Source organism: Deinococcus roseus, assembly GCF_014646895.1.
In the GTDB taxonomy this organism is placed as follows: domain Bacteria; phylum Deinococcota; class Deinococci; order Deinococcales; family Deinococcaceae; genus Deinococcus_C; species Deinococcus_C roseus.
The window spans coordinates 56077-111314 of sequence record NZ_BMOD01000007.1 but is presented as its reverse complement, the minus strand read 5'-3'; the positions used below and the strand labels follow the sequence as shown (position 1 = coordinate 111314).

Here is a 55238-nt window from a genome sequence, read left to right as displayed (position 1 = left end):
TCGAGGATGCCCACCTGGTCCCGGTTGCTGTCCTGTCCGAACAGGGCACGGTCAAAGTCACTGGTGATGGGCAGCACGCTGCGGCTCACCGACACGCGCGGCTCTCCAGCGTGTCCGGCTTTCTTCCAGGCCTGCCGGAACAGTGCGATCTGCTCGGCCTGCAGTTCCCCGAAAGGCACCCCGGTGTCCTCGGTGAGCAGGGTGGAGCTCATCAGGTGCATGCCCTGCTCGCCCACCCAGGTGGCGGTGTCACGGGTGCCTGCGCCCCACCAGATGCGGTTTGCAAGCCCTGGAGCCTGGGGCTGGACGGTCAGCAGGCCTGCAGAGGGACGGTTTCCAGCATCTGCAGGAACCACCCCTGCCCCCTGAATGGCAGCCCTGAATTGCTCGGTTTTCTCGCGGGCCAGATCTGCAATGGTTTTTCCGTCCTGGGCATGGTACCCGAAGGCTTCATAGCCGTGGTAGGCCGGTTCGGGGGAACCCCTGCTCAGTCCGAGTTGCAATCTGCCGCCGCTGATCAGGTCAGCAATGGCGGCTTCTTCGGCCATGGCAAGGGGGTTCTCGTAGCACATGTCGATCACGGCCGTTCCCAGTTCGATGCGTCTGGTGCGGGCGGCCATTGCAGACAGCAGGGGGAAGGGCGCAGAGAGGTTTTTGCCAAAGTGGTGGACCCGCAAAAAGGCTCCATCCAGTCCAATGCGTTCTGCTTCTGCGGCCAGTTCGATGGTTTGCAGCAATGCGTCCTGTGCTGTGGGGGTGTGGGATCCACGGGCGGCCTGCCAGTGACCGAAGGTCAGGAAGCCGATTTTTCTGGGATGAGGGGTCATGGGTCTCCTTGGAGGAAAGACGATGGATTCGGGAAAAATCCTTTCCTCAATATGAAAAGTATAGCACATTTCGCTATAAAAAACATAGTGAAGTCTGAAGGAGTGGTGTGAAAGGGGCGGGGAATCCAATCTCCACAACATCATGCTTTCTTTGACAGCACAACAACATAAAATGCAAAGAACAACCTGCAGACCCCACAGCCCTTCCCAAAACATCAAAGCTGCAAAAATGAACTTTCTGTCCCCCTTCTTCCGTATCCCCTGTAAAGACTGCTCACCCCTTCGGAGGACCCATGAACCCAGATGACCCCCAGGACAATCCCCAGGACAATCCATCCAATCCATCCAGCAAACTCAAGACCCGCCGTGAAATCCTCAGACAGGGGGTGCTGACCACCGTTGGAGCCCTGGGACTGGCCACAGGTCTGGAACTGCTGACCCGCCGACCCGGAATGGCCGCCGCCGCCGCTCTGGCGGCCCCCAGCAAAAAAATCTATCAGGGCCCTTACGACACCAGCGAACCCATGAGCGCCCTGGAAGACATCACCGGGTACAACAACTACTACGAGTTTGGCGTTGAGAAATCCGATCCGGCCCGCAATGCCGGGAAGCTCAAAACCCGCCCCTGGTCGGTGGTGATTGACGGCATGGTCAAAAAACCCCAGACCGTGGACATCGACACCCTGCAAAGCTGGTTTCCGCTGGAAGACCGGCTGTACCGCATGCGCTGTGTGGAAGGCTGGAGTCTGGTCATTCCCTGGATGGGCTTTCCGCTGGCGGCGCTGCTGAGGCGCATTGAACCCACCTCCAAAGCCCGTTACGTGAAATTCACTGCGCTGGCTGACCCCAAACAGATGCCCGGGGTCAAGGCAGGTGTTCTGGACTGGCCTTACGTGGAGGGCCTCAGGCTCGATGAAGCCATGCACCCCCTCACCCTGCTGGCTGTGGGTCTGGAAGGCAAAATCCTGCCCAACCAGAACGGTGCCCCCCTCAGGCTGGTGGTGCCCTGGAAGTACGGGTTCAAGAACATCAAGGCCATCACCCGCATCACCCTCACCGACAAGCAACCCACCACCACCTGGAGTTTGATTGCCCCCGATGAGTACGGCTTTTATGCCAACGTCAACCCCAAAGTGGACCATCCGCGCTGGAGCCAGGCCACCGAGCGCCGCATTGGAGAACTGGCCCGCAGGCCCACCCTGCCCTTCAATGGCTACGCCGAGGAGGTCGCCCACCTGTACAAAGGCATGGACCTCAGGAGGTATTTCTGAGTTCATCTGCCCGGCAGAAAGTGCAGGGCAAAGCTGCTGGCAAAATGCCTGCCCGCACGGCCTGGGTGTCTTACGCAGCCACCCTTGGTGCCCTGCTGCCTTTGCCTGTGCTGTTTTACGACTTCTGGACCGGGCAACTGGGCGCAAACCCCCTGCAGCGTGCCGAGCAGCAAACCGGCCTGCTGGCCCTGGTTTTGCTGCTGCTCTCGCTGGCCTGCACCCCCTTGAGGTTGCTGGCCTCCCGGCTGGGCACCCGCTTGCTGTGGCCTGCAAGGGTGCGCAAAACCCTCGGGCTCACTGGAGCGCTGTATGCCCTGGTTCACCTGGGGATTTACCTGCTGGACCGGGGTCCGGGACTGCTGGACTTCCTGCAAGACGCCCTGAAACGTCCGTACATCACCGTGGGTCTCACCGCCCTGCTGCTGCTCATTCCCCTGGTGCTGACCAGCCGCAAAGACAGCGTGCGAAAAATGGGGTTTGTGCGCTGGCAGGCCCTGCACCGCCTGACTTATCTGGTGGGGGCGCTGGGGGTGCTGCACTTCTGGTGGTCCGTAAAAAAAGACCACACCGAATCCCTGATGGCTGCGGGCGTGCTGCTGGTGCTGTTCGCCCTGCGGTTTTTGAAGAAGACCCCCCAGTTGAAGAAGCAGCAGGAGGAGAAAAAATTTCTTTGATCCAGCCTGTTTCCGGTGTGCATGGCATGTTTGATCCTCAAGATGGACCCCTGGTACAGGGGTCTTTTGATTTGCAAGGACTGGAACCTGTCTAACCCAGAGGTCCCCTTTCGCCGGGCATCCGGGAAACTTTCTGAATCCCTGATCCGTAACAACAAGGCAAGTGGAATCCCATCCCCGATCTTGCTGAGTCCTGCACATTCTGCCTGCTCCAGAGGTGCCCCATGCTGATTCATTCAACGGAGGGCATCTGGAGTTGATACGCCTGATGTTCACCCAGGTTGTGCTTCTGTCCATGGCGGACATGACACAATGAAACATTCTTTTCCCGGAGGCCCCATGAAACGCATTTTGACCCTTACCCTTTCTGTTCTGCTGCTGGGCTTTGCGGGGGCCAGCAACCGGGCGCTGATGGTCAACATCAGTGCTTACCAGGATCCCACACTTGACCTTCCGGGAAACGCACACAACGTCCCCCTGGTCACCAGCCTTTCCCAGGCGCTGGGCTTTCAGCCTGCTGACCTGCAGGTTCTGCAAAATGGGCAAGCCACCCGGGAAGGCGTGCTGAACCTGTTGCAGGACTGGACAAAGCAGGTTCAGTTGCAGGATCAGGTGCTGGTGTACCTGTCGGGTCGGGGCACCCGGTTGCCTGTGACAGGTGAGGGGGGCGTGCAGCTCTGCCAGGACGTTCTGGTGCTGCCCGACCAGCAAACCCTGCCCATCCAGGAAGTCCGCAGGGTGTTGCAGCAGATGCCTGCCGGGAAAGTGATGCTGGTGCTGGACACCGCTTTTGGGGATCCCCTCAGGCGGGCCGTGGGGATCCTCTCCATGGCAGATGAGCAGCCCCGCAGTCAATTCAAACCCCCCCTGCCCGGTCAGCCCACCTGCAAGGCTGCTGAAACCTCCAGTCCGTCCCCGGTGGCTGATCCAGTGGCTTACCTTGAACTTGGCGCTGCTTCCCCTCAGCAAACCAGCTGGAGCACGGCCCATGGAGGGCTGTTCAGCCGCAGCCTCACAGAGGTGGTTCTGCAAAATCCCCAGATCACTTTTGAGGACCTGCAACCCAGGGTGAACAACCTGATGCAGCGCTTCACCGAACAGTACGGTCTTCCGGCCCAGAACCCCATGCTGGTTTTGCCTGCTGCCTGGCAGAACCAGAGCGTTCGACAGCCTCGCTTGCTGACCCGCACGCCCATGCTGCAGCGCACCCTGAAGGGACACCCGGATGAGGTGTATGCGGTGGCCTTCAGCCCCGATGGAAAGATCCTGGCTTACACCGTGGACCGTTACCTTTTTCTGGCCGAGTCTGGCACTGGAAAGGTCCTGCGGGTGCTGGCAGGACACAGCGAAGAAGTGGATGCGGTGGCGTTCAGCCCAGATGGAAAACAGGTCCTGACGGGGAGCAGCGACAGAACCGCCCAGTTGTGGGACGTGCAAACAGGAACCCACCTGAAAACCTTTACCGGGCACCGTCTGGCGGTGGAAGCGGTGGCGTTCAGCCCAGATGGAAAACAGGTCCTGACGGGGAGCAGCGACAGAACCGCCCAGTTGTGGGACGCGCAAACAGGAACCAGCCTGAAGACCTTCGGGGGGCACGACAGTCGGGTCTTTTCTGTGGTGTTCAGTCCAGATGGAAAACAGGTGCTGACCACCAGTGACCATGTGGCCCATTTGTGGAATGCTGGAACAGGTGCACCCCTGAAAACCTTCATCGGACACACTGATTTTGTTTTTGCAGCAGTGTTCAGCCCGGATGGCAAACAGGTGCTGACCGGAAGCCGGGACAGCACCGCCCGCCTGTGGGATGCTGCCACGGGAGCAGCCCTCAAGACTTTTGCGGGCCACACGGGTGTTGTTTATTCGGTGGGCTTCAGTCCAGACGGCAAGCAGGTGCTAACCGCCGGTGAAGACCACACGGTTCAACTCTGGGACGCTGTTACAGGTGCAGCCCTCAGGGTTTTTGCAGGACACACGGGTGCCGTTTATTCGGCGGCGTTCAGTCCCGATGGAAAACAGGTGCTGACCGGCAGTGAAGACACCACTGCACAGCTGTGGAACGCTGACACTGGCACTTCCGTCAACACCCTGCTGGGACACAAATCTGCAGTGAATGCCCTGGGTCTGGGTCCAGATGGCAGGCAGCTCATCACTGCAAGTGGCCTGACCGCGCTGGTGTGGAACACCGGCACCAGCACCCCCTTCAAAACCCTCAGTGGGCACGCAGGGACGGTGTCCTGGGTGGGATTCAGTCCAGATGGGAAACAGGTGCTCACCGCAGGAGATTACACGCTGCGCCTGTGGGATGCCCAGAGTGGAGCAGCCCTCAAGACTTTTGCAGGCCATTCAGATTTGATTTCGGCTGCGACCTTCAGCCCGGATGGCAAATTCCTGCTCTCTGGCAGCAAGGACACCACCGCCCGCCTGTGGAGCGTCAACACCAGAGAAACCCTGAAAATCTTCGCGGGCCACAAACAGCCCATCACCTCGGTGGCCTTCAGTCCGGATGGGAAGCAGGTGCTCACCGGCAGTGAGGACAGCACTGCCCGTTTGTGGAGCGTAGGCACCGGAGAAACCCTGAAAATCTTCTCTGGCCACACCCGACCTGTGCGGGTGGTGGCCTTCAGTCCCGATGGAAAACAGGTGCTGACCGGCAGCGAAGACAGAACCCTGCGCATCTGGAATGCCCAGACTGGACAGCAGATGGCAGCTTACGGGGTCAGCAGCCCCCATTTCAGGATGGGCAAAAACGGCACGGTGCTGGCCCATCAGGATTGCATGTCCTTGCAGCACATCCAGCCCTCCACCGGAACGGTTTTGAATGAATTCCCTCTGGGAGACCGTTGCTTTGGCAACTTCGTGGTCTCAGACGATGGCCGTACACTCATCACAGACAGCGGACAGATCCAGGATGCCAGCACCCTCAGTGTTTTTGGTTTTGCAGATCCCACACAGGGTTTCTTCCAGGACAGTGCCCAGGCCACCCTTTCCGCTCCACAGCAACCTGCAGATCCCATCCTGAACACCCAGGCAACAGCCCCCACAAAAGGGCTGGAGAAACGGGTGGCCCTGGTGATTGGAAACGCAAACTACCAGAATGCCTCCTTACTGGAAAACCCTCTGCGGGACGCCAAACTGATTGCACAACAGTTGAAACAGGCAGGATTTGAAGTGCTGCTGGCCAGCAACGTCACCAAGAACAGCTTCGATCAGGTGATCCGGCAGTTCCGACAGGCCCTCTCCGATGCAGATGTGGGACTGCTGTATTATTCCGGGCATGGCCTGCAGGTTTCTGGAGTGAACCGCATGGTTCCGGTGGATGCCCAGTTGAAAGCGCTGCAGGATGTGGATTTTGAAACCGTGACGGTGGATTTTGTGCTGGACCAGATGGACCAGGAGTATGTGCGCACCAAACTCATCATCCTGGATGCCTGCCGCACCAACCCTTTTCTCAAGAACACCAGAGACCTCAAAAACGACGGTCTGGCTGCCATGAAAGCCTCCAGGGGAACTTTGATTGCTTTTGCCACAGCGCCAGGCATGCCTGCTGCAGATGGCTCGGGCCTGAACAGCCCTTATGCCAGAGCCCTGGGCAAACACCTGCTGACCCCCGGATTGACGGTGGAGCAGGTGTTCAAACGGGTGCGTCAGGATGTGCTGACCGAAACCGCAGGGGAGCAGGAACCCTGGGAAAATTCCTCTTTGCTGACCGATCTGTATTTTGTGCCGTAGCTTGCCGGGTTGGTCTGGAAACCCTGATTCTGGCTCAGCCAGAATCAGGGTTTCCATTGCTGGTTTTGCAGCACCTGCAGCGTGAAGGCATCCGCCGGGAAAAAGGTTTCCAGGGTCAACTCCGAGAGGGTCACTTCCACTGCCGTTCCAAACACTGTGGTGGTGCTGATGAAAGACAGGGTGCCTTCAGGGGTGCGCAGTTTGAGGGGCACGGCCAGATCAGAGAAAGGGGCCAGTTCTCGGGTGCGGGCAGGTGCAGGGTAAGACTGCAGTTCGGTCAGAAGCTGGATCAGTGCAGCATCTGCGGTCAGCACCACCTGACGTTTCAGGCGTTCCAGCAGGTGTTCCCTCCAGGCAGAGAGGTTTTCGATGCGAGGAGCCAGACCTTCAGGATGCAAAGCCAGACGCAACACATTCACGGGAGGGTGCAGCAGATCTGCGGGCAAACCTTCCAGCAAGGCAGGAATCGCCCGGTTCATGGCCTGCAGGTTCCAGTGCCGGTCCACCAGCAGGGCTGGGTAAGGCTCATGTCCCTGCAAGATCAAATCCAGGGCTTTTCTGGCCGCCTGCAGCGCAGGATCGTGCAGGGGGCGTTCAGGGAACACCGGAGCGTAACCTGCTGCGGTCAAAAGCAAATTCTGCTCCCTGAGCGGAACATTCAGGTGGGTGGCGAGGTTCAGGACCATCTCGCGGCTTGGCTGGGAGCGCCCGGTTTCCAGAAAGCTCAGGTGCCGGGTCGAAATGTCTGCTTCCAGGGCCAGATCCATCTGGCTGAGCCTGCGCCGTTGCCGCCACGCCCGCAACAAAGAACCCACCTGCTGCGTTGTCCCCCTGCTTTGCGTCATGCTTCCATGGTACCTTGCAGAAGTCATGCAGGCCATGACCTCTGAGGTCATCGATTCTGGGCAGGGGAGGGGCTATCCTTGCCTCAGGTGACCGGGAAGCAACCAGAACGGTCCACCGAAGGAGCCCCCATGAATGTCCAGACCCTGATTGAACAGTACATCGCTGCATGGAACGAAACCAACGCAATCCAGCGCCAGGAGCTGATCCAGCGCTCCTTCAGCCCGGATGCGCATTATGTGGACCCCCTGATGCAGGGGCAGGGCAGAACAGGCATCGACCAGATGATCTCGGGGCTGCAACAGAAATACCCGGGATTCCAGTTCACCCTGCTCGGAACGGTGGATGCCCACCAGGACCGCGCCCGTTTTCGCTGGGGCATGGGGCCTGCAGGGCAGGAAGTGGTGGTGGAAGGCACGGATTTTGTGGTGCTCACCCCTGACGGCCTGCTGCAGTCTGTGACTGGATTTCTGGACCGCGTTCCTGCTCAGGTGGCGTCCTGAGCCTGCAAAGCGACGCTGGAAGAAGCTTTTTCTGCGTTCCCGCAGCCCTCCGTGCCTGAAGCCCACCTCAACTGCGCCACCAGGGGAGTCCCGTCCCCTGGTGTTTTGCTGTTCAGGAGGCCGGGCCTGCCAGTTGCTGGCAGAAGGGCTCCACCACCATGTGCTGGAAGGTCTCCAGGACCTGGCGGTCTTGTGGCGGACTGAAGCTGAGGGCAAAGCGCACGGTGGCCGTGATGAGTTGCATCAACACCAGAGCAGGCATGGAGCGGTCAGCTGCTGGCTGTCCAGGGTAAAGCCGCTCCAGAACAGCGCAAAGCATGGCAGCATGCACTTCGATGTCCTGGGTGTCAAGTTGCTGCAGCACCTTGTCGGCCTGGGTGGCCCCCCAGATGTCGCGCAGGGCCGGTTCGGCGAGGTACATCTGGTGGTAGCCCTCGGTGATGCGCCTGAGGGCATTGGGCAGATCTTCAGGGTGTTTTACCTGAGAGAGTTCCTGTTGGCTGCACTGCTGGCCTTCTGCAATGAAGCGTTCTGCCAGGGCCTGAATCACGCTGGATTTGTCTGGAAAGTACTGGTAGAGCGATCCAATGGGGATGCCTGCTTTCTGGGCGACCTCGGCCATGCGCAACAGGTCGCTGCCATGGGCGGCAATCAATTCGCTGCTGGCCTGCAAGATGCGTTCCTGGCGTTCCCTGCTGCGCTGTTGTGTGGGGGTGCGGGCGGTGCGTTGGGTCATGGTGGCTCCTTGACTTTCAGAATATGAGGAATTATCATGTTTTGCAAGGTGAGCAACCCTCACATTTGGAGGAGCCATGTCAAAGTTCCAGAACATCCCTTGTCAAATGTCATTTCACACAGCCCTCAATGGTCCTGCCCAGCAGCTTTCCCGGTGCAGCCAGACCGTCCCAACCAAAACCAGCCACCGGAGCCCCACATGAACTGGGGACCCGTGCTGGTGGCCCTGGCAGTGAGCATTGCTGCCGTGGGCGGAGTGTTTCTGGCCTTCTCTGCTGTGGTGATGCCTGCCCTGGCCCACCTGCCTGCAGTGGAAGCCGTCAAAGCGATGCAACAGATCAACCTCACCGTGCTCAGATCGGTGTTCCTGGGTTTGCTGATGGGAACCGCCTTCATTGCCCTGCTGCTGGTCTTTTTTTGCTGGAAGGTTCCCCTGGTGCTGGGCAGTGCGGTGCTGTACCTGCTGGGCATGTTTCTGGTCACGGTGCTGCTGAATGTGCCGCTCAATGAGCAACTGGCCACCTTGAAGGCAGGAAGCGCCGACCTGCCCACCCAGTGGCAGCATTACCTGCTGAACTGGAACAGGTGGAATCATGTGCGCACCGTGGCATCGCTGGTGTCCAGCCTGGGATTCTTTATGGGGGCCAGAAGCCTGGCATGAAACCTGACTTCCATCTCAAGGGGTGAAATGCCGGGACAACCAGTGCAAGGCGACTTGCAGAACCTCCAGAATCTGGGAGTGGTGCGTCTCGGTCTGCCCTCGGAACAGATTGAGCGTGGGGATGGTGAGGGATTTGAGGCTGTGGTCTGCATCCTGCCAGTTCCAGGCGATCTCGTGCACCCCGCCCCTGTCGTTCGGAGCAAGGTGTGCCAGACGCACCGCAAACTCCAGGGGACACAATGGCACGAAGACATCCTGAAAATCAAAACCAAGGGTGGACACGCTGTTCTCCTGAGGGGATCCATGACATCCAGTGGGATGCTCTGATTCTGGCAAATGGCAAGCAGAACCGCAAAAATCCTGCAAAAAGGTTGCAGACCCTGCATCAGCCCTTCAGCATTGTAGGAAAATGAAGCGGTCATCTTTTCAGGGGTGCTCAGTGTGGGGGGTGCGCACGGTTTGACCCATCAGGTGCAGGTTTCAGGAGAACAGGTGTCTGTGAGGGTGCCTTCATGGAGGCCGTGTGTGCTGGTGTTGCAGGTCGCAACCTGAATGGAAATTTTCAAACCAGAGCTGGTTTGATGCCGGATGGGGTGGCTGGAAACCCTGGGGGTTTGCAGTTCTGTGCAGGTGTGAGGGTGTTGTCAGACGGCAACTGCTAAGGTGGACCATGACCACGGCCAGAGCAAATCAAAGGCGGCACCTGATGTGCAGGAGGACAGGGTGAACTCCACTGACCTCATCCAACATGTGTGGAACATGCCCATGGAGGCTGCGCACCTGGTCATGGCCGAATCGGAGATGGTGTGGCTGTTTGGACCTCGCATGTCTGGCTGGAGCAAACCCCATGTGGTGGTGGCCACTGAGCATTTTGGGCTGCCCCTGACCCCGGAGGTTTTCCTGACGGCCTCCCGCCATGAGCAGGGGCTGCTGGAGGCCCTGGTGGCGCACCTGGAGTCACAGGCTTCCCACTGTTTTGTGGTGCTGTACCGGGAAGGCAGCACACAGGAAGGCTGGGTGTGCCTGGTGCCCACGGCCGGGTTGGCCCAAGTGAAGCAACTGGTGTCCTGGCATCAGCTTGAGTTGTCTCCAGCAGCATTGACTGAAGTGCTGCAGTGATCCCTGCAGGGGTCAGTCCTTGCGGGCGTGGGTATGCTCCTTACCCTGCTTCCTCCAGGTCTTCTGGTACCTCGAAAACAGAGTGGGGTCACAATCCAACTGCAGGGCAACTTCAAAGAGCACCACTTCTGGGACGGTCACGGTCATGGCATTTCTGCCAATGTGCCGCATCACGGTGATCAGCACCGCCACACCGAGTTTCTGGGCCGGGTCTTCCAGGTCAGAGAGCAACCGAAGGTCCGGGCCAGAGAGTTGATCGTACCTGCCGAGCACGAAATCATCCACATCTGGGAACTTCAGAAACTCGTGCCGCTGGGTGGAGGTCAATCCAGAGGTGGACGCGGATGGATTGGCCGGTGTTGTCACAATTCATCTCCAAAATCTGAAATGTAAACGCATACATTTATATGTTGTCCAACCAGAACATTGCCTGCACAGGACATCCAGATGTGGGGCCTGTTGCTTTGTGTTGCAAATGGTACCTTGCTCCACACCTGAAAGCTCAGCGACCCCTGGGCGGAGCACAACTCCCCCGCTGAATCAAACGCCCCGGCAACTTCAGTTGCAAGGGTTCCACCGGTGCAGGGGTGTTTTTGAGCACCTGACGCACCAGGGTCTCTCCGATCATCCCCACCGGTTGTTCAATCCCATCAATCCCGGGTTTCATGCGGGACGTCCAGGCATCCTCATCGAAAGCCAGCAGGGAAATGTCTCCGGGCACACTGAGCCCTGCATCCTGAATGCCCTGATGCACCCCCAGCAGTTCCAGTCCTCCCAGCACAAAAAGGGCCGTGGGGGGATCTGGAAGGCCCAGCAAATGACGGGTGAAGCGGTACGCATCCTCGGTGCTGTGCCGGTTGATTTCCCGGTACAGTGGGGGCACCGGAATGCCCCGTGCCGCCATCTCCCGCTCAAACATCAAGGTCCGTCCCGCCAGCAGCCCCTCCCGGGAAGGGGTGCTGAGGCACGCAATGCGGGTGTGCCCCAGTGCAGTCAGGTGGTCCAGGCCCAGACGGATGGCCTGTTCGTGGTCCAGCATCACATGGTCAAATGGGCTGTCTGGCAGGTGATGGTCCACCTCAATGATGTAGGTGCCTTTGTCTTTCATCTTCAGCAGGTAATCCAGGTTCCCACTGCCGTAAGACGGCCGGATGATCAGTGCACTGATGCGTTGCCCCGAGAACCGTTTGAGGTTGTGCCGCTCCAGGTCAGGCTGGTGGCTGGAGTTCGCCAGCAGCAGGATGTGCGGGGTGTGCTGCAGCCGCACGCTGACCTCCTGGGCCAGCTGGGCACTGAACGGCTCCACCAGGTCCGGCACCAGGAACCCTACGTTGAGCGTGTGGCCTTGCCTCAGGGCCCGGGCAGTGAGGTCCGGCTCGTAATCCAATTCTTTGATGGCCTGCAACACCCGGTGCAGCAAAGCAGGAGAGAGCTTTTCAGGTTCGTTGATGGCCCGCTTGGCGGTGCTGGGGGACACTCCGGCACGTTTGGCGACCGCTTTGATGTTGGTCATGGATGTGCCCTCAAAGGCCTGGTGAAAGCACCCCTGCAGGCCGTCATGTCGCCCAGACTCCAGTGGTGCGAGAAGGGTCCACCACCGCTTTGATGTGGTGGGGATCGGCAGCGATTTTTTGCTGGATCCCCTGGTGCAGCAGGTTGAGCGGCAACGTCTCGGTGATCAGGCGCTCAACCTGCACCCGGCCACTCCTCAGCCAGCGGAGGGCCAGGGGAACGGTGGCATTCAGGGAGAAACTCCCCAGCACCGTCAAATCCTTCCTGAACATCTCGTAGGGACTCACTTCGATGATCGCGTCTTCAGGGGCCACCCCAAAAAACAGGATTTTGCCTCCAGGGGTGGCGTGCCCCACCATGTGCTGTTGCACTTTTGGTGCACCCGTGGCTTCTGTGACCACATCGAAACCGTGGGGGAACAGGTCGCGCAATTGCTCATCGGTGCTGCTGGAGGCCACGAAAGCCTGCCTGGCCCCCAGGCGTCTGGCCAGGGTCAGTCGTTCAGGCTGGGTGTCCACCACGGTGATTTCACTCACCCCTGAAGCCAGCAGGGCCTGCATCAGCAAGAGTCCAATGCCCCCTGCACCATAAAGGAGTGCAGTCGAACCGGGCTCAGGTTTCAGGCGGGTGATGCCCCAGGCCACACAGCCCAGCGGCTCGGCAAACACCGCCACTTCCGGGTCCAGGTCGTTTGCGTCATACACCACGTTTGAGGGGGCAAGCACGTACTGAGCGAACCCTCCCGCACGGGTGACGCCAATCGCCTCGTAATTCAGGCACTGGTGGCGCATGCCCCTCTGGCACATCACGCAGGTCCCGCAGTTCAAATCTGGATCCAGCACCACCCGCTGCCCTTCAAAAAAACCCTTGACGTTTTTGCCCAGTTCCACCACCCGGCCCACGATTTCGTGCCCGGGAATCAGGGGGAACCGGGCATGAAAGTGCCCTCCCAGCAGGTGAGCGTCGGTGCCGCACACCCCGGCCAGTTCCACCTGAATCAGCACCTCACCGGGCCCAGGCTGTGGCTTTGAGACATCCTGGTATTCGATGGTGTTTTTTGCCGTGATCACCGCAGCATGCATCTTCGTCATTTGACGGCCCCAAAGGTGAGGCCACGAATCAGTTGCTTCTGGGCGAACCAGCCGAAAACCATCACCGGGGCAATGGTGAGCGTTGCAGCTGCAGACATCTGGGCCCAGAACAGACCTTCGGACGTCTTGAAGGAGCTGATGAACACTGAGACCGGAGAAGCGTCCGATGAGGTCAGGTTCAGGGCAAAGAACACCTCGTTCCAGGCGAAAATCACGCAGAGCAGGGCTGTCGAAGCAATGCCTGGCAGGGCCAGCGGCAGGGCCACCTGGAAGAACTCCTGAAGGATGTTCGCACCGTCCACTTTGGCGGCCTCAAAAATGCCGTAAGGGATCTCAGAGATGTAGGAGTGGACCATCCAGACCACCAGGGGCAGGTTGATGGTGGTGAACATCAACATCAAACCCAGGTGGGTGTCGAGAAGGTGGGTGTCCCGGAAGATCAGGAACAGGGGAACAATCACACCCACCGGGGGCATCATCTTGGTGGACAGCACCCACAAGAGGGTGCTTTTGGTGCGTCTCCCCGGATAAAGGGCCATGGCAAATCCAGCAGGAACGCCAAGCAAAAACGCCAGCAGGGTCGAACCACCCACCACGATCAGGGCGTTTTTCAGGAAGGGGGTGTAGGTCCCCAGGGCCCGCTCAAAGTTCTCCAATGTGGGCGTGAAAAAGAACACGGGTGGAATGGAAAAGGCCTGCGCTTCGGTTTTGAAGCCCGCTGCAATCATCCAGATCAGCGGAAACAGGAACAGAAACAGGATCAGGTAGGTCAGGACGGTCATCAGGGAGCCCTGCAGCATGTGCATCCAGGCCCGGCTGTTGTCGGTGGAAGCTTTAACGGTGGTTTCTTGACGGACACTCATGCTCTTGCCCCCTGGATGTTGCGGCCGATCATGCGGAGCACCACTGAGGCCACAGCCTGGGTGAAAAACACGGCAATCACTCCGGCAGCACTGGCCAGACCGATGTTGTACTCGGCAAAGGCTTTCTGGTAGATGAAGTAGGGAATGGTGGTGGTGGAGATCCCAGGTCCCCCAGAAGTTGCGGTGTAAATCTCCCCGTACACCTGCATCAGGAAGATGGTTTCCAGCAAAATCACCACTTCCAGCGACTTCGTCAGGTTCGGCAAAATCACGTACCAGAACTCCTGCAACGGGGTGGCCCCATCCAGCCGTGCCGCTTCCAGCTGGTCTTCTGGAATGGACTGCAGACCGGTGAGCAAAATGAGTGCGGCAAAGGGGGTCCACTCCCAGGTCACCATTGCCACAATGCTTTGCATGGGGTAAGTGGCCAGATAATCCACCACCGGAAGACCCAGTTGCTGGTTGACCCAGGCGAAGAAGCCGAACACGGGGTTGAGGAGCATGTTCTTCCAGACCACGGCGGTCACCACCGGCATCACCAGAAAGCTGCTGATGAAAAGCGTCCGGACCACACCCCGGCCCAGAAACCGGCGGTTGAGGAGCAAGGCCACGGTGCCGCCAATCAGGACAGTCAGTGCCACCACAGAGAGCATCAGCACCACGGTGTTGAGCATCACATGCAGGTTCTGGCTTTCGGTGAACAGTGCAAGGTAATTGCTGAGGCCCACAAAGGGGCGTTCACCGGGGATGGTGAGGTTCCAGCGGAAGAAGCTGTAGTACACCGTCATGATGAACGGGGCCTGGGTGGTCACGATCAAAAAAACCAGGGCAGGCAGAACCAGCAGGAAAGCAGAAAGGTTCATGGGGGCGGTTTTGTTTTTCTTTTTTGTGGGGACGGTGCCCGGATTGCTCAACATGGTATTCTCCTAAACGTCAGTCCAGCGGCCGTGGTCCGTGGGGCCTGTTGACTTGCTGGAACGCCTGCCCAAACCGCTCCAGCAGGTGCTGGTGGGGAAACTCCGGGTTCGGCAAAACGGTCTGGGCGATCTGTGCCTGCGCGAATTGGGGGTGCTGACCTTTCATGGCTGCCTCACCCAGAAGGGCCGCGCCTCTGGCGGAAGCACCAGTGGTGTCAATCACTTCCAGCGGCTTTTGCAGCAGATCGGCCAGCAACTGTTGCCACCAGGGGTGGGTGGTGCCTCCTCCAGCAAGCCGCACCATGTCCGTTTGTGCGGGCGGCATCACCTGCAAGCCCTGGGTGATCGACAGGGCCACCCCTTCGAAAGCCGAACGGGCCATGCAGGGCAGGTCGTGCTCCAGACCCAGCCCCATCCATCCTCCTCTGTTGGCCTGGGTGGGGTGGGGGGTGCGGCTGCCAGTCAGGTGGGGGAGGAACACCAGGCCTTTCGAACCCGCCGGGGCTTGCTCAGCGAGGGTGTAAAAGGTGGGCCAGTCCAGACGCAACACGCTCCGCACCCACTCCAGGGCCAATCCTGCGTTTTGCAGGGCTGCCATGCTGTACCAGCCTCTCTGTTCGGCGGTGCGGTACAGTTGCAAGGTGGGGTGGGTGTCGGGAAGGTGCTGATGCTTCAGCACCAGTTGTGCCCCAGTGCCAATGGTGAGTTGCAGCTGGCCTTCCGGGAGTCCAGTGCCGAGCAGTGCCGCTGCGGTGTCGGCAGCTCCCACTGCAACCGGGATGCCTTCTGGGAGACCCAGGTGCCTGGCTGCTGAAGGAAGCAAGGTGCCCCCCAGGGCCCGGGAGGGCAACACCGGAGGAAACAGATCTTCCCTGAGTCCCAGTTCCTTCAGCAATTCAAAATTCCAGTGGTCGTGTGCTGGATCGCTGAGCAGGGTGCCGGACAGGTCAGAGGGGTCGGTGTGAACGTGTCCGGTCAACTGCAAGCAGAGCCAGTCTTTGGGTTGCAATGCCCAGCGGGCCTGGTGGTAAACAGCAGATTCAAAGGATTTGAGCCACAAGAGGATGGGACCCGCCATGCCAGGAACCACGGGGTTTCTCAGGGCTGAACCCATGCTCTCGGGGAGGTGACGGTAGGCCTCAAGGGTGATGCTGCTGCGCTGGTCGGCCCACAAGATGGCGGGTTTCAGGGGGTTTCCTTCTCTTGAAGTCAACACCACGCCGTGCATCTGACCGGACAATCCGATGCTTTTCACGCTGGGGCCAAAATGCCCCACCACCTGCAGGACGGTTTCTCCAGCAGCCACCCACCAGTCCCAGGGGTTGGTTTCTGCCCAGCCCTTCTGCGGGGAAAGGATGGCGTAACTGCGGCTTCCCTGCCTGAGGCAGCGACCCGCTTCACCAAACAGGGCGACTTTGATGCTGCCGGTGCCCAGGTCAATTCCGAGGTGCATCTTTGCCCCCTTGCGAGTTGCTGGTCAGGTTCTTCACCATGGCATCACCAGGCGGTGTAGCCACCGTCCACCACCAGGGCGTGACCGGTCACGAAACTGGAGGCGTCACTGGCCAGGTACAGCACGGCAGGGGCAATCTCCTGGGGTTCGGCCATGCGTCCCATGGGGGTTTCTTTCAGCCACACGTCGTACCATTCGGGGATGTCCACGGCTTTTTTGGTGAGGGATGTGGCGGTGTAACCGGGGGCGACAGCATTGACCCGCACCCCTCTGGAGGCCCATTCTCCAGCCAGGGAACGGGTGAGGTTGATCACGGCGGCTTTGCTGGCGTTGTATCCGGCCTGGGGCTGGGGGTGGTTGGAAATCAGGCCACTCATGCTGGCGGTGTTGACAATGCTGCCTTTCCGGGCGGCCAGCATGATTTTGCCGAATTCGCGGCAGCACCAGAATACCCCGTTCACATTCACTTCTTGCACCCGGATCCAGTCCTCATCGGGGGTTTCCTCAGCAGGGAGATTGTAAACAATGCCAGCGTTGTTGACCAGCACATCAACCCGGCCGTGCTGGGTGTGGATGCGGCGGGCGAGGTCGGCCACGCTGCCAGGGTGGGTGACATCCAGCTTTTCGAAAGCCACCCCGAGTGTTTCGGCGGCGGCCTGTCCGATGTCACAGTTGCGGTCAGCGATGATCACCTGTGCTCCGGCTTCTTGCAAGGCACGGACGATTTCGAAGCCGATGCCCTGGGCACCTCCGGTGACCACAGCGATTCGGTTTTCAAGGCGGAAGAGGTCGAGTACGGTCATGGGTTTGCTCCTGTGGTTGCGTGTGAAGAAATCCAGGGAGTGCGCGGACACTCCCTGGAGGTGCACCCGGTGGGCGGATGGAGGATAGAAGTCACATTCAGCGTTCCAGATGGAGTGCAGCAGGAAGAGTGCAGGAGTGGATTTGGACTGGGGTGGAAAGGGAACCCAGGTTCTGAGGCTGTTGCGCATTCCAAAAGGGGGTGCTGTTTGTGCCCGGGTGTTTGGGGTTCAGGACATGCAGGGTTGACGTGAGAAGAGGCATGCTTGTGAGGAATGGAAAATGTCAGAGGAACGGTGGTGCAGGTGGGAGGTTACTTCTGGTAGCCGCCTTCTTTGGCCACCTTGTTGGCGGCGTCCTGGGCCTGTTTGAGGGCCTGGTCGATGGTGAGGTTGCCTGCGAGGGCACCTGCGACGTACTGGCCGACCAGGGTGCCCAGCGCCTGGAACTCGGGGATGGCGATGTACTGGATGCCGGTGTAAGGTACGGGGTCTTTGGTGGCATTGTTGACGTCTGAGCGGTTGATGCTGGCCAGCACCAGGTTGCTGAAGGCCCCGGCGGCTTTCTTGTAGTTGGGGTTCTGGTAGGTGCTGGTGCGGGTTCCTGGAGGCACGGCAGCCCAGGTGCCTTTTTCTCTGGCGACCAGTGCGATGTAGTCCTTGCTGGTGGCCCAGGTGATGAATTTGAAAGCTTCGTTTTCGTGGGTGGTGGATTTGGGGATGGCCAGGTTCCAGCTCCACAGCCAGCTGCTGCCGCGTTTGGTTCCGGGACCGGTGGGGGCGTTGGCGAAGCCCACGCTCTTGGTGATTTTGCTGCTTCCGGGGTCGCTGAGGAAACCTGCGGCGACGGTGGCGTCCACCCACATCCCGCATTTGCCCTGGCTCATCAGGGTGAGGTTTTCGGTGAAACCGTTGCCGGTTGCTCCGGGTGCGCCGTATTTGCGCTGGAGGTTCACGTAGAATTCCAGGGTGTTTTTCCAGGCTGCACTGTTGACCTGGGCGTTCCAGTTCAGATCAAACCAGCGTCCACCGAAGGTGTTGACCATGGTGGTGAAGGGACCCATGTTTTCACCCCAGCCGGGGAGGCCGCGCAGACAGATCCCGTAAATGCCGCCTTGTGGGTTGTGGATTTTGGCGGCGAAGTTTTGAATCTGGCTCCAGGTGGGGTTTCTGGGCATGGTCAGTCCAGCTTTTTTGAACAGGTCCTTGTTGTAAAAGGTCATGGAAGACTCGGCATAGAAGGGCACGGCGTAGAGTTTTCCACCCACGGTGAGGGCTCCGCGGATGCCCGGCAGCACGTCATTCAGGTCGTAGTCTTTGGCGATATCAGGGTTTTTACTGAAGAGCGCACTGAGGTCTTCCAGCCAGCCGTTTTTCGACCAGATCGGCACTTCGTAAGCACCCACCGTGGCGATGTCGAAGCTGCCTGCACCACTGGCCACATCGAGGGTGATTTTCTGGCGCAGCTCGTTTTCGGGTAGGGTGACCCATTTGACGGTGATGTCGGGGTAGAGCTTGTTGAATTCGGGGGTGAGTTTTTGCATGGTCACCATGTCCGGGTTGTTCACGGTGGCGATGGTGATGGTGGTGGCGGCATGTGCAGTCCCAAGGGCTGCGGTCAGCACAAGCAGTGAAAGCTGGTGTTTTTTCATGGGTGCTCCTTATCGGGGTCTTTTGTTTTCAGTCAAAATGAACTTCTGTCAACCAGCTTGATTGCTGTCAACTTCACTTGATTGAAATTTGGCCCCGAGGCCATATTATAGCCACAAAAAAATTCGCAGGTCAACACGCATTTTTCACAAGATGGTCCATTGGCTTACAAAACATCAAGACCGAAAGCCCTCTGCCACATCCAAATCCAGGCAAAAATACACCCGGTGCAGTCACCCTGGACCCGACCCACTTCACACAAAAATGCCAGCGGATATAATGGTTTCGTGGCCAGCATTTATGACGTTGCAAAACTCGCAGGGGTGTCCCCCACCACCGCCAAACGTGCACTTCGCAGTCCAGAGGCCCTGCATCCCAACACCCTCAAAAAAGTCCAGCAGGCGGTGGAAGCCCTGCAGTACGAACCGGACGCCCGGGCCAAAAGCCTCAAAGACGCCATCAGTCCCAACGTTGGACTGGTGCTGGGATCGTTCGTGGAGCCGTTCTTTGGAGAACTGGCCCGCAGCATTGCCCGCAACTTGCGAAACAGCAAATTGAATTTGATCGTCACCGAAAACGAATACGACAGCACCATAGAACTCGAAGAACTGAAGCAACTGTACAGCCAGCGCATCGGTGCATTGATTGTCCGCCGGGGGTACGGAGAGGCCAGCGCCGAATACCTGCAACGCCTGCAGGACCGGGGCGTGTACATCCTGGAAATCGACTACCGGGGGGTGAATTCCCCTTATGATTCCGTGATGCTGGACAACGAAGGTTGTGTGCGCATGGGGGTCAATTACCTTGCGGACCTGGGACACACCCGCATTGCGGCCCTCAGCAAATACGACAGTTCACGGCACCCGGAAACCCGTTCTTTTTACTTCCCCAAAGTAATGGAAGAAAGAACCCTGCCCCTTCCAGACGAATACCAGCGCATGGCGGCCTTGAGCGAAGAAGCGGCCTACCACCTGACCCATGAACTCATGCGTCTGGACGTTCCCCCCACCGCCCTTTTTGCCTTGACCGGAACCCAGACGGCAGGGGCGTACCGTGCCTTGCAGGAACTGGGCCTGAAGGTGGGGAGTGAGATTTCCCTGCTTGGGTTTGACAATTACTCATGGACCACCCTGGTGACCCCGGGCATTGACGTGATCGAGCAACCCACCACCGAGATGGGCGCTGCAGCGGCACAGATTGTGCTGGACGTGATTCAAAATGGCCCACCTGCAGAGCCCATTTCCCTGAGGTTTCCGGGTCGATTGATCAAACGGGGCAGTTGCATTCCTCCAGTGAAGCAGTGATTTTTAACAGAAGCAACAAAAATGTTTTCTTTTGGTGGAGCAATAGGGAAAACCCGGCCATTCCAGTGACCTTTTGTTTAATCAACCGGTCTGAATGACAGTCAGACCGTGATGCTGCAAGTCTTGTTTGATCCACTGAATTTGCAGTGTGCATGGAGAAGTGCAGGAGGGTCTTTTGTATTTCGCTTCATCCGGCTCATGCATTCAGCGCTGTTTGCGAATGGAGCCAACTTCCTGAGACCCTGATGGCACTGGAAGGTCTGTGTGTTTTCTGGCATGCTGAGGACCGATGCCAGAGTTGTCTCTTTCACCCGATGATGCCGCCTACCAGGCTTTCCTGAACGACGTGAAGGGCAGGGTGCAACAGGCCCGCACCCGCGCGATGCTCAGCGTGAATCGGGAATTGATCCTGCTGTACTGGCAACTTGGCCGGGAAATCCTCTCCCGCCAAAACGATCAGGGGTGGGGCAGCAAGGTGGTGGATATCTGAAAATGGCCTTTCCGGAGATGAAGGGGTTCAGCCGCAGGCATTTGCTTTACATGCGGTCTTTTGCTGAGGCGGCCAGTGAAGAATTTGTGCAGCAGGTTGCTGCACAATTGCCGTGGTTTCACACCTGCACCCTGCTGGACCGCGTGAAAGATGCCAGTCAGCAGGAGTGGTATGCCCAGGCTGCCCTTGAGAACGGCTGGTCGAGGGCAGTGCTGGACCACCAGATCGACAGTGGATTGTTTGAACGGCAAGGAAAGGCGCTCAGAAATTTTCAGCAGACCTTGCCTGCACCACAGTCGGAATTGGCCCAGCAGGTGTTTAAGCACCCCATGAATTTGGAATTTCTGGCCCTCTCCGAACAGGCCTCTGAACGGGAACTGGAACGGGGTCTGATTGAACGCCTCAAGGACTTCATGCTAGAACTCGGGGTGGGTTTTGCTTTCGTGGGCAGCCAGTGAAATTACAAGGGTTTTGTTAACCTGCAGTTCATCCACAATGTCGTGCTTCAAAATCGGCTGGGGACAGATACCCCAGGGCTGAGTGTGTTCGACGCAAGTTGTACCAGCCCATCATCCAGGAGAAAACAATCCTGCACGTCTCTTCTCGATCTCCAATGGCTTTGTCCAGGCCCAGTTGCAGCTTCAGGGTGGCGAAGAAGCTTTCCATCGCTGCATCGTCCCAGCGGGCAGGCCCCATTCTGGGTGCCGTTCTGCCCAAGACAGCAATTTCCCTTCCGACTCATGCTGCACGTGGCTTTCATGTCTCGTAGGGCCTGTTGGTATTCCTGAGAAGTGTATTGGCACCCCCGATCACTGTGGTGCAGTAAGCCCGGAGCAGGTCTCCGAGTGGTTTGTGCCATCTGCAGGGCCGACAACGCGAGTTTGGTCTCCAAGGTGTTCCCAAAGGCCCACCCCACCACCTTTCTGGAAAACACGTCCAGGATGACACTCAGATAGAGCCAGCCCTCCTGGGTGGGTAAGAAGGTCAAGTCGGTGATCCACTTCTGGTCTTTGGTCGAAGCTAAGAATTGTCTGTCCAGCACATTCTCCGCCACCAGATCTCCGGCTTTGCTGCGGGTGGTCACCCGGAATTTCCGCTTGCAGCGGGTTTTCAGTCCACCTTCTTTCATCAACCGGGTGATCCGTTGACAGCTCACCCGCTGGCCTGCCTTCTCTAACTCCCGTTTGATCCTCGGCGCTCCGTAGGTGTTTTTGCTGTTCTGGTGGATTTTTTGAATCTCCTCTTTGAGCCGCTGGTCTTTGGTTTTACGGTCTGATTTCCCCCGTCTTCTCCAGGCCAGGTATGCTGCCACCTCTACCCCCAGCATGCGGGCCATGTGTTTTAAGGCGAAATCCTTGCGGTTGTCTTCCATGAAGCGGTATTTCACTTCATTTCGTTCGCGAAGAATTTCGCCGCCCGCTTTAGGATTTCACGCTCGATTCTCAGGATCTCATTCTCCTTTTCCAGCTCCCGGATGCGCTTTTCCTGCTCAGTCAAAGCTGGCACGCCTCTTCCAGTAAAGACTGGACGACCCTGCTCCTGGGCTTCCTTGTGCTTTTTAATCCAGCGGCCCAGAATTTGGTTCGAGATGCCCAGGTCCTCTGCAACCTTGGTCTGGGTCATGCCCGGCTGGGTGGCCAGCTGAACGGCATGAAGCTTAAATTCTGCGGTGTATTTGGTGGGCGTTTTGCGCATATGTCTTCTCCCATTCTGCGGGATCAACTGGGCGTCAACAAAATCCTAACAACTTCAAAGTCCCAACCATTGCTTGAGGTTCATGGGATGAGTCTACGGCTCCAGCTGGATCAGAACTGTCATGAGAAGCGGGATGGGTTTGCTGCAACACCCGTGTGATGGGTTCATCAACCACCCCAGCACTTCCAGCCCCGCTGCCTTTTCTGTTCACCCCCTGAGAAAATTGGGCAAGAAATGCACAAAATTCTGTCTTCGGTTTTCAGGCCACCTCCCCCTGCACTCTTTTGAGGCAGTGGGAGGTGGCTGCTGAAATCACTTCTTCTGGAACACCCTGACAAAATCCACCTGCATGCTGTGGGGCATGTTGTTCTCGGCCAGCACAGCCAGACCTTCGGGGGTCTTTGCGCCTGTGAAATTCTGGGCGTTGTTGCGGTAGGCAGAGGGGTAAGCCCCGTCATAAGCCACGTTCAGCAGGATGAAGTTCGGGCGGTTGAAGACCCAGTAGCCTCTGGCTTCCACCTCGCTTCTGAGGATGGTGCGGTACACCTGGCTGTCCAGTTTGAACAGCACTTTTGTGTTGTCCCACTCGACCTCGTAGGTGTGCCAGTCGGTGGCTTTGAAGGTGGGGAAGTTGCCTGCAGCAATGCCGTTTGCGGTGTCCACCTTGTTGTAGGACTCCCCGATGCTGCCTCCGCCGTAATAACCAGGACCGTGCAGGGAGGAACTGTGCCACCAGGAGTACCCGATGTTCTCCATGATGTCGATTTCCCCGGCGTTGGGCCAGCCCTGGTAAGGGTCATTCACATCGAAGCCCAGCATCCAGAAGGCTCCCCACACGCCCACCGCGCCGTCTTTGGCTCCGTTGGCGGTGGTGGGCATGTTCATTTTCAGTCGGGCCTGGATGCGGCCATACAGGAATTCTTTTTTGCCTGCAGTGGTGATGCGCCCGGAGGTGTAGGCGCGGCCCTGGTCGTTCTTGCGCAGCACGATGTTCAGTAAGCCGTTTTGCAGGAAAACATTGGACAGGCTGTCGGTGTAGTATTCCCGCTCTCCGTTGCCCCAGCCGCAGATGCCCTGGGCGCAACCATCCCCGATTTCGTAGTTCCAGTTGGCGGTGTTGACCTTGACCGGGGTGGCGGTGCTGTCGAATTCATCGGACCAGACCTGGGTCCAGGTGCTTCCGGTGGGGGTGGGTTCTGGGATGACTGCAGGATTGTCTGCGCCCCCCGCCCCGTACACTTTAAATTCGTACAGCGAAATGCCCCACTGGCTGCCGTCTCCAGCAGACCAGCCGCGTTTGCTGGAATTCATGCGGATGTAGCGGTAGGGTTGCTGCAAGTTCAGGGTGATCACATCGGTGTACTCGGCAGCGGCGGGTTTTGGGGTCTGGCCATCAATGACCTGAGGGTTGGTCTGCACCCCTCCAACAGGGGTCCAGTTGACGCGGTCATTGGAGACCTCAAGCTGGTACTGGCTGGACCAGGCGGTTTCCCAGTTCAGTTCCACGCGGTCAATGCGGGTGGCAGCTCCCAGGTCCATCATCAGCCAGGCTTTCTGGGCGATGCCACTGGCCCAGCGGGTTGAGAGGTTGCCGTCTCCTGCGAAGGCCGTGTCCACGCCCCGGTCCTGGGTGGTGGAGGCGTAGAGTTTCTGATTGTCAGAAACCAGCACGGTGGGTCCGGTGGGAAGACCAGTGTTGGCAGGTGCGTACACCTGCACCTCCCGGATGGAGTACCCGTAAGCGGCAAGTGCACGGGTCAGGCCCCACACCCGCACAAACCGGGCACGGGTTCCGGCGGGGAGGCTGATTTTGTCTGCCACCCCATCGGTGTTGCTGGTTTTGGTCACGGTCTTGATGCCATTTCTCCAGGTGGTCCCATCATCCGAGACATCAATGCGGTAACTGGTGGCATAGGCGGCCTCCCAGAACACCTGCACTTCTCCCAGGTCCTGCACGCTGCCCAGATCCACAGAAAGCCACTGGTTGTCCTGTCCGAAGGCACTGGCCCAGCGGCTGTCCAGCACACCATCTACTGCACTGGAAGCTTTGAAGACGTTGGGATTTTCAAAAGAACTGGCACTGGCGGTTTTGTTGAGGGCCAGATTGACGGCCTGTTTCTGCACCTGGGCAGTCTGGGCAGGAAAGCTGCTGTGGCTGCAACTTCCCAGCAGCAGGGCAAGGGCAATGGGGGTCAGAAGTTTCAGTTTCATCAGGGTTCACCTCGGGTGTGTGAAGGGTGGATCTGGCATGGGAGCCCGAACCGGGGTGTTTTCCCGGTGGGTCTGGCAGCAATGGGGAAGAAGGGACCTCCTTGCAGGCTGCAGGCAGGACCGATGTGATGCAGCGGCCTCCTGAAACAGGTTGGGTTGGTTTTCCAGAAGTATAGGAGGGGGGCGTCAAACGGGTGTCAAAGAAAAGGGGCTGTATGGAAGGTGATAAAAGCACAATTCTTAAAAAATTGTAGCGCTAAACTGCTGTGATAACCGACAAAACCCATTCATCAAAACCCAGGGTGCATCCCAGGAAGGAAGAACATGGCCCGTCCCAGAAATCCCTCCATTCTCCGTGCCGCGCAGGTGCATTTGCTGGGCACCCCCGCTCTGAAAAAAACCAGACACACCCGCCTGCTCATGCCCGAAAAAGCCCTGTGGCTGCTCACTTACCTGGCCTGCCAGAACCGCTGGGTCAGCCGGGAAGAAATGGCAGCCCTGCTGTGGCCCGATTCCGACTCCTCTGCAGCGAGGCACAGCCTCAGGCAACTCCTGCAACGTTTGCGTTCCCTGCGCTGGACCCACACCCTGGAAACCGAACCCACCTGTTTGCGCTGGTGGGAAGGCAGCGACCTGCATGAATTTCGCAGGTGCGCAGCCTCTGGATTGTGGGCAGAAGCTTTGCACCACCACCAGGGGGAACTCCTGCAGGGTTTTTATCCCGCTGAACTGGAAGAATTCTGTGCATGGCTGGAACTGGAACGCAGGCAACTGCACACCCAGTGGATGCAGGTGTGCAAAGCGCAGGCCCAACGGCTCACCCAGCAAAACCAGCCCGAAGCCGCCCTGCAAGTTCTTGAACACGTTCTGCACAAAGACCCTCTGGCAGAACACGCTTTGCAGGGCTACCTGAGGCTGGCCAGACACCGAGAAGACCGGGACCGTGCAGGACGGTTCTACCAGCAGTTCAAACAGGCCCTCCAGCAGGAGGTGGGTCTGGAACCCAGCCTGGAAACCCGTCAGCTTTACCAGGGGCTTTTTATGGCCGATGGGACCAGATGAAGCCAGATTCCCAGATGGTAAACTGACGCCATGCGGCTTCCGATTGGCATTCAGGACTTTCAGAAACTCCGGGAAGGGGGTTATGTGTATGTGGACAAAACCATGCACATGATGCCTTTCGTGCAGGGGGGATATTATTTCTTCTCCCGTCCCAGACGTTTTGGAAAGTCGCTGACCTTAACCACCCTCAAAGCCCTGTTTGAAGGCAAGAAACACCTGTTTGAAGGTTTGTGGATTCAGGATCAACATGATTTTGAAGAAAAACCTGTGATTCACATCAACTTCAACTTTCTGGATGGCAAACAACTGGAAACTTCCATGATGGAGTACTTTCTGGAAGAAGCCCAGAAGCAAGGTCTGGAGCTGCAAGCCAGCAGGCCTGCAGAAGCCTTTCGAAAACTGGTGGAGCAACTGGGTCAAAAACAGCCTGTGGTGCTCCTGATCGATGAATACGACAAGCCCCTGGTGGATTTTATCCATGATGATGCCCTGAGAAACACAAATCAGGAGGTTCTGAGAAGAGTGTATGGGACCATCAAAGGTCTGGATGAACACCTGCATCTGGTGCTCCTGACGGGCGTTTCCAGGTTTGGCAAACTGAGCCTGTTCAGCGACCTGAACAACCTTTATGACGCCACCCTGGACCCCAGATTTGCTGAACTTTGTGGATACACCAGAGAAGAACTCCAGACAGATTTTGCAGCACATCATCAGGCAGCACAAAAGCGTTTGCAGGTGTCGTCTGAAGCTTACTGGGAGACCTTAAAGCGCTGGTACAACGGCTATTCCTGGGATGGCGTGCACAGGGTGTATTGCCCGTTCAGCATGCTGCTTTTCCTGCAGAATCCCACTCTGAAAGCCTACTGGTACGAAACCGGAACCCCAACCTTCCTGACGAAGTTGGTCCGGCAGCAAGGATACACACCCTTCCAGCTGGAACACCTGCGGGCAGGAGATGGTGTGATCAACACAGCCAGTGTAGAGCATCTGGATTCTGTCTCCATGATGTTTCAGACGGGGTATCTGACCCTCAAAGAAGTCCACCCTTCCCTTTATGGAACAACTTACACCCTGGGGTTCCCCAATGAAGAGGTGAGGGTGGCGTTTGCCCAGAACCTCCTGCAGGAATACACCCAGCATCAGCACAACCAGGGTGTGCTGCAAGGTGTGGTGCTGAGGGACGCTTTGCTGGAGCAAGACTGGGAAGCATTTTTTGCCCAGATCAACACCACACTGGCAGGTGTGCCTTACGAGATTTTTCCCAGAAGAGAAGCCTACTTCAATTCCCTGGTGCACCTGATGCTGGTTTCCACAGGCCTGCCCACCCAGAGTCAGGTGCAGACCAGCAAAGGACGCATGGACACCGTGCTTGAACTGCCCGATCAGGTGTTCATTTTTGAATTCAAACTGGACAGTACGGCTCAGGAAGCCCTGGACCAGATCAAAACTGCAGGTTATGCAGAGAAATTTGCAGGAAAGAAGCTCTGGCTTTCTGGGGTGAATTTTGATTCGGGCAGCAAAAGTGTGTCTGAATGGGTGATTGAATTCCTGCCCCCTGAATTCTGAGTCCCACCAGAGCGTTTCTGTTTGCTATCATCCATTCATGAAAATGAACAAAACAACTGGAATGTTATGTCTTTTGGTTTTTTTGAGCGGTTGCACCCAGACCATTGAAATTCCATTTCGCAGCAGTGAACTGATCTTGCGGGATGCCTGGGCAGGAAAAGCCAGACTGAACCCCATGCTTCGCAGCCTCACCCTGGATTCAAAACGGGACCACCTGATCGAGTCTTCTGGCACCGGGCTGTACGTCCGGGATGCCCAGACCGGAAAGGTGCTGCAGCAGGTCAAAGGGACCCCCTGGCTGGGAGATGTGGCTTACCGGGGAGATGACCGTCTGGTGGTGGCCAACAGCAGAAACACCAGCATCCTCTCGCCTGAAACCCTGCAGGTTGAAAAAACCCTGGGTGTGACCGGAATGCTGACTCGGGATGGCTCACATGTGCTGGTCTGGAAAGAAACTGGTTTGCAAAGGATCAGCACCAGCACCGGACAGGTGGCCGGAGAAAGTCTGGAGGGCTACCCTTATGCTTTTTCCGAAGACGGCCGGTATGCCTTCAAAGACCACACCCTCATCAATTTCCAGACTGGGCAGCCCATTCAGGAGATCAAAGCCAGTCCTGAAGCTGCTCAGACCTGCGGTGACACCCACAATTTCCCCGTCTTCACCAGTGTAAATGCTGCACAACATGTGATGTTGGTGGCGTTCCAGCACAAAGAGGTCCAGGTGTGGAACACCGAGACCTGGACCAGAGTGTATGCTGCGCAGGTTCTGGGGTGTGACAGCTTTGGAACGGTTGTGCAGCTGGAAGAAGATGACTTGCATTACCTGACAGGGACAACCTTTGGAAGCATCAACATCAAAACAAATGCCAGCACCCAGAGGTCTTTGCAAGAGGGTTATCCCATCCATGTCCTCTTCCACAACGGCATCTGGTGGAGTGGAAGTCCAGGACACCTGGAAGCCAATGCAGCAACAAATCTGAAATGGCAGGAAAACGACCCGGAGCACTGGACGGTTCCAGACCAGACAATCAACCTGCAACTGAAAGCCACCTACCAGGACCAGAACCACTACCGATTTGAAGGCACCCTGCAACTTGGTGGTCAGGACCTTCTGGTGCGCAATGGGTTGGTCACAGGCAGCATGGTGGAATTCAAACAGAGCCGTCCACATGAAATGGTCATCCAGGCAGACCTGCTGGGTCAGGACCAGGAGTGGGTGGGCCTCATGGGAGCACGCCTTCTGCTGGAAGGTTCGGATGCTTTAAAGCCCTCGTATGATCTGGGCTTGCTGCTGAATGGGGCATATTACGACCTGACCATTGAACGCAAAAAATGAAAAGCATTACAGGACAGAAATGCTGGAGTGATTTGTTCACTCCAGCATTTCAAACCCATTGTCCAGATGCCGCTTCATGGCCTGCTGGGCCTTTGCAGCGTTGCCCTCTTTGATGCCATCCAGCACCTCCCGCAGTTCTGCGTGGGCTTTCAGGCGGCGTTCCGGGTGCTTGTCCCGGAATTGCTTCCTCATGGGTGCAATCCAGCCCAGAATTTCTGAAACGATGTCCTCCAGAACCGGGTTGTGGGTGGCTTTGGCCAGCAGCAAATGAAAATGGGCATCCTCATCTGCACCATTTGATCCCTGTTCCAGCGCCTGTTTCTCCTGCTCCAGTGCTTTTTCCAGCAGGGCAATGTCTGGCATGGAGCAGCGTTCTGCAGCAAGGGCCACCACCTGCAATTCCAGCATTTCCCGCACCTCCCAGAGGTGTTGCCCTCCATCCCGACTCGGTTGCAGCCTTCTGATCCTGGACAGCAGAAGTTCAATGGGCAGTTCTGCAACAAAAGCCCCTTTGCCCTGGTACACCTCCACGATGCCCAGGGCCCGCAGTTTGGCCAGCGCTTCACGCACCACCGTCCGGGCCACCCCGAAGCGTTCGATCAGTTCGTTTTCACTGGGAAGCCGGTCTCCGGGCAGCAGGCGTTTCTGCTGAATCCAGTCGGCCATTCTCTGGGCAACGGACTCTCCCAGATGCTGTCTTGCGAGGGGTTCAAAGGGGGGATCAAAAGGCATGGTCAGCTTCTTTTTTGGGGGAGGAGGGAGGGGGCTAAATGTTCTGGGACTGTAGGGGCGAGGCACGCCTCGCCCAAAGGCAGAAATGGTCTGGTGGACTGTAGGGGCTTCAAACTTTGCTGGCCCAGACGAGGAGCACGACGGGCTTTTGCTGACTGCTGACCGCTGAAACCTGACCGCTTCTTCTGATGATAGCTTGACGGGGCCGTGCTGTCATCCTATGATCATCTTATCAGTTGTCTGACAAGTTGGGATCACCCTGGATGCAGGGTGACACAGGACCGTTCTGTCCAGAAAAGGTCCTGCAAGGAGGAGTGGATATGAAGAAGTCCAGTGTGATGCTGCGTGCTCTTTTTGGTTCTCTTTTGGTGTCCAGCGTGTTTTCTGTGGCCGGTGCGCAGGAAGCCGTCAAAATTGGGGCCATCACCACCCTGACCGGAAGGCTGGCCGAATTTGGAGCCCAGCAGAAAGCCGGGTTTGAGCTGGCTGTGGATGAACTGAACGCCAAAGGGGGCATCGGGGGCAAGAAGATTGAACTGGTGCTCGAAGACGCTGCCAGTGATGTCAACAAGGCCCTGGCTGCCGCAGAAAAACTCGCCAACAGCGGGGTTGGCATCATCCTCAACGAGTACAGTTCCAGCATCGTGAAACCTGTGGCCCAGTTCCTGTCCCGCCAGAAGGTGCCCAACATTGTGGTGTCCAGTTCGGACGAGAGCATCACCAAGCCCGGTTTTGATTATGTGTACCGCATCAACCCGCCCACCGATGAGTACGCCAAGATCCTCTTTGAAGTCTTCAAGGACAAGAAAATCAAGAGCGTGGCCATTCTGGCAGGCAGTGGGGCCTTCGAGAAAAGCGTGCTGAATTCTGCAATGGAGCTTTCCAAAACCACGGGCATTCCGGTGGTGGCTTCTCAGACCTACGACAAGGGCCTCACCGATTTCCGTCCGATATTAAACGGCTTCAAAGCCAAAACCCCGGACGCGGTGATGCTGGTGGGCTATCAGGAAGATTCTGTTGCCGTGATGCGTCAGGCCAAAGAGGTGGGCCTCAATCCCAAAGTCTTTGCTGGTGGAGCCGCAGGATTTGCCCTGCCAGACTTCATCAAAGGGGCCGGTTCTGCTTCTGAGTACCTGGTGACCGCAACCGCCTGGGTTCCAGAGATGGGCAGCAAGCAAAAAGCCCTGTATGACAAACTGGCCAAAAAACTGGGGGTTGCGCCCACCTACCATGCCGCGCAGGCCTACGCTGCCGTGCTGGTTGCTGCAGATGCCATCAAGCGGGCCAAGTCCAGCACCGACCGTGAAGCCATCCGCAAGGCACTGGACAGCACCAACCTGCAGACCGCCTACGCCCCCATCAAATTCCAGAATTACGATGGCTACAAGAACCAGAACCGCATCAGCATGGTGGCAGAGCAGGTGCAAAAGGTGAACGGAGAACTCATCTTCGTGTCGGTGTACCCCAGAAAACTCTTCATCAAGAACCGGGTGCTGTTCCCCACCCCTGCCTGGGACAAACGCAACTGAATCAGAACAGCAGGTCAGGGGATGTCCCCTGGCCTGTTCCCTTTGGAGGACCCATGAAAACAACCGCAAAAACAGCAATGCTTTTGATCGCTCTGGGCCTGTCTGTGGCCCTCGCGCAGTCCAGTGACACCATCAAAGTGGGGGCCATCACCTCCCTGACCGGGCGTTTTGCCACCTTTGGCAAGATGCAGAAAGCCGGATTTCAGGTCGCCATCGACGAGATCAACCACCGGGGCGGGGTGCTGGGCAAGAAACTGGAACTGCTGCTGGAAGATGACGCTTCAGACACCAACAAATCCCTGTCTGCAGCAGAGAAACTGGTCAACCAGGGGGTGCCCCTGATCATCGGGGCGTATGCCTCCAGCATCACCAAGCCCCTCTCCCAGTACCTGACCCGTGAAAAAGTGCCGCTGCTGGTCGCCACCGCCGTGGATGACACCATCACCAACCCCGGATCGCCTTACGTGTTTCGGGTGAACAACCCTTCCAAGGCCTACACCCAGAGTTTTCTGGAGCTGTTTAACAAACTGAAGGTCAAGAAAATTGCGGTGCTGACCTCCAACGATGCTTTTGGCAAGTCGGTCCTGAAAGACATCACCACGCTGGGACCAGCAGGTGGGTTTCAGATTGTCTCGCAGGACAGTTACGACCAGGGCCTCACCGATTTCCGCCCGATTCTCAACCGTTTTAAAGCCCTGGACCCGGATGTGGTGTATCTGGCGAGCTACGAAGCTGACTCGGTGACCATCATGCGCCAGAGCAAAGAGGTGGGTCTGAAGCCCCGTTTCTTTGCAGGAGCAGCCACCGGGTTTGCCCTGCCCAGTTTTGCAAAAGCTGCCGGAGACGCTGCAGAAGGCACGCTGGTCAGTGTCACCTGGAACGATGACGTGCGGTACGCCGGGGCGCTCAGGCTGTACCGCACCCTCAAAACCGAACTGAAAGAAGAACCCTCACAGCATGCTGCCCAGTCTTATGCGGCCATGCTGGCTGCAGCAGATGCCATCAAACGGGCGGGGGGTCTGGACCGCGAGAAAGTGCAGCAGGCCCTCAGGAAAACCCTGCTGGTCACCTCTTATGGCCCGGTGAAGTTCCGCGATTACGACGGTTTCACCAACCAGAACCCGGTGGTGATCCTGATCACCCAGGTGCAGAACGGCAAATCTGTTACGGTGTACCCCGAACGCATCTCCAAAGCCAGAGTGCAGGAAGCGAAGTAAAGCATGGATGTTCTGACGCAGGGTTTGCAGGCCCTGATTGACGGTCTTTTGACCGGCGGGGTGTACGCCATGATCGGGGCGGGCCTGTCCCTGATTTTCGGGGTGATGCGGGTGATCAATTTTGGTCACGGGGATTTTGTGGTGCTGGGGATGTACTCGGCGTTTTTTGCGGCCAGTGTGCTGCACATGGACCCGTACCTCAGCATCTTCCTGATTGCCCCCCTGGCTTACCTGTTCGGGTATGCGCTGCACCGTCTGGTGCTGTCCAGGCTGCTCGGGGCCAGCGACCAGAGCACCAAACTGGCCACGCTGGGCCTGGGTCTGGTGGTCAGCAATGTGCTGCTGCTGCAGTTTGGCACGCAGCCGCAGACCGTGGACACCAGTTACTCCACCTCGGTGTGGGTGCTGCATGTGGGAACGCTGGAAATGCGTTTCAGTGTGATCCGGGTGGTGTCCATGCTGATCACTGCGGCCCTGATTTTTGGCCTCAACCGCATGCTCTTCACCAGCGAAGTTGGGCGTGCCATCCGGGCCACCGGGCAAAACCGTCTGGGGGCAGAATTGCAGGGCGTGGACACCCGCAAAATTTACGCAGTGATTTTCGGGATTGGAACGGTGCTGGCCGCCACTGCCGGGGTGCTTTTGTTGCCCCTGCTGTCTGCCACCCCGACCATGGGCACCATCTTCACCAACAAGGCTTTTGTGATCACCATTCTGGGCGGTCTGGGCAGCCTTCCTGGAGCGATCATCGGCGGTCTGATTCTGGGGGTGGTGGAGTCTCTGGGGTCCAGCCTGTTCCCCTTGATTCCCTTCCTGAACAACCATTTTGGCAGCAATTACCGGGATGCTTACGGCCTGATCATCTTCCTGCTGGTGCTGCTGTTCAAACCTGAAGGCCTGTACGGAAGGACGGTCAAGCGCGTATGAGCTCTGGATCTCCTGTGGCGCAAAGTGCAGGCCGCAAAAGTTCAAAATGGCACCCGTTCCTGACCCTCTTTCTGGTGGTGGCCCTGCTGGCCTGTTATCCCTTCATGGTTCCGGTGATCACGCAGGTGTCTTTTCTGCAAGGGGTGAACCTGAATTTTGGCATCACCACCCTGATTCTGGCTGGACTGGCCCTCTCCTGGGACATCCTGGGAGGCTGGACCGGACAGAACAGCCTGGGACACGCTGCTCTGGTGGCGGTGGGAGCTTACAGCGTCACCCTGCTTGCAGAGCATGGTGTGGCCCCCTGGTACGGCACCCTGATCGGGATGGGCATTGCAGGTCTGCTGGCCTGGGGCTGGGGCAGCATGACCTTCAGACTTCGGGGAAGTTACTTTACGCTGTCCAGCATTGCGGTTGCTGAAATCCTGCGCCTGTTTGCCCTCAATGAAAGCTGGCTGACCGGAGGGGCAGAAGGCAAATTCATGGCCGATTTGCCGAAGCTCTTTGGCACCTTTGACCTGTTTGACCGCAAGGTGGAGTTTTACGTGGCCCTCTCTTTCGTGACCCTGGTTTTGCTTTTCCTGCACTGGCTGAAAACCTCCCGGATGGGTTTTTACTTCCGTGCAGTCCGGGAAGATGAGGACGGAGCGATGGCCCTGGGGGTCAACCCTGCAAAAGCCAAGAGCACCGCTTTCATCTGGTCTGCCATGTTCACTGCCCTCGGAGGGGCCATTTACGCCCTGTACCTGCAGGCCCTGGAGCCTGACAACCTGATGCTGGTGGCTTTTTCCATCCAGATTGCGCTGCTGTGCATCATCGGTGGACGCGGAACCCTGTACGGCGGTCTGGTGGGGGCTTTCCTGCTTGGCGTGCCCAGCGAGATTTTCCGGGCACAATTGCAGGAAGCGAACCTTCTGGTCTACGGCGTGCTGATTGTGCTGGTGATTTTGTTTTTGCCCAAAGGCATCATGGGAGCCCTGGAGAACGGGTGGTACCGCAAAAACCACCCCCTGGAGAAAGGAGGACACTGACATGCAGACCCAGCCTTCCCCCATGACGGATTTCAGCAGTCTGGCCCCCATCTTGCAGGCCCGCAACATCAGTGTGACCTTCGGGAACAACCTGGCGGTGTCCCAGGTGGATCTGACCCTGCGGCCCGGTGAGATCATTGGCCTGATTGGACCCAACGGAGCAGGGAAGACCACCTTCTTCAACGCCCTGACCGGCTTTGTGAAGAAAACGGGAACCGTGATGTTTCAGGGCAAGGACATCTCCCGCACACCTGCTTACGACCTCCCCAGACTGGGCATCGCCCGCACTTTTCAGGTGGAACGCCCTTTTGAGGACATGACGGTGCTGGAAAACGTCACCATCTCCAGTTTCCTGAAACATCCTGCAACCAGAGATGCCCGCAGCCATGCACAGAACACCCTGCAACGGGTGGGTTTGCTGGACCGTGCAGACCAGAAATGCAGCGAACTGAACCTCGCCCGCAGGCGCAGGCTGGAAGTCGCAAAAGCCCTCGCACTGGAACCGAAAGTGCTCTTTCTGGACGAGGTGATCGCTGGCCTCAACCCCCCCGCACAGGCCGAGATGATCGGGATCATCCGGGGACTGGCCCAGGAAGGCATGGGCATCGTGATGGTGGAACACATCATGAAGGTGATCATGGGCCTCTCCAACCATGTGATCTGCCTCGCCTTTGGGAAAAAGCTGGCAGAGGGCACCCCCCAGCAGGTCGCCAGCAACCCCGAAGTGATCGCAGCCTACCTGGGAGGAGACGATGACTGACCTCAAATCTCCAATGCTGCAGGTCAAAAACCTTGACATCGCCTATGGAGATGTGCAGGTGGTGTTCGGGATGGACATGCACATTTACCCGCAGGAACTGGTGGGTCTGGTGGGTGGCAACGGCTCTGGTAAATCCACCATTTTGCGCGCCATTTCTGGCATGCTGAAACCCCGCTCAGGAGAAATCCTCTTTCAGAACCAGGAAATTGGCGGCATGAAACCCCACCAGCTCACCGACCTGGGCATCGCCCACGTTCCAATGGGACGGCAGCTGTTTGGCAACATGACCGTGGAAGAAAACCTGGAAATGGGAGCTTATTTGCCACGGGTCAAACCCAGACGCAAGGCCTCCCTTGAAAAAGTCTATGAATTTTTTCCCAGGCTGCTGGAAAAACGCAAATTCATGGCAGGTTCGCTCTCAGGAGGAGAGCAGCAGATGATTGCCATTGGCCGCGCCCTGATGAGCGAACCCACCTTGCTCCTGATGGACGAGCCCTCCCTGGGACTCGCCCCTCTGGTGGTGCAGGAGGTGATGCGGGTGATTGATTCCCTGCGCGAACTGCAACTGACCGTGCTGCTGGTCGAGCAGAACGTGCGGCAGGTTTTAAAAGTCACAGACCGTTCTTACGTGCTGGAACATGGGCGTCTGGTGGTGGAAGGCCAGAGCAGCCTCCTGATGGAAAACCCGGAAGTGAAGAGGGCTTACCTGGGACTGTGAAGCTGGCCCTCCGGGGCCATTTTTGCACCCTGCAGCCCAAAAGCCTCAGCAATCAGCTGGTAACTCCTCAGGCGTTCTTTTTGTCCTGGGACCGTGGTGGACAGGATCAGTTCCCGTGCTTTCACCTGTTCGGCAAGCTGCAGAAGCTCTGCTTTGACTTCCTGGGGGCTCCCGAGCACCAGCGAATGGCGGTACATCTGAATCAGTTGCCGGTCCCGCTCGGTGTAAGGGTAAGCACGGGCTTCTTCCACAGTGGGAAAGGGCTTGCTGATCCCCTGGCTGAGGCGCACACGCAGCAAATCCAGAGGCAGGGCCAGTTCTTCTGCCTCTTCGCGGGAATCGGCACAGATCACCGCCACGGTCAGGATGCCATAAGGCTCCTGCAGGTGTCTGGAAGGCTGAAAATGCTGGTGGTAAGTTTGCATTGCCGGAACCAGGGCCTGCGGGCTGAAATGGTAAGCAAAAGCGTATGGCCTTCCCAGTTCAGCAGCCAGCCTCGCCCCGTAAGTGCTGGATCCCAGCAGGTAAATGGGGGGAAGCGGCACATCTGCCGGGTAAGCCTGGATGCCCTGAAAAGGCCGGTCTGAAGGGAAAGGACCTTCTCCGGCAAAGGCCAGCAGTTCTTCAATCTGCTCCGGGAAATCGTCTGCTCCCAGCCGTTCTGGAATGCGCCGCAAAGCCAGAGCGGTGCGCTGGTCGGTGCCGGGTGCCCGTCCCAGCCCCAGGTCGATGCGCCCTGGAAACAACGCTTCCAGGGTTTTGAATTGCTCGGCCACCTTGAGGGGACTGTGGTTGGGCAACATGATGCCCCCGGAGCCCACCCGGATTCTGCGGGTTTCTCTGGCCAGGGCTGCAATCAGGATTTCAGGGGAAGAACTGGCCACCCCGGCCATGTTGTGGTGCTCGGCCACCCAGTGGCGGTGGTACCCGAGATGATCGGCCAGACGGGCCAGTTCGAGCGAGTTCTGCAGGGCCTGCACCCCGGAAGATCCAGACACCACGGGTGCCAGATCCAGAATGGAAAGGGGAAGGGTCATAAACCTCCTGTCAGCCCACATCAGAACACATCTGCAGCGCAGCAAGGGTGGGGAAGGTGACGTTCAAAGGGGTCCCAGAAAGAGCGCCTGAGGGGATGTCCTTTCCGGGACGTTCAGACCTGCCCATCTCGCTAAAATGACCTCAATGAGACAACACATTCCCTCTGTTTTGATTGCTCTGGTGGTGGCTGTGCTGGGTTATGGACTGTTGAAACCCGCTGCTCCTGAGAACCAGCCTTTGCTGGGTCAGGCTGCTCCGGCATTTGATCTGCAAACCCTGGACCAGAAACCCTACCACTTCACAGGCCAGATCAAACGACCCCTGGTGCTGAATTTCTGGGCTTCTTACTGCCTGCCCTGCCGTCAGGAAGCGCCTGTCTTGAAGGCCCTCTCTGAACAGCATGCAGGTCAGGTGGATTTTCTGGGGGTGGTCTTTTTCAATGACAAACCAGAGCAGGCAGAAACTTTTCTGAAAGAACACCAGCTCAAATACCCCAATGTGCTGGATGCCAGATCCAGGGTGGCCATCGATTATGGCATCGGCCAGATTCCGGTCACGCTGGTGGTTTCTGCAGAAGGCAAAGTGGTTTACCGCAAACTGGGGGCTGTGGGGGCTTCTGAATTGCAAGCAGCTCTGCAGGCTGTGCTGAATTGATGCAGGCAACAACTGCTCAGGTCAAACGTTTTCAGGCACAATGAAAGGCATCATGAACATGCTCAAATCACTGTTTGTATTGTTTGCAGCCAGTGGCCTTGCTCAGGCCGCCTCTTCTCTCACCCCTGTCCCTTGCAACCTGGCTTTCAGTGCCGCTTATCTGGAGGGGCAGGATTTCAACTGTCACCAGCTGTCTGTCCCTGCCCGACATCAGGATCCAGCAAAAGGCAGCTATTCCCTGCACATCCTGCGCATCAAAAGCCCCTTCCATTCCCCCGGCACCCCCACCATCATGCTCAATGGAGGGCCTGGGGGCACCCTGGATGGATTTTTGCAAATGTGGCTGCGCCCTGATCTCTATAACCCTGCAGCAAAACCAGAGTGGATGAATGCCTTTTTGCAGCAGGGCGATGTGATCCTTTACGACCAGCGTGGAACAGGCAAAAGCGAGCCAGAAACGTCCTGTCAGACTGTCTCCAGCATGGAAGAGTGCATCAAAGCCGTGCAGGAAAAAGGCGTGGATGTCACCACCCTGACCACCGTGGAAAGTGCAGAAGACCTCGAAGACCTCAAACTTGCCCTGGGTGGAAAAATCAATCTGTACGGGCTTTCTTACGGCACCTACCTGGCCCAGAAGCACCTGAAGTACCATCCCGATGGCATTCAGAAAGTGGTCTTGCAGGGCGTGATGGACACCCGTCGGTTCAGGGACCTGGACCAAGGGGCTTACGTTGCACAGGTCATACAGTTGTGTGAAACCTCACCCATCTGCACCAGATGGTACCCCACCCTGAAAACGGATTACGTTGCCTTGCTGGATCAGTTGACCCTCAAGCCTGTGGTGGTTCACAGCCTGGGTCAGGATTTCACCATCGATCAGCATGTCCTGAACTTCCTGCTGTTCATGGAAGGTTACAGCCAGGCGCTGGAAATTCCCCGCAGCATCGACCAGCTGGCCCTGGGTGATTTTTCGAAGCTGGTGCAGGAACAGGGGATGTATTTGACCCCGCAGAGTCCCATCAATTCAGCGATGAACCAGATGATGGGGGTGCACATGTATTGCGCCATTGATCCCCAGGAAACCCCCTGCAAAGAAGCAAATTACGCTTACCTTCCAGATCCAGCAGATTACAATGCTCCGTTGCAAACAGACCTTCCAGTGCTGCTGCTTTCGGGTCAACTGGATCCCATCACTCCACCTGCCCTCGCAGAGCAGGTGCAAAAAGGTCTGAAGAACCACCTGCATGTGGTGCTGCCTGCTGGAGGACACGGGAGTTATGGCAACCCCCAGGAACTGCAGTGCACCGTGCACATCCTGTCTGATTTTCTGGAATCTGGCACCGCAGTGAATCAGGATTGCCTGCAAGATTTGCCCCCTCTGAATTTCCTGCCGCCCCTGTGAAGGCAGGCCAGGATTTTCCCTGATTCTTTTGTGGGCCGCTGCATTTAACATTTGAGGAGGGGTTCTGGGGGTGGCATGCATCATTTGCTGCTGAAAAAAGGATTTTGCTGGTTCTGGATGTTGATTTCCCTTGCACAGGCAGCTTCCCAGGCACCCTTGCAACCCATCCTGGTCCTGCCAGCTTCAGCCAGGGTGCTTGCTCTGGGAGTCAATGTGGTGGTGTACCAGCAAAAGGATCTGGTGGTCCGGCAAATTCAGCCAGACCGGATCCTCTGGAAGAAGGTCCTGAAAAACCCGATTCTGACTGCTGTGGGGACAGATCAGGTGGATGTGACCAGCAGTGGACCACAGGGAATTTGGCTGCAAGCCCTGCAACTCAAAACAGGCAAAACCCTCTGGAAGAAAACCTTCAACCAGGAGCCCAGCACCCTGCAGCTGGTGGCGGGTGTTCTGATCCTGGAAATGCCTGCTTCTCCGGAGTTCAGTCAGGTGCTGGCCCTCAACCCCAAAAACGGAAAACCCTTGTGGTCCACCCGTTTTGCTGGAGCCCACAGCGTTGCAGAATTCGCTGGACAGGTTTACCTGCAGTATTGCTCAGGTGGCACCAGCTGCGACACGGCCCTGATCGAGCCCAGAAGTGGCAAACCGTGGGCAGAGGGTTTCGCGCCTGCCATGCGGGCCAACATTGCCTGCAAGCAGCTCAAGCAATGCCAGACGGGTCCCACCGATCGGCAGGTGGTGGACCTCACCTCTGATCCTCAGGTGCTGTGGGCCGCCAGAAGTGGGTCCGCCTTGCAAATGTTGAAGTCCGATGCCACCTTTCAGGTGCTGACCTGGGATGCCAATCAAAAAATCAAAGTGCTGAAAAAGGAAATCCTGAACCTTGATCCTCAAATCCTCAACCGGGATCATTTTGTTCTCCCAGACCAAATGTTTGTGGCCCAGGGAGCTGATGGGCTTCCCGGATGGGTGTCCATCGGGACTCAAATTTTTGTGCTGCCCTGGGTTGAACTGTCCAAATGCTGCCACAGCGAATGGTTGCCCTGAAGATCATCCAGAGGTGCTCCTGCGGATTGAGAGGATGGCGGGCATGACGGTGGGCCAGAAATTGTCATGTTGAGTGATCCTGAGCAAACACCGTTCCCTGTTTTAAAATCCAGTGAACTTCAATACAATCAGGTCAATGATGGAAAATGAAACCCTTTGTCCGCAATGCAAGCACCTGCTTGTTGGTGAGGCAGGTTACCCCAGATGGTGTGAGCAATGCAACCACGGGGTTTTGCACCCAACCTCACCCAGAACGTCCATTGAAAAAATGTATGCCGTTCTTGGAAAGAAATCCGGCAAGCAACTGTTTGAAAAACACCTCAAACAACCGGTGCTGAAACCCGGATGGTCATTCAGCAAAATGCTGGGGTTTTTTCTGGCAGGCTTGCTGGTGTTTCCTCCCTATGGGCTCATGTTGGTGGGGGTGGGCCTGGCCCTGTATTTTCATTCCGATCCCGCATATTTTGCCTGTGCAGGCTTGCTGGCGCTGGGCTGGTACTTGCAATCTCCCATTTTGCAGCGGCCTCATGGGGTGGTCACCCGTGAACAGGCCCCTGTGCTTTATGGGGTTCTGGACCAGATTGCCCGTCTGCAAAACACCCGCATTGACCACCTGGCGGTGCAGGAAAACTTCAATGCCTCGTTTCTGCGGGTGGAGGGCTGGCATGGTAAAGCTGTGGTGGCCCTGGGTTATCCCCTGATGTCCATCCTCACACCTGAGGAAAAAGTGGCGGTGATGGCCCACGAAGTGGCCCACAGTGCCAATGGTGACGCCCTGCGTAGTGGACTGGTGGGCATGGCCCTGGGCACCTTGCAGAAATGGACCATCATCTGGTACAGGCTGAACCTGCCCATTGAGCCCCTGATCTGGCACGGTCAGCTGATCTTGCTGTGTTTCCACCGGGATTCCCAGAGGGCTGAATACCTGGCAGATGACCTGGCCGCAGCGGTGGCTGGTTCGGAAGCCATGGTGAGCGCCCTGAAAAAACTGCATTTCGCGCCCAACTTTCACAGCATCCTCAGGGCTGCCGCAGACTCCAGCAACACCATGCACTTTTACCGGGCGTTTCAGCAGCACATCCGGCATGTCCCAGACTCGGAATTGCGCCGCATTGAACGGGCGGGCCTGCTGGAGGGGTCTAGGGTGGATGATTCCCACCCGCCCACGGTGTACCGCATCCAGCGCCTGAACACCCACTTCAAACCATCCGCTTTGCAATTGACCCCTGAGCAAACAGCGGCCATTGACCGGGAACTCCAGACCCTGGAAGCCGATTTGCAGGGTTTTGCCCTGGCTGCGTGGCGGGATGTGATGTCCCGCTGACGGCTTCAATGCAGCCCAGTACAGCCTGAGCATGCTTTGCCTGCAAGACGGTGGCTGTGAAGCCGTCTTCTACACAGCCTGTGACTTATCTCACTTGATGAAATAAAAAGCCGATCTACTTTACTGAAAACCTGTCGGATTCCAGGAAAAGGGCCTGAAAAGCTGGCTTTTGTTCTGCCATCTTGACCAGCAAGCCCAGAACCCGCTAAACTTATCTTACTGATCAAGATAAGTCATTTTCCTGATCCTCCTGAAAGGCTCCCATGCTGCGCAGCAAACTGCTCCGAGAAATTTACCAGCAACCCAACCTGGCCCGTGCAGACCTCACCCGCATCACCGGGGCCAGTTCTGCTTCGGTGACCCAGATCATCCGGGAACTGCTGGAAGAAGGTGTGGTGATCGAGCAGGGGAGGGAACAGGAAGGGCTGGGCAGACCCCGCGTGATGCTCAGCATTGACCCGGCGTTCCGGCATGTGGTGGGGTTGCGGCTGATTTCAAAACAGCTTTCCGGCAGTGTGCTGGACTTGCGAGGCAATTGCCTGTGCACCCTGCACCGCAATTTGCCTTCTTTCGAGGTTTCGCAGGTGCTGCAGGAACTGCAGGCCCTCACTGAAGACCTGCTGAACATGGCAGGTTTGCAAAGCAATCAGGTGCTGGGGGTCGGACTGGCCCTTTCGGGCATTGTGGATGTGACAAAACGCAGTTGCGTTTACTCTTTCCTGCTGGGCTGGAAACACGTTCCCATCGGTGAATTGCTGGAAGCACAGCTGGGCCTCCCGGTGGTCATTGAAAACGACGTGAATTCCATCACCATTGCCCAGAAGCTCTTTGGAGAAGCAGCTTTGCTGCAGTATTTTGCTGTGCTGTTCATCGAGGAAGGCATTGGGGCAGGGTTTTACCACCAGGACCGCCTGCTGACCGGACAGAACAACGCCGCTGGAGAAATTGGGCATTTCACGGTGGTGCGTTCAGGACGCAGCTGCATCTGTGGCAAGAAAGGCTGTTTGCAGGCCTACGCTTCCAGAGATGCCCTGCTGCAACAGGCCAGAGAGTTGGGTCTGGATGTGGAAACCCTGCAGGACCTTCATCAGGCTGCTCTGAACCAGGACCCCGAAGCCCTGCGCCTCTTGACCTTTGCCGGGCAACTGGTGGGACTGGCCCTGTCCTTCGTGATCGACACGCTGGATGTGCCTCTGGTGCTGGTTTACGCTGGTCCTCTCAGCGAAGACCTCACGTTTCAGACAGCTTTGCTGGAGGCTGTGCGTTACCATTCTTTGCCTCTGGTGGACTCTGAACGCAAGGTGGTCTTCAAGCCCGCCCAGCAGGATTTGTGGCTGTCTGGAGCCGGGAGTCTGGCCATCAATGCCTATTTGAACGGCGACATCACGCTTCCCCCCCTGCTTTCCCCTTCTTTTTCACATGACAGACCCCCGAGGTGATTCGCATGACCCAGAGCAGATTCGCAGATGACTTCAAGCTTCAGGTGCTCTCCGAGGTGCGCTCGGGCCGCAAGAGCGTTTCCCAGGTGTGCAGGGAGTATGGTTTCACTGACCAGACGTTTTACAACTGGCGCAACCGTTTCTCTGATTTGCCAGATGCAGGTTTCACAGCAGGTTTCTCTGCAGACGATGAACTGCAGCGCCTGAAACGGGAAAACGACCGCCTGAAACTGATGGTGGGGGATTTGAGTTTGCAACTGCACCAGTTGCAGCAGGCCCTGATGGTCACACACCGCAAATGAAGTCTGGCACTGTAGAAACCACCTGTGGGCTGCAGGTGCAAAAACCACAGGGCTGCTTTGCCGGAATGCCTGAACCGGGGCCTTGTGGCAGATGGTGTTCTGCTTCACGATGTTAAAAAACTGCGTCAGAAAGCCGTCATTTGAAGTGTGATACTTATGGGGTCAAGGAGCAACAATGCCCACCGACCAGGCCCAGACGCCAGACCTTTCCCTCTTGCAACCTCTACATGTGGTCCTGGTGTCCCGGACTTCGGATTCTTTGCGCCACAAGCTGGTGCGCAATAGGATGTTTGGCAGTCAGATTGTTGTGGACGCTTACCCTGACCTCGCTGCTTTTTTTGCTGCTCCCACGGGGCAGCTGGATTTGCTGATGCTGGACCTCACCAGTGCCCACGATTTTCATTGCGAGCAGCTCCAGGCCCTGCACCTCAGCCAGCCACAGCTGCCCATTTATGGCTACACCCTCTCTGAAACTTCCAGCCAGCCACCGTTGCCCTTTCTGACCCATTTGCGGAACCCATCCATGCATTCGCTGTACCAGACCTTGCAGGAAGAAGTGCGCAAACTGCTGCACCCTCCTTCTGCTGCTGTGGAGCTGAGGATTGTGCCGGTTCAGGAACCTCAACCCAACCAGCCATCTTCTGGGCGGCCTGCTGCCCTTGACCCCGTTCTGCCTGCAGAAAACCGCAACAGGACCTTGCTGCCTTCAAAACGCAAGGTGCCACCCATGTCTGCCATGTCCCGGAGCCTGCAAGCAGCCCTCAGGGGCATTGAGGGTGCAACGGCTGTCGCCATTGTCGATTACCACAATGCCAGGATGCTGGGTTCCGCTGGAGGAGGCATCAACCTGGAACTGGCCTGTGCAGGCAACACCGAGGTGGTGCGGGCCAAAATGCGGGTCATGGACCGTCTGGGCATTCAGGGCAGCATCGAGGACATGTTGATCACCCTGGACACCCAGTACCACATCATTTATCTGGTGCCCGGCATGTCTCTGTTTCTGTATCTGGTGCTGCAAAAAGACCAGGCCAATCTGGCGCTGGCCCGCTACAAACTCAAAGCCCTGGGGGCTGAACTGCGGGTTTGACCAGCACCTTTTGCAGGTCAGAGAGGGTGTCCCGCACCAGCTGGGTCCAGACGTGCGGATCATGTTCCCGGATCCAGCGTTCGAAAGCCATTTTGAACACCAGGATGCCTGTTTCTGCTGTGAGGGTGGCAAGTGGGTCAGCAAGCCCGCGTTGTTTCAGGGCACCTGCAGTGGCTGCAGACAGAACCGCCATTTTGCTGAGTTCACGGGCCTGCAACTCCGGGTGGGCATCGATGATGGTCTGCCTGAGTTTTGAGCGGTCCCGACGCTCCTGAAAGAAAATCCCTGCAGCTTCGAGGCCAGCCATCACCATTTCCAGTGGGGAAGTGCCCTCTGGTGCTTCCAGAACGGTCTTCACAATCACTTCTTGCAGCACCGGCGACCCTCCGAACAGCACCTCGCGTTTGTCCGCAAAGTGCCGGAAAAAGGTTCTTTCGGTGAGTCCTGCTTTTGCTGCGATTTCTGCCACGGTGGTTTGCTCAAAACCCCGTTCCAGATACAGTTCCATGGCGGCTTCTTCCAGCCTGCCCCTTGCGTTGCTTCCCCATCTGGCCATCTTGCTCCCGATTATACCTGCCCTGAATGATGACAGTCACTGACATGTGTGCTATGCTTCTGATGTCAGTGACTGTCATCAATTGATGGTGTGCTGGGCCTTCGCCTTGCAGCGCCCCACTGAACCACAGGAGGTTTTACCATGCGCATTTTTGTCACCGGAGCATCCGGCTTCATTGGCTCTGCTGTTGTCCCAGAACTCCTTGCCGCAGGACACCAGGTCATCGGACTGGCCCGCTCAGACCGCTCAGCACAGAACATTCTTGCCGCAGGGGCAGCAGTGCATTACGGCTCCCTCGATGATCTGGAAAGCCTGCGCACAGGTGCAGCCGCCGCCGACGGGGTCATTCACCTCGCTTACAACCATGACTTCTCCCAGCCCCAGGCTGCGGCCCAGACCGATTTTCAGGCCGTGCAAACCTTCGGGGAAGTCTTAAAAGGCTCAGACCGCCCGCTGGTGATTGCCTCTGGCGTGGTCGGACTGGCCCCCGGACGCCTCGCCACCGAACAGGACAAAAGCAGCACCTCTGCCCACCCCAGATTTGCCACGGCACAGGCCACCCTTGATCTGGCCCAGCAAGGGGTGCGCTCATCCGTGCTGCGCCTGTCTCCCACCGTGCACGGCAAGGGAGACCCCGGTTTTGTGGCTGTCCTGATCCAGATTGCCCGCCAGAAAGGGGTTGCCGGTTTCATCGAAGAGGGCAACAGCCGCTGGCCCACGGTTCACCGTCTGGACGCTGCCCGACTGTTTCGCCACGCTGTGGAAAAAGCCCCTGCTGGCTCTGTTTTGCACGGTGTGGCCGAGGAGGGCGTTTCCCAGCGCGACATTGCTGGCGTGATTGGAAGGCATCTGGGTGTGCCCGTCGCTTCCATCCCCGCAGATCAGGCCGCAGAGCACTTCGGCTGGCTGGCCCGTTTTCTGTCCCTGGACAGCCGCGTCTCCAGCACCCTCACCCGTGAATTGCTGGACTGGGAACCCACCCATCCAGGGCTGCTGGAAGACCTCGAAGAGGGGCATTATTTTGGTGTTCTGGCTTGAAGACTGAAACCAGCCCATGCTTCAAATCCCCTCTGGTTGAGGGGATTTTGCTGTTCCACAAAACCCAGACCGGTCGGCCTGCAACACCTACAGAAATTCCCATTACCATGAAGCATGACACTCTGGAATGAAAAACCCATTTTAAACGGACGCACCCTTGACCTTGTTCCCCTATCAGACCAGCATGCAGCAGGCATTCTGCAGCACTGGGATGAAGATTCTGCACGTTACCTTTCCAGGGGCGGCCCCAGCGAAACCACCCTGGAATCCCTCACCGAATACATCCAGAATTTGAACAACCTCCCCAACCGGGTGAACTGGGCGGTGGTCATGAAAACCGGAGAGGTGGCAGGCCGCATCTCCTACAGCGAACTCCGCGAGGCAGACCGCTGGCTGGAAATCGGCACCATGCTGACCTCAAAATTCAGAGGAGGCACAGCCAATCCAGAAGCGAAAATGCTGCTTCTGGAACGTGCTTTTGAGGTGCTGGATGCCGGACGGGTGCATTTCAAAGTGGACAGCCGCAATGCCCGCAGCCTCAGGGCAGTGGAAAAACTCGGGGCGGTCAGGGAAGGGACACTGCGCCGTTACCAGGTGCGCCCGGACGGTTACGCCCGCGACACCGTGATGTTCAGCATCCTGCCAGAAGAGTGGCCCGAAGTGAAAGCCCGTTTGCAGGCAAGGCTGGATGCTGCACTGGAGAGGGTTGAACATTCCTGAAAACCCGTCAATGTGCTGTCCAAGCACCAAGAAAACATGAATGCCTGCCGTTGTTTCCTGCGGGGAATGCCACATTGTGCCTCCTGTTTCATGCTCTAGTCTGAAGGCATCCAACCCTGGTTGCGACGGAGCGGAGTTTTCCGTTCCAGGATGGTTTTTGTTTCATCACCTGATCGCAAAGTGGGCTGGACCCCAGAAAATGCGAAATGAGGACCAGGCATGAAACACACCATCCGGTATGGAAATTTTGAGGGATTTGTTCTGCACCTGCAAAGCGCCCAGCGCCAGCAACGCTGGAGCGGAGGAAGCCGGGTGTACTGGCAGGTGCTGAAGGGCAACCAGAAAATCGACCAGGGCATGGCCGAAAACGAACAGATGGCTTTGCTGTATGCCCAGGAAGCCGTGAAACGGCACCAGCAACGTACAGTGCAGCAACAACCCACACCATCAGAAAAGCCAGCATGGACCCTCCAGGAGTTGCTGCAGGAAGCGGGTTTTCCGGGCGAAGACTCTGCTGCAGATTGAGGGATGTGCTGACAGACCCTGACCTGATCCTGTACCATCGGGTCACATGTCAGAGACCCACTATGTTCCGGTTTTCAGCCGCTTCACCCTGCAGGAGATGATGGACCACGCGCCCACCCCCTGGTTCGGGATTCTGGGCTTCATCCTTTCCAGGTTCGGGCTGATCAACACCGATCAGGGCAATCCTGCTCCCGGTCCGGTGGCAGAAGATCTGGCTCCTTTTGAGGAGATCCCCGAAGACTTCAGGTCCGGGGTGAACCGCGCTGTGGGTTTCATGCAGCAACATGGTTTTGAAGTGCTGTCCTACACCCACACCCCCTCTCCCACCGTGGCCGGAGCTTACCTGCTGCACCAGAACCAGCAGTGGGTGGCTTATGTGGCCTGCGTGAAAGACACCAGACCGGGGGCCGCTCAGGCTTACCGGGAAGTGTACTCCCTGCTGGGCTTTTCTGAAGAGGGCCAGTGTTACAGCGTCACCACCGCGCCTTTCATGCAGGTTCCGCATGTCTCCAGAATTTTTTTGCGCAATGCTGCCCCGGATAAAGTGCTGAGCACCTTTGAAAAGCATGTGCAGGGCAAAAACCTGAAAAGCTTGCACAACATGCAGGAGGTTGAGGAGGTGGTGGATGAGATGTCCCTGCGCAGCCACCGGGTGCTGGTCACCAGAGGAGCCAAAAAAGCCATTGCTGCCCCTGCACAACACCTGCCAGAGGAAGACCCGGACGATCTGCAGCGCTGAGCATGGTGTTGAAAATGTGCATGCCACAACAGGTTGAAAAACGTTCATCCCTTCCTTGCTGAAAGCCACTGACAAAGAAGCACCTGCACAATCCTGTTCTGGTGCCTGTTTGTTCTGGTGGCCCCTTGATTCGGGCGACCATCTTATAAAGTGAGGTCATGATTGTGCGCTCACTGCCCCCCCATCCGCTCTTGCAGGACTGGGCACAGTTGTACTGGCAGTGGGAATCCCTGCCCTTTGACCGTCCGGTGCAACACCAGATGCTGCCTGAAAGCATGGTGCGCATCACCTTCACAACCGGGCAGAACTGGACCCTGAAGTCAGAAGGCCCCATCGCATTTCCCTCTGCTTCCCTGGCGGGGATGCTGCTGCAACCCCAGCCGATGCTGGCCCATGGACTCAACCGCACGCTGGGGGTGGACCTCTACCCCTGGGGTGCCAGACAGCTTCTGAACTGGCAGGCCGGAGATGAACCGCTGGATTTGCACCTGACGTACAGCAAAATCAGCCTGGAGGTGTGCGGTTTGCTGGAACTTTCAGACTGGGATGGGGCCACCCAGCTGGTGGAAGACTGGCTGCTGTCCTTGCTGCTCTCCAGAGCCTATGGACCGGGAAAAGCAGTGCAGGCGGCCCTCAAGCTGTACGAAACCCTGGGCTCGGTCAAAATCAGCACCCTGGCAGAAGAGCTGTTTGTCAGCCCACGCCAGATGGAACGCCAGTTCGCCCAGCAGGTGGGCATCACCCCCAAGGTGCTGGCCCGATTGATCCGTTTTCATGAAAGCCAGCAGCGCATCCAGCAGGACCCTCTGGTGAATGTTGCAGGTCTGGCCACCGACCTGGGCTTCTTCGATCAGGCCCACCTGATCCGGGAGTACCGGCTGCTGGCCCACAGCACCCCAGGAAATTACGCCCAGATGGTTCTGCAGCGTTTCCGGGGGACTGAGGGAGACCTGGACAATTGATCCTGAAATCAGGATGTCGTTTTTTTCCAATCGGTCAGGCTGGGGTGCTGGCTATCCTTGGGGCATGACTGCACCGAACCTCAAAAAAAGCTCTGTTTATTTCCTGCTGGTGACCACGTTCCTCTTTGCACTGGGCATGTCCCTGGCCTTTCCCGTGCTGCCCTTCATTGTTTCTCAGTACGTGTCAGACACCGGAATGCAGGCCATTGTGATCAGCATTCTGGGGGCCAGTTATGCCCTGCTCTCATTCTTCTCTGCCCCTGTGATGGGCACCCTTTCGGACCTTTTTGGACGCAGACCTGTCTTGATGCTGGCCTTGCTGGGTTCTGCCATCGGGTATGTGATTTTCGGCATTGGAGGGAGCCTGTTCATGCTCTTTCTGGGCCGCTGCCTGGATGGTCTGACCGCAGGCGGCATGGGCACCCTGTTCGCTTACGTTTCAGACAGCACCTCTGAAGAAGACCGGGGCAAGGTCTTCGGACAGATCGGGGCCACGGTGGGCGCTGGCCTGATTGCCGGTCCTGCGCTGGGTGGTTTGCTGTCCCACCTGAGCCTCAGTGCCCCCATGTACGCTGCTGCTGCCATCTGCCTGCTGAACCTGCTGTGGGGTTATTTTGTGCTCCCGGAAAGCCTGCCCAGAGAACGCCGCAGCCGCACTTTTGACCTGAAGCACCTCAATCCGTTTGTGCAACTGAAAGAAGGCCTGGCCTCCCCACTGGTGCGCCGTCTGGTCACGGTGGCCGTGATGTTCACCCTGCCTTTCTCCCTGATGCAGATTGCCCAGCCCCTGATGTCCAGAGACGTGCTGCACTGGGACGCCGCCCACGTGGGAACCGTCTTCATGGTGGCGGGGGTGTGCGACATCATCGTGCAGGGCTTCCTGCTGTCATGGTTGTTCAAACGCTGGGGAGAAAAGGGCGTGGCCCAGACGGGACTGGTGCTGGGCATCATCGGCATCATTGGCATGGCCCTGCTGCCCCTCTTTCCCTCGGTGGTCCTGATGTATGCCAGTGTGGTGCTGATTGCCCTGGGAGAAGGCGTCTTCAATGCCGCCCTCACCACCCTGATTTCGCTGGCTGTTCCCGAAGACGAGCAGGGCCGCACCCAGGGCGGTGTGCACGCCATGAACGAACTGGCCCAGGTGGTCGGTCCACTGGTGGGAGGCCAGCTGTACTCCCGCTTCGGGGCCTCGGCATCGTTCGGGACCTGTGCTGGCCTGATTGTGCTGGCACTGGGGGTGCTGACCGGAACCCACAAGGTCTCCAGGGAGCCTGTAACCGCCTGAAATTTGCCTGCGCAGCAAGACCATCTCCTTGAGGGATGGTCTTGCTGGCGTTCAAGGCTGTGCTGTGGTGAAGGCCACGAAGGATTCTTTCAGCAACAGTCGATTGGATTTGAACACCTCTACAGCAGGTGTGCTCGCAGTGTGCACCCTGTAAACGTACCTTCCATTGGTGAAAGTGTAAACAGGATTGTCCCCTCCACTGGTTTTTCCGTTTTTGAGGGTCAGAGAAGGTTTGCTGCTGTTGCTGGCAAAATCAAAAGTCTGGTACTGGTACTGGCCATTGGTCTGCAAGGTGATGTAAACACTGCGCTTCTGCGTGACCCCCATGAAAGTGATCCCCTCAAACCAGCGGCAGGACACCGTGTGGTTGTTCCACCGGATGCTGGTGTAAGGGGTGGTGAACACCCGTTCCGGGTGGGCCTGCGCTCCAGGCTGGCTGGACCTCAAATAAGCGTCCCCGGTTGCAGCCCCCGACCAGACAAGGGGTTCATACACGCTGCCTGCTGCCCCTTCAGGTTCTCCCAGATGGTATTGCTGGTGCAGCAGGTTGTGAGGGGTTTTTTTGTTCCACCACCACAACTGCACCTGCTGATTTTGGGGGGCAGTGAGCAGAACCACCTGGGGATTCTGAGGGTCGCTGCTGTCACAGATGGCTTTTCCTTCTTGCCAGGAACCAGCCACCTTCAGGCGGGTGTGCTGTTCTGTCTGGGTTGAAGGGGTCTGGGCCAGGGTGACGCCCACCAGCAACATGAACATCAGGGCACTGCTTTTCAAAGCCAACATGCTTCAGGATGCCACCCTCCCATGAACAGGCCATGCTGTTTGGGTGAAGGATGTGCTTTCTGAGGCCCACCTGCATGAATCCCAGCAGATGGAGCGACCCGGCAAGATGGGCAGGTGGGCGAACTGTTTTGCACAGGCCAGGGGTTTCAACGATAAGGTGCGGACCATTGGGCACTGCCTTCCCATGTTTCGGGTGTATCGGGGGTAAACTGAAAGACCCTGATGCAGCCCTCGCCCAGCCCTGAACAACAAGCCATCCTGGAATGGGTGCTGCATGGCACGGGTCATGCGGTGGTGCAGGCCACAGCGGGAAGCGGCAAAACCACCACCCTGGAGATGGTGGCCCGTTTGCTTCCAGAAGACATCTCAGGCCAGTACTGTGCATTCTCCAAAGCCATTGTGGAGGAGTTGCAGGGCAGGCTTCCTGGGCACCTGAAGGTCAACACCCTGCACAGCCTGGGGTATCAGGTGATCAAGACCTTTTACCCGCAGTCCATTCAGCACCGCCCGGACAGCCTGAAGTACCGCACCCTGCTCACCCGTGCCCTCAGAGACGATGGCAAAGTGCCAGGGTTTTTCTCCCGTGAGGACACCTTTCAGGCCATTGAGTACCTGTTCGGATTGCAGCGGGTGGTGCGCATGACCTTCATCCCTCCCAGTGCTGCTCAGCAGGTCCGCCAGGCCGGACAGCGCTTCGATCTTCCCGAGCCCGACCATGAGGAGGTGACCCTATGGTGCCTGCAACGCCTGCCTGCCCTGATCCAGGAAGGCATTCGCAAAGTGGAAGGTCGGGGCTGGGTGGACTTCGAGGACATGCTGTATGTGCCGGTGGCCACAGGGCTGGATTACCGTTCGGTGGATTTTCTGCTGGTGGATGAAGCGCAGGACCTCAGCCCCCTGCAATTGCAGTTTGCCCTGGGCCTGATCCACCCAGGGGGCCGCAGCATCTTTGTGGGAGACGACCACCAGGCCATTTATGGTTTTGCCGGAGCAGACCACCATTCCCTGAAGCACATCGAAGACACCCTGCAGGCCACGGTGTTGCCCCTCTCCACCAGTTACCGCTGTCCACAGTTGCATGTCAAACTGGCTCAGCATTTTTCACCCCGCATGCAGGCCAGGCCTGCAGCAGCAATGGGCACCATCAAACACGTCAACGAAACCTTCTTCCTGAAAGCCGTGCAGGAAGGGGATCTGGTGCTGTGCCGTTACAATGCACCCCTGGCCAGCATGTACCACGAGCTGATCCAGCTGGGGAAACGCCCCAGGTTGCGCAAAGGGGATTTTTCGGATCAGCTTTTGAGGACCCTGCAGCAACTGTACCAGCACACAGATTTCAACCTGCAAACCATCCGCTTGCAGGCCGACACCCAGCGGGTGCAGGAAGAACGCCGCCTGAGAAATGCCCGTCTGGACCCCAAAGTGCTGCTCAAGAAAACCGTGGAGTTGCGGGACCGGCTGGATTCGGTGGTGCACCTGGCCACCACGGCCTATGAACAGGGCCACCACACCCTGGAAGCGGCCCGGTCTTACCTGCAAAACATCATCTCGGTGGAGCACGACTTCATCACCCTCAGCACGGTGCATTCGGCCAAGGGGCTGGAAGCTTCCCGCGTTTTCATCCTGCACCCCGAAAAAATGACCCCCACCTATGCGCTCACCGAGGAAGCGGTGAGGGGAGAGCAGTGCGTGCAATTTGTGGCCCTCACCCGTGCCCGGGAGGCCCTGTATTTTGTGGAAGAACCCCTGCATGAGACTGTAAAAGGGGTGAACCGGTGACCCAGCAGCTTCCTTTTGCGCTGGACGACCAGGGCCGGGTGTCTCACCCGCTCACTGCATCCCACAAAGGTTTTTACACCTGTCTGGAGTGTCAGGGTCGGCTGAGGCTCAGGCGTCACCTGCCTGGAGCAGACCGCATGTTTTTTGTGGCCCATTTTCAGCATGCAGGCCAGCATTCCTGCAAAGCCACAGCAGAAACAGTGGCTTTGCAGGCTGCCCGCAGGCTTTTGAAAGCCCGTGTGCTGCAAGACCTGCAAAACAGCGGAAAAATCCGGCTGCTGCGACCCTGCAGGTCCTGCCAGACAGGGGTGGAGGAAACCCTGGGCATCCCGGACTGGGCAGAGGTGCAGGAAGATGTTCGGGTGCAGCTTGCTGACAGGTTGCTCAGGCTGGATGGGGCAGTGCTCGCTGCAGAGCAGGTGAAGCTGGGATGGGTGTTGCAGCCAGCACCTGTGGACCTGCTTCCAATGCCGTTTCCGGTCTGGGAACTGGACTTCTGGCGGGTTTTGCAGCACAAACCCCTGTGGGTTGCAGACTGCCCTGCGGAGGTGCTCTGTGCAGATTGTGAACGAAAAACAGCGCAGCAAATGGAAAACCCTGCAGATGAAGCCAGCACCCCACACAGCAGGGTCTCCCAGGCCTGGAACCAGCTCACCTCCAGAAAAGCCATAGAAACCCTCACCCAGAACAGTGAACGCACCCCCCGTGAAAGGGCAGTCCAGGTCCTCAGGCAACAGGGGGTCAATTATCGGGACCTCAAAGACCTGGGGTTTGTCACCCTGCTGATTCCCTGCCCGGATTGTGGTGAGGAAGTGGTTTTTGCCACCTCCAAACCTGCAGTGGTGCGACAGCACAAAGACCAGCTGGGTTCTCTGGTCACCTGGTTGCCCGGTCAGCGCCGCCACATGCACGTGTGCAGCCACTGCGGAGCACAGCATCCTGAAGAATGGTTCTGGGAAGCCTGGCAGCACAGGCTTGGAGAGCGGGTTTAACCTGCTGAATGGAGGGGTGGAACAGGCTTCTGAGCCTGTTCCACCCCTCCTGGCTTGACCTGCTCTATTTGTTGCGCAGTCGGACGGTGAAGGTCTGGGGACCTGTTCCTGGCACGTAAATGATTTTGCCTCTCAACTGGGAAGCCACCTGCAGCCGGATGTTCAATTGCATGGTGGCGGTGTTGTATTCAAAAGGATTGAAAGCCACCCCGGCCTGATTTTTGTTGCGCAGGTTGTCTCCCACCAGGTACCAGGTGGCGTTGCTGACCGTGCTGGGCATGACGGGGGTGATGCCATTGCAGGCGGTGGTGGTGGTGTCCTGACACACCGTGGTCCGGTATTCCAGCAGCACCATGGTGTTGCTGTCGGCCCAGGGGTTGGTGTTTTTGTAGGCTGCGGCGATGCTGCTGCGGGCCTCCATGCGGTAAACCATCAGAAAATAGGCATCGATCTTGTTGGGCCGGGTGGCATCGGTTCCCAGCGAAGCAGGAACCATCACAGCAAAACAGGGATTGGCGGTGTTGCTGATGCTGCATGACAGTCCATTGACGGTCATGCTGGTTTTCACATCCACGGCGTGGCGGGTCATGTCTCCCACATAACCGCTGACTTCGGCCAGGGTGATCAGCTTCAAAGCCCGGTCCTGCTGCTGGGTGCTGTAGTTCAGGGTGTTGTTTTCGATGGACACCAGTGCTGTCAGGATGATGCCCATCAGGGCCATGGAAATCAGCATTTCGAACAGGCCAAAGCCCCAGTTCTTGTGGTGTTTCATGATGTGGGCCTTGCATATTCAGCCACATAATTCAGGCTGGAAGATCCAGATTTGGTGCAACTCAGGGTCAGGCGTTTCCTGAGGGCTTTGGAGGGCGCAGCAATGTTGTCTGGATCTGTCACCTGGACCGTGCAGGTGTAATCCGTGATCAGGTTGCTGTAAGAGGGCAGGGTTCCTGCATCAAACGTGGCCTGGGTTTTCCAGTTGCTGGCCACCGTTTCCATGTACTGCTTCACGGCCAGGGTGGCCGTCTGGTCGGAAGTGGCATTCCGGTTGAGTTTGGTCAGCGGAATCACATTCATGCTCATGGACGCCAGACCCACCAGCAGGGTCATGCTCACCAGAACCTCCACCAGGGTGAGCCCCCGGTTCTGGCTGGATGCGGGTGCTTGTTTCATTTGACCACCACTTTTCCGATGAGCCCCACCACATTGACGGTGCGGGAATAACTGCTGTTGGATGACAGGCTGATGGTGTAAGAACGGATGTTGGGGGAGGCCACGCCAACAGGGGAAATGGTGGTCCCAAAAGGAGGGTAGAAGGTGATGGTGCTGGTGGCATTGGTGCCAAGGGCGATTTTGGTTCCTGAGGGCAAGGTGGTGGTGCTGGTTCCAAGGGTGTAGGAGTTGGTGCTTGTGTTGATGGTGATGGTGCGGGCGGTGTTGGTCTTTTTGACGTTGAAGCGCTGGTTTTCCACGTCGCGTGCAAACTGCTCGGCGGCCTGATTCACTTTCGCGGTGTTCACAAAATACCGGTAGGGAGAAAGGCCCAGGGCCACCAGCAGACCGAGCACCGCCAGCACCACCAGCATTTCAAGCAAGGTGAAACCAGAGGATGTGAAAGTTTTCATTTTTGCCTCCAGGTGGCCGTGATGGGAATCACGCTCACGGTGGCCAGCAACTGACCGCGCTTCAGGAAGATGCTGGAATCGTAGGTGATGTTCATGCCCCCGGCGGCTTTGGTGCCTCCGGTGTTGACCTGGCCCTCCACCACCACTGCGCCTTTGATGGTGGCCTGACCCTGGTTGCTGAGGTCTCCCATGATGTAGAGCAGTCCAGTGAAGCCTGCATTGCAGGTGCCGTTGAGGGTGAGGCTTCCGGTGATGATCAGGATGCCGTCTCCGCACAGGTAGCCATTGTTGAGGCTGATGCTTGAAGAAGTGGTGGCGTAGTTTCCGGTGGGACCCACCCAGGTGATTTCGGTGGGAACAAGGCTGGTGGGCACGGTGCTGTAGATTTTGGAGAGGTTGTAGACATCCTGTTTGGATTTGCCACTGAAGGTCTGTCTAAAGAGGTTTTCACCGCTCAGGATGTTGCTGTTGTTGGCGGCACTGCTGGGAAAGAGGCTGGTGTTGTTGGCAGCACTGATGCCGAAAGCCGAAGAAGCGCCGGGCACGTAACGGCTGATGCCAGTGCCTTCCAGAAGGTTTGCAGCAGCGGTCTGGGTGAGGGCGGTTCCCAGGGTGTTTCCCACCGAAGTGGCGGTGTATTTGACATCCAGATAACCACTGTTGAGGTCTGCAGAAGAGGTATATCCAGAGCCCGTGACCTGGGCACGGTACACCACAC

General features: G+C 57.6%; 55 protein-coding genes and 2 pseudogenes (2 of these 57 only partly in view). 33 read left to right on the top strand and 24 right to left on the bottom strand.

The window, feature by feature from the left end; all coding sequences use genetic code 11:
• On the bottom strand, positions 1 to 827 hold the 5' portion of the coding sequence (locus IEY52_RS11435; RefSeq protein ID WP_189002820.1) for an LLM class flavin-dependent oxidoreductase. 223 nt of this gene lie to the left of the window's left edge; 827 of the gene's 1050 nt are visible here — the first part of the coding sequence; its start codon is at positions 825 to 827; its stop codon lies off the left edge, out of view.
• A 293-nt stretch (positions 828 to 1120) separates the two neighbouring features.
• On the opposite strand from IEY52_RS11435, the gene msrP reads away from it, so the two are divergent.
• The 3 genes from msrP (at position 1121) to IEY52_RS11420 (ending at position 6501) form a co-directional block, all read left to right on the top strand.
• The gene (gene msrP / locus IEY52_RS11430; protein WP_189002819.1) at positions 1121 to 2098 is read left to right on the top strand and encodes a protein-methionine-sulfoxide reductase catalytic subunit MsrP; all 978 of its coding nucleotides are present in this window, start codon (positions 1121 to 1123) and stop codon (positions 2096 to 2098) included.
• A 44-nt stretch (positions 2099 to 2142) separates the two neighbouring features.
• Entirely contained in the window at positions 2143 to 2772 is a 630-nt protein-coding gene (gene msrQ, locus IEY52_RS11425) for a protein-methionine-sulfoxide reductase heme-binding subunit MsrQ (RefSeq protein WP_189002818.1), read from the top strand.
• 339 nt (positions 2773 to 3111) lie between these two features.
• On the top strand, positions 3112 to 6501 hold the full coding sequence (locus tag IEY52_RS11420) for a caspase family protein (RefSeq protein WP_189002817.1): 3390 nt from the start codon (positions 3112 to 3114) through the stop codon (positions 6499 to 6501).
• Positions 6502 to 6545: 44 nt separating this feature from the next.
• Here the strand turns inward: IEY52_RS11420 and IEY52_RS11415 are convergent, their stop codons facing one another.
• Complete coding sequence (locus IEY52_RS11415; protein WP_189002816.1) at positions 6546 to 7346, bottom strand: helix-turn-helix domain-containing protein; 801 nt, start codon at positions 7344 to 7346, stop codon at positions 6546 to 6548.
• Between the two features lie 129 nt (positions 7347 to 7475).
• Between IEY52_RS11415 and IEY52_RS11410 the strand changes: the two genes are divergently transcribed.
• The gene (locus IEY52_RS11410) at positions 7476 to 7847 is read left to right on the top strand and encodes a nuclear transport factor 2 family protein (protein WP_189002815.1); all 372 of its coding nucleotides are present in this window, start codon (positions 7476 to 7478) and stop codon (positions 7845 to 7847) included.
• 112 nt (positions 7848 to 7959) lie between these two features.
• Here IEY52_RS11410 and IEY52_RS11405 read toward each other — a convergent pair whose 3' ends face one another.
• Positions 7960 to 8583, bottom strand: coding sequence for a TetR/AcrR family transcriptional regulator (locus IEY52_RS11405; RefSeq protein ID WP_189002814.1), 624 nt, complete (start codon positions 8581 to 8583; stop codon positions 7960 to 7962).
• 198 nt (positions 8584 to 8781) lie between these two features.
• Here IEY52_RS11405 and IEY52_RS11400 point away from each other — a divergent pair, with 198 nt between their 5' ends.
• Positions 8782 to 9243 (top strand): anthrone oxygenase family protein, encoded by a 462-nt coding sequence (locus tag IEY52_RS11400; protein WP_189002813.1) that lies wholly within the window; start codon positions 8782 to 8784, stop codon positions 9241 to 9243.
• A gap of 15 nt (positions 9244 to 9258) precedes the next feature.
• On the opposite strand, the gene IEY52_RS11395 is transcribed toward IEY52_RS11400, so the two are convergent.
• Positions 9259 to 9525: a hypothetical protein gene (locus tag IEY52_RS11395; protein WP_189002812.1), complete on the bottom strand. Its 267-nt coding sequence runs from the start codon at positions 9523 to 9525 to the stop codon at positions 9259 to 9261.
• Positions 9526 to 9966: 441 nt separating this feature from the next.
• On the opposite strand from IEY52_RS11395, the gene IEY52_RS11390 reads away from it, so the two are divergent.
• Positions 9967 to 10362 (top strand): hypothetical protein, encoded by a 396-nt coding sequence (locus IEY52_RS11390; RefSeq protein ID WP_189002811.1) that lies wholly within the window; start codon positions 9967 to 9969, stop codon positions 10360 to 10362.
• 12 nt (positions 10363 to 10374) lie between these two features.
• On the opposite strand, the gene IEY52_RS11385 is transcribed toward IEY52_RS11390, so the two are convergent.
• The 8 genes from IEY52_RS11385 to IEY52_RS11350 form a co-directional block, all read right to left on the bottom strand.
• Positions 10375 to 10728 (bottom strand): DUF4158 domain-containing protein, encoded by a 354-nt coding sequence (locus IEY52_RS11385; protein ID WP_189002810.1) that lies wholly within the window; start codon positions 10726 to 10728, stop codon positions 10375 to 10377.
• A 136-nt stretch (positions 10729 to 10864) separates the two neighbouring features.
• A complete protein-coding gene (locus IEY52_RS11380) occupies positions 10865 to 11875 on the bottom strand; it encodes a LacI family DNA-binding transcriptional regulator (protein ID WP_189002809.1) in 1011 nt (336 codons plus the stop codon).
• A gap of 43 nt (positions 11876 to 11918) precedes the next feature.
• Positions 11919 to 12965 (bottom strand): zinc-dependent alcohol dehydrogenase family protein, encoded by a 1047-nt coding sequence (locus IEY52_RS11375; RefSeq protein ID WP_229684744.1) that lies wholly within the window; start codon positions 12963 to 12965, stop codon positions 11919 to 11921.
• Positions 12962 to 13828 carry a carbohydrate ABC transporter permease gene (locus tag IEY52_RS11370; RefSeq protein ID WP_189002808.1) on the bottom strand — a complete coding sequence of 289 codons (867 nt, stop codon included), beginning with the start codon at positions 13826 to 13828 and terminating at the stop codon, positions 12962 to 12964. Before IEY52_RS11370 ends, IEY52_RS11375 begins: the two co-directional genes overlap by 4 nt.
• Positions 13825 to 14745: a carbohydrate ABC transporter permease gene (locus IEY52_RS11365; protein WP_189002807.1), complete on the bottom strand. Its 921-nt coding sequence runs from the start codon at positions 14743 to 14745 to the stop codon at positions 13825 to 13827. The genes IEY52_RS11370 and IEY52_RS11365 overlap by 4 nt, the downstream gene beginning before the upstream one ends.
• 16 nt (positions 14746 to 14761) lie before the next feature.
• The gene (locus tag IEY52_RS11360) at positions 14762 to 16198 is read right to left on the bottom strand and encodes a xylulokinase (protein ID WP_189002806.1); all 1437 of its coding nucleotides are present in this window, start codon (positions 16196 to 16198) and stop codon (positions 14762 to 14764) included.
• A 44-nt stretch (positions 16199 to 16242) separates the two neighbouring features.
• A complete protein-coding gene (locus tag IEY52_RS11355) occupies positions 16243 to 17001 on the bottom strand; it encodes an SDR family NAD(P)-dependent oxidoreductase (protein WP_189002805.1) in 759 nt (252 codons plus the stop codon).
• Between the two features lie 311 nt (positions 17002 to 17312).
• On the bottom strand, positions 17313 to 18650 hold the full coding sequence (locus IEY52_RS11350; protein WP_189002804.1) for an ABC transporter substrate-binding protein: 1338 nt from the start codon (positions 18648 to 18650) through the stop codon (positions 17313 to 17315).
• A 285-nt stretch (positions 18651 to 18935) separates the two neighbouring features.
• On the opposite strand from IEY52_RS11350, the gene IEY52_RS11345 reads away from it, so the two are divergent.
• The 3 genes and pseudogenes from IEY52_RS11345 (at position 18936) to IEY52_RS27205 (ending at position 20900) form a co-directional block, all read left to right on the top strand.
• Positions 18936 to 19952, top strand: coding sequence for a LacI family DNA-binding transcriptional regulator (locus IEY52_RS11345; RefSeq protein WP_189002803.1), 1017 nt, complete (start codon positions 18936 to 18938; stop codon positions 19950 to 19952).
• A gap of 289 nt (positions 19953 to 20241) precedes the next feature.
• A pseudogene (locus tag IEY52_RS27210) lies at positions 20242 to 20630 on the top strand (DUF1016 N-terminal domain-containing protein); the annotation flags it as partial.
• 141 nt (positions 20631 to 20771) lie between these two features.
• Entirely contained in the window at positions 20772 to 20900 is a 129-nt protein-coding gene (locus tag IEY52_RS27205) for a PDDEXK nuclease domain-containing protein (protein WP_229684753.1), read from the top strand.
• A gap of 28 nt (positions 20901 to 20928) precedes the next feature.
• Here IEY52_RS27205 and IEY52_RS27085 read toward each other — a convergent pair whose 3' ends face one another.
• The 4 genes and pseudogenes from IEY52_RS27085 to IEY52_RS11325 all read right to left on the bottom strand — a co-directional run bounded on the left by IEY52_RS27085 (position 20929) and on the right by IEY52_RS11325 (position 24348).
• The gene (locus tag IEY52_RS27085) at positions 20929 to 21108 is read right to left on the bottom strand and encodes an integrase core domain-containing protein (RefSeq protein ID WP_373289856.1); all 180 of its coding nucleotides are present in this window, start codon (positions 21106 to 21108) and stop codon (positions 20929 to 20931) included.
• 67 nt (positions 21109 to 21175) lie between these two features.
• Positions 21176 to 21814: pseudogene (locus tag IEY52_RS11335) on the bottom strand (IS3 family transposase); the annotation flags it as partial.
• A gap of 11 nt (positions 21815 to 21825) precedes the next feature.
• Positions 21826 to 22137 (bottom strand): transposase, encoded by a 312-nt coding sequence (locus IEY52_RS11330; RefSeq protein WP_189002801.1) that lies wholly within the window; start codon positions 22135 to 22137, stop codon positions 21826 to 21828.
• 312 nt (positions 22138 to 22449) lie between these two features.
• Positions 22450 to 24348: a discoidin domain-containing protein gene (locus tag IEY52_RS11325; RefSeq protein WP_189002800.1), complete on the bottom strand. Its 1899-nt coding sequence runs from the start codon at positions 24346 to 24348 to the stop codon at positions 22450 to 22452.
• Positions 24349 to 24672: 324 nt separating this feature from the next.
• Between IEY52_RS11325 and IEY52_RS11320 the strand changes: the two genes are divergently transcribed.
• The 3 genes from IEY52_RS11320 (at position 24673) to IEY52_RS11310 (ending at position 28312) form a co-directional block, all read left to right on the top strand.
• Complete coding sequence (locus IEY52_RS11320) at positions 24673 to 25410, top strand: AfsR/SARP family transcriptional regulator (RefSeq protein WP_189002799.1); 738 nt, start codon at positions 24673 to 24675, stop codon at positions 25408 to 25410.
• Between the two features lie 30 nt (positions 25411 to 25440).
• A complete protein-coding gene (locus IEY52_RS11315) occupies positions 25441 to 26976 on the top strand; it encodes a PD-(D/E)XK nuclease domain-containing ATP-binding protein (RefSeq protein WP_189002798.1) in 1536 nt (511 codons plus the stop codon).
• A 175-nt stretch (positions 26977 to 27151) separates the two neighbouring features.
• Entirely contained in the window at positions 27152 to 28312 is a 1161-nt protein-coding gene (locus IEY52_RS11310; protein ID WP_189002797.1) for a YncE family protein, read from the top strand.
• 36 nt (positions 28313 to 28348) lie between these two features.
• Here the strand turns inward: IEY52_RS11310 and IEY52_RS11305 are convergent, their stop codons facing one another.
• Positions 28349 to 29044, bottom strand: coding sequence for a FadR/GntR family transcriptional regulator (locus IEY52_RS11305; RefSeq protein WP_189002796.1), 696 nt, complete (start codon positions 29042 to 29044; stop codon positions 28349 to 28351).
• A 320-nt stretch (positions 29045 to 29364) separates the two neighbouring features.
• On the opposite strand from IEY52_RS11305, the gene IEY52_RS11300 reads away from it, so the two are divergent.
• Genes IEY52_RS11300 through IEY52_RS11275 form a run of 6 tightly spaced genes read left to right on the top strand, consistent with a single transcriptional unit; the run spans position 29365 to position 35226 of the window.
• On the top strand, positions 29365 to 30573 hold the full coding sequence (locus IEY52_RS11300) for an ABC transporter substrate-binding protein (protein ID WP_229684743.1): 1209 nt from the start codon (positions 29365 to 29367) through the stop codon (positions 30571 to 30573).
• A 53-nt stretch (positions 30574 to 30626) separates the two neighbouring features.
• Positions 30627 to 31790, top strand: coding sequence for an ABC transporter substrate-binding protein (locus IEY52_RS11295; protein ID WP_229684742.1), 1164 nt, complete (start codon positions 30627 to 30629; stop codon positions 31788 to 31790).
• 3 nt (positions 31791 to 31793) lie between these two features.
• Positions 31794 to 32717 (top strand): branched-chain amino acid ABC transporter permease, encoded by a 924-nt coding sequence (locus tag IEY52_RS11290; RefSeq protein ID WP_189002795.1) that lies wholly within the window; start codon positions 31794 to 31796, stop codon positions 32715 to 32717.
• Complete coding sequence (locus IEY52_RS11285; RefSeq protein WP_189002794.1) at positions 32714 to 33748, top strand: branched-chain amino acid ABC transporter permease; 1035 nt, start codon at positions 32714 to 32716, stop codon at positions 33746 to 33748. The genes IEY52_RS11290 and IEY52_RS11285 overlap by 4 nt, the downstream gene beginning before the upstream one ends.
• Before the next feature lies 1 nt (position 33749).
• On the top strand, positions 33750 to 34508 hold the full coding sequence (locus IEY52_RS11280) for an ABC transporter ATP-binding protein (protein ID WP_189002793.1): 759 nt from the start codon (positions 33750 to 33752) through the stop codon (positions 34506 to 34508).
• A complete protein-coding gene (locus tag IEY52_RS11275) occupies positions 34501 to 35226 on the top strand; it encodes an ABC transporter ATP-binding protein (RefSeq protein ID WP_229684741.1) in 726 nt (241 codons plus the stop codon). Before IEY52_RS11280 ends, IEY52_RS11275 begins: the two co-directional genes overlap by 8 nt.
• Here IEY52_RS11275 and IEY52_RS11270 read toward each other — a convergent pair.
• Positions 35211 to 36263 (bottom strand): LLM class flavin-dependent oxidoreductase, encoded by a 1053-nt coding sequence (locus IEY52_RS11270; RefSeq protein WP_189002792.1) that lies wholly within the window; start codon positions 36261 to 36263, stop codon positions 35211 to 35213. The two genes, IEY52_RS11275 and IEY52_RS11270, sit on opposite strands and share 16 nt — an antisense overlap.
• A gap of 145 nt (positions 36264 to 36408) precedes the next feature.
• Between IEY52_RS11270 and IEY52_RS11265 the strand changes: the two genes are divergently transcribed.
• The 7 genes from IEY52_RS11265 to IEY52_RS26660 all read left to right on the top strand — a co-directional run bounded on the left by IEY52_RS11265 (position 36409) and on the right by IEY52_RS26660 (position 43519).
• Complete coding sequence (locus IEY52_RS11265; RefSeq protein ID WP_189002791.1) at positions 36409 to 36918, top strand: TlpA family protein disulfide reductase; 510 nt, start codon at positions 36409 to 36411, stop codon at positions 36916 to 36918.
• A 52-nt stretch (positions 36919 to 36970) separates the two neighbouring features.
• Complete coding sequence (locus IEY52_RS11260) at positions 36971 to 38320, top strand: alpha/beta fold hydrolase (RefSeq protein WP_189002790.1); 1350 nt, start codon at positions 36971 to 36973, stop codon at positions 38318 to 38320.
• Positions 38321 to 38395: 75 nt separating this feature from the next.
• A complete protein-coding gene (locus IEY52_RS11255) occupies positions 38396 to 39367 on the top strand; it encodes an outer membrane protein assembly factor BamB family protein (RefSeq protein WP_189002789.1) in 972 nt (323 codons plus the stop codon).
• A 268-nt stretch (positions 39368 to 39635) separates the two neighbouring features.
• Positions 39636 to 40691: a M48 family metallopeptidase gene (locus tag IEY52_RS11250; RefSeq protein WP_189002788.1), complete on the top strand. Its 1056-nt coding sequence runs from the start codon at positions 39636 to 39638 to the stop codon at positions 40689 to 40691.
• Positions 40692 to 40954: 263 nt separating this feature from the next.
• Positions 40955 to 42130 carry an ROK family transcriptional regulator gene (locus IEY52_RS11245; RefSeq protein WP_189002787.1) on the top strand — a complete coding sequence of 392 codons (1176 nt, stop codon included), beginning with the start codon at positions 40955 to 40957 and terminating at the stop codon, positions 42128 to 42130.
• Positions 42131 to 42135: 5 nt separating this feature from the next.
• Complete coding sequence (locus tag IEY52_RS11240; protein ID WP_189002786.1) at positions 42136 to 42432, top strand: transposase; 297 nt, start codon at positions 42136 to 42138, stop codon at positions 42430 to 42432.
• Between the two features lie 175 nt (positions 42433 to 42607).
• Positions 42608 to 43519: a hypothetical protein gene (locus IEY52_RS26660; protein WP_229684740.1), complete on the top strand. Its 912-nt coding sequence runs from the start codon at positions 42608 to 42610 to the stop codon at positions 43517 to 43519.
• Here IEY52_RS26660 and IEY52_RS11230 read toward each other — a convergent pair.
• Entirely contained in the window at positions 43488 to 44075 is a 588-nt protein-coding gene (locus tag IEY52_RS11230; protein WP_189002785.1) for a TetR/AcrR family transcriptional regulator, read from the bottom strand. The two genes, IEY52_RS26660 and IEY52_RS11230, sit on opposite strands and share 32 nt — an antisense overlap.
• Before the next feature lie 141 nt (positions 44076 to 44216).
• On the opposite strand from IEY52_RS11230, the gene IEY52_RS11225 reads away from it, so the two are divergent.
• The 6 genes from IEY52_RS11225 (at position 44217) to IEY52_RS11200 (ending at position 49344) form a co-directional block, all read left to right on the top strand.
• Positions 44217 to 45113, top strand: a complete 897-nt coding sequence (locus tag IEY52_RS11225; protein ID WP_189002784.1) for an SDR family oxidoreductase — start codon at positions 44217 to 44219, stop codon at positions 45111 to 45113.
• A 114-nt stretch (positions 45114 to 45227) separates the two neighbouring features.
• Positions 45228 to 45833 (top strand): GNAT family N-acetyltransferase, encoded by a 606-nt coding sequence (locus tag IEY52_RS11220; protein WP_189002783.1) that lies wholly within the window; start codon positions 45228 to 45230, stop codon positions 45831 to 45833.
• 219 nt (positions 45834 to 46052) lie between these two features.
• Positions 46053 to 46358, top strand: coding sequence for a hypothetical protein (locus tag IEY52_RS11215; RefSeq protein ID WP_189002782.1), 306 nt, complete (start codon positions 46053 to 46055; stop codon positions 46356 to 46358).
• A gap of 46 nt (positions 46359 to 46404) precedes the next feature.
• A complete protein-coding gene (locus tag IEY52_RS11210; protein ID WP_189002781.1) occupies positions 46405 to 47097 on the top strand; it encodes a hypothetical protein in 693 nt (230 codons plus the stop codon).
• Between the two features lie 158 nt (positions 47098 to 47255).
• Complete coding sequence (locus IEY52_RS11205) at positions 47256 to 48059, top strand: helix-turn-helix domain-containing protein (RefSeq protein ID WP_189002780.1); 804 nt, start codon at positions 47256 to 47258, stop codon at positions 48057 to 48059.
• A gap of 64 nt (positions 48060 to 48123) precedes the next feature.
• Positions 48124 to 49344, top strand: coding sequence for an MFS transporter (locus IEY52_RS11200; protein WP_189002779.1), 1221 nt, complete (start codon positions 48124 to 48126; stop codon positions 49342 to 49344).
• A gap of 51 nt (positions 49345 to 49395) precedes the next feature.
• On the opposite strand, the gene IEY52_RS11195 is transcribed toward IEY52_RS11200, so the two are convergent.
• The gene (locus IEY52_RS11195; protein WP_189002778.1) at positions 49396 to 50127 is read right to left on the bottom strand and encodes a hypothetical protein; all 732 of its coding nucleotides are present in this window, start codon (positions 50125 to 50127) and stop codon (positions 49396 to 49398) included.
• Positions 50128 to 50349: 222 nt separating this feature from the next.
• Here IEY52_RS11195 and IEY52_RS11190 point away from each other — a divergent pair, with 222 nt between their 5' ends.
• On the top strand, positions 50350 to 51906 hold the full coding sequence (locus IEY52_RS11190; protein WP_189002777.1) for a UvrD-helicase domain-containing protein: 1557 nt from the start codon (positions 50350 to 50352) through the stop codon (positions 51904 to 51906).
• Complete coding sequence (locus IEY52_RS11185; RefSeq protein ID WP_189002776.1) at positions 51903 to 52898, top strand: hypothetical protein; 996 nt, start codon at positions 51903 to 51905, stop codon at positions 52896 to 52898. Before IEY52_RS11190 ends, IEY52_RS11185 begins: the two co-directional genes overlap by 4 nt.
• A gap of 64 nt (positions 52899 to 52962) precedes the next feature.
• On the opposite strand, the gene IEY52_RS11180 is transcribed toward IEY52_RS11185, so the two are convergent.
• The 4 genes in view from IEY52_RS11180 to IEY52_RS11165 are tightly spaced (each overlapping or abutting the next) and all read right to left on the bottom strand, a layout consistent with a single transcriptional unit that may run on beyond the window.
• A complete protein-coding gene (locus IEY52_RS11180; RefSeq protein WP_189002775.1) occupies positions 52963 to 53670 on the bottom strand; it encodes a PulJ/GspJ family protein in 708 nt (235 codons plus the stop codon).
• Complete coding sequence (locus tag IEY52_RS11175) at positions 53667 to 54068, bottom strand: type IV pilus modification PilV family protein (protein ID WP_189002774.1); 402 nt, start codon at positions 54066 to 54068, stop codon at positions 53667 to 53669. Before IEY52_RS11175 ends, IEY52_RS11180 begins: the two co-directional genes overlap by 4 nt.
• Positions 54065 to 54520 (bottom strand): prepilin-type N-terminal cleavage/methylation domain-containing protein, encoded by a 456-nt coding sequence (locus IEY52_RS11170; RefSeq protein ID WP_189002773.1) that lies wholly within the window; start codon positions 54518 to 54520, stop codon positions 54065 to 54067. Before IEY52_RS11170 ends, IEY52_RS11175 begins: the two co-directional genes overlap by 4 nt.
• Positions 54517 to 55238, bottom strand: partial view of a hypothetical protein gene (locus tag IEY52_RS11165; protein WP_189002772.1) — the end only. It continues 946 nt past the right edge of the window; 722 of the gene's 1668 nt are visible here — the last part of the coding sequence; its start codon lies off the right edge, out of view; its stop codon occupies positions 54517 to 54519. The genes IEY52_RS11170 and IEY52_RS11165 overlap by 4 nt, the downstream gene beginning before the upstream one ends.

Excerpts from the sequence above, each read along its gene's own strand:
- IEY52_RS11180 (WP_189002775.1), bottom strand. The coding sequence starts at position 53,670 with ATGAAACACCACAAGAACTGGGGCTTTGGCCTGTTCGAAATGCTGATT.
- IEY52_RS11325 (WP_189002800.1), bottom strand. The coding sequence starts at position 24,348 with ATGAAACTGAAACTTCTGACCCCCATTGCCCTTGCCCTGCTGCTGGGA.
- IEY52_RS11275 (WP_229684741.1), top strand. The coding sequence starts at position 34,501 with ATGACTGACCTCAAATCTCCAATGCTGCAGGTCAAAAACCTTGACATC.
- msrP (WP_189002819.1), top strand. The coding sequence starts at position 1,121 with ATGAACCCAGATGACCCCCAGGACAATCCCCAGGACAATCCATCCAAT.
- IEY52_RS11360 (WP_189002806.1), bottom strand. The coding sequence starts at position 16,198 with ATGCACCTCGGAATTGACCTGGGCACCGGCAGCATCAAAGTCGCCCTG.
- IEY52_RS11420 (WP_189002817.1), top strand. The coding sequence starts at position 3,112 with ATGAAACGCATTTTGACCCTTACCCTTTCTGTTCTGCTGCTGGGCTTT.
- IEY52_RS11365 (WP_189002807.1), bottom strand. The coding sequence starts at position 14,745 with ATGTTGAGCAATCCGGGCACCGTCCCCACAAAAAAGAAAAACAAAACC.
- IEY52_RS11215 (WP_189002782.1), top strand. The coding sequence starts at position 46,053 with ATGAAACACACCATCCGGTATGGAAATTTTGAGGGATTTGTTCTGCAC.
- IEY52_RS11170 (WP_189002773.1), bottom strand. The coding sequence starts at position 54,520 with ATGAAAACTTTCACATCCTCTGGTTTCACCTTGCTTGAAATGCTGGTG.
- IEY52_RS11315 (WP_189002798.1), top strand. The coding sequence starts at position 25,441 with ATGCGGCTTCCGATTGGCATTCAGGACTTTCAGAAACTCCGGGAAGGG.
- IEY52_RS27085 (WP_373289856.1), bottom strand. The coding sequence starts at position 21,108 with ATGGAAAGCTTCTTCGCCACCCTGAAGCTGCAACTGGGCCTGGACAAA.
- IEY52_RS11330 (WP_189002801.1), bottom strand. The coding sequence starts at position 22,137 with ATGCGCAAAACGCCCACCAAATACACCGCAGAATTTAAGCTTCATGCC.
- IEY52_RS11410 (WP_189002815.1), top strand. The coding sequence starts at position 7,476 with ATGAATGTCCAGACCCTGATTGAACAGTACATCGCTGCATGGAACGAA.
- IEY52_RS11405 (WP_189002814.1), bottom strand. The coding sequence starts at position 8,583 with ATGACCCAACGCACCGCCCGCACCCCCACACAACAGCGCAGCAGGGAA.
- IEY52_RS11300 (WP_229684743.1), top strand. The coding sequence starts at position 29,365 with ATGAAGAAGTCCAGTGTGATGCTGCGTGCTCTTTTTGGTTCTCTTTTG.
- IEY52_RS26660 (WP_229684740.1), top strand. The coding sequence starts at position 42,608 with ATGCCCACCGACCAGGCCCAGACGCCAGACCTTTCCCTCTTGCAACCT.
- IEY52_RS11280 (WP_189002793.1), top strand. The coding sequence starts at position 33,750 with ATGCAGACCCAGCCTTCCCCCATGACGGATTTCAGCAGTCTGGCCCCC.
- IEY52_RS11375 (WP_229684744.1), bottom strand. The coding sequence starts at position 12,965 with ATGACGAAGATGCATGCTGCGGTGATCACGGCAAAAAACACCATCGAA.
- IEY52_RS11285 (WP_189002794.1), top strand. The coding sequence starts at position 32,714 with ATGAGCTCTGGATCTCCTGTGGCGCAAAGTGCAGGCCGCAAAAGTTCA.
- IEY52_RS11380 (WP_189002809.1), bottom strand. The coding sequence starts at position 11,875 with ATGACCAACATCAAAGCGGTCGCCAAACGTGCCGGAGTGTCCCCCAGC.
- IEY52_RS11240 (WP_189002786.1), top strand. The coding sequence starts at position 42,136 with ATGACCCAGAGCAGATTCGCAGATGACTTCAAGCTTCAGGTGCTCTCC.
- IEY52_RS11260 (WP_189002790.1), top strand. The coding sequence starts at position 36,971 with ATGAACATGCTCAAATCACTGTTTGTATTGTTTGCAGCCAGTGGCCTT.
- IEY52_RS11355 (WP_189002805.1), bottom strand. The coding sequence starts at position 17,001 with ATGACCGTACTCGACCTCTTCCGCCTTGAAAACCGAATCGCTGTGGTC.
- IEY52_RS11245 (WP_189002787.1), top strand. The coding sequence starts at position 40,955 with ATGCTGCGCAGCAAACTGCTCCGAGAAATTTACCAGCAACCCAACCTG.
- IEY52_RS11225 (WP_189002784.1), top strand. The coding sequence starts at position 44,217 with ATGCGCATTTTTGTCACCGGAGCATCCGGCTTCATTGGCTCTGCTGTT.
- IEY52_RS11210 (WP_189002781.1), top strand. The coding sequence starts at position 46,405 with ATGTCAGAGACCCACTATGTTCCGGTTTTCAGCCGCTTCACCCTGCAG.
- IEY52_RS11195 (WP_189002778.1), bottom strand. The coding sequence starts at position 50,127 with ATGTTGGCTTTGAAAAGCAGTGCCCTGATGTTCATGTTGCTGGTGGGC.
- IEY52_RS11220 (WP_189002783.1), top strand. The coding sequence starts at position 45,228 with ATGACACTCTGGAATGAAAAACCCATTTTAAACGGACGCACCCTTGAC.
- msrQ (WP_189002818.1), top strand. The coding sequence starts at position 2,143 with ATGCCTGCCCGCACGGCCTGGGTGTCTTACGCAGCCACCCTTGGTGCC.
- IEY52_RS11230 (WP_189002785.1), bottom strand. The coding sequence starts at position 44,075 with ATGGCCAGATGGGGAAGCAACGCAAGGGGCAGGCTGGAAGAAGCCGCC.
- IEY52_RS11350 (WP_189002804.1), bottom strand. The coding sequence starts at position 18,650 with ATGAAAAAACACCAGCTTTCACTGCTTGTGCTGACCGCAGCCCTTGGG.
- IEY52_RS11200 (WP_189002779.1), top strand. The coding sequence starts at position 48,124 with ATGACTGCACCGAACCTCAAAAAAAGCTCTGTTTATTTCCTGCTGGTG.
- IEY52_RS11415 (WP_189002816.1), bottom strand. The coding sequence starts at position 7,346 with ATGACGCAAAGCAGGGGGACAACGCAGCAGGTGGGTTCTTTGTTGCGG.
- IEY52_RS11270 (WP_189002792.1), bottom strand. The coding sequence starts at position 36,263 with ATGACCCTTCCCCTTTCCATTCTGGATCTGGCACCCGTGGTGTCTGGA.
- IEY52_RS11265 (WP_189002791.1), top strand. The coding sequence starts at position 36,409 with ATGAGACAACACATTCCCTCTGTTTTGATTGCTCTGGTGGTGGCTGTG.
- IEY52_RS11295 (WP_229684742.1), top strand. The coding sequence starts at position 30,627 with ATGAAAACAACCGCAAAAACAGCAATGCTTTTGATCGCTCTGGGCCTG.
- IEY52_RS11175 (WP_189002774.1), bottom strand. The coding sequence starts at position 54,068 with ATGAAACAAGCACCCGCATCCAGCCAGAACCGGGGGCTCACCCTGGTG.
- IEY52_RS11310 (WP_189002797.1), top strand. The coding sequence starts at position 27,152 with ATGCTTCGCAGCCTCACCCTGGATTCAAAACGGGACCACCTGATCGAG.
- IEY52_RS11400 (WP_189002813.1), top strand. The coding sequence starts at position 8,782 with ATGAACTGGGGACCCGTGCTGGTGGCCCTGGCAGTGAGCATTGCTGCC.
- IEY52_RS11190 (WP_189002777.1), top strand. The coding sequence starts at position 50,350 with ATGCAGCCCTCGCCCAGCCCTGAACAACAAGCCATCCTGGAATGGGTG.
- IEY52_RS11250 (WP_189002788.1), top strand. The coding sequence starts at position 39,636 with ATGTATGCCGTTCTTGGAAAGAAATCCGGCAAGCAACTGTTTGAAAAA.
- IEY52_RS11305 (WP_189002796.1), bottom strand. The coding sequence starts at position 29,044 with ATGCCTTTTGATCCCCCCTTTGAACCCCTCGCAAGACAGCATCTGGGA.
- IEY52_RS11290 (WP_189002795.1), top strand. The coding sequence starts at position 31,794 with ATGGATGTTCTGACGCAGGGTTTGCAGGCCCTGATTGACGGTCTTTTG.
- IEY52_RS11320 (WP_189002799.1), top strand. The coding sequence starts at position 24,673 with ATGGCCCGTCCCAGAAATCCCTCCATTCTCCGTGCCGCGCAGGTGCAT.
- IEY52_RS27205 (WP_229684753.1), top strand. The coding sequence starts at position 20,772 with ATGAATTTGGAATTTCTGGCCCTCTCCGAACAGGCCTCTGAACGGGAA.
- IEY52_RS11370 (WP_189002808.1), bottom strand. The coding sequence starts at position 13,828 with ATGAGTGTCCGTCAAGAAACCACCGTTAAAGCTTCCACCGACAACAGC.
- IEY52_RS11255 (WP_189002789.1), top strand. The coding sequence starts at position 38,396 with ATGCATCATTTGCTGCTGAAAAAAGGATTTTGCTGGTTCTGGATGTTG.
- IEY52_RS11205 (WP_189002780.1), top strand. The coding sequence starts at position 47,256 with ATGATTGTGCGCTCACTGCCCCCCCATCCGCTCTTGCAGGACTGGGCA.